The organism is Nocardioides agariphilus, from assembly GCF_015352445.1.
GTDB lineage: Bacteria > Actinomycetota > Actinomycetes > Propionibacteriales > Nocardioidaceae > Nocardioides > Nocardioides agariphilus.
Genome location: NZ_JADKPO010000041.1, coordinates 1 through 40,965, shown reverse-complemented (window position 1 = coordinate 40,965; position 40,965 = coordinate 1). Strand labels below are relative to the sequence as shown.

General features: G+C 69.5%; 37 protein-coding genes. 4 read left to right on the top strand and 33 right to left on the bottom strand.

Annotation, left to right across the window (positions count from 1 at the left end):
• Positions 1-235 precede the first annotated feature (235 nt).
• The 8 genes from istB to pyrR form a co-directional block, all read right to left on the bottom strand.
• Positions 236-1,039, bottom strand: a complete 804-nt coding sequence (gene istB, locus ISU10_RS20755; protein ID WP_194698355.1) for an IS21-like element helper ATPase IstB — start codon at positions 1,037-1,039, stop codon at positions 236-238.
• Entirely contained in the window at positions 1,039-2,307 is a 1,269-nt protein-coding gene (istA, locus tag ISU10_RS20750; RefSeq protein ID WP_370865762.1) for an IS21 family transposase, read from the bottom strand. Before istA ends, istB begins: the two co-directional genes overlap by 1 nt.
• A 603-nt stretch (positions 2,308-2,910) precedes the next feature.
• The gene (locus ISU10_RS20745) at positions 2,911-3,777 is read right to left on the bottom strand and encodes an SDR family oxidoreductase (protein ID WP_370865761.1); all 867 of its coding nucleotides are present in this window, start codon (positions 3,775-3,777) and stop codon (positions 2,911-2,913) included.
• A 66-nt stretch (positions 3,778-3,843) separates the two neighbouring features.
• Positions 3,844-5,463 (bottom strand): phospholipase D family protein, encoded by a 1,620-nt coding sequence (locus tag ISU10_RS24265; protein ID WP_194698354.1) that lies wholly within the window; start codon positions 5,461-5,463, stop codon positions 3,844-3,846.
• Between the two features lie 36 nt (positions 5,464-5,499).
• Positions 5,500-7,104: an ABC-F family ATP-binding cassette domain-containing protein gene (locus ISU10_RS20735; protein ID WP_194698353.1), complete on the bottom strand. Its 1,605-nt coding sequence runs from the start codon at positions 7,102-7,104 to the stop codon at positions 5,500-5,502.
• Positions 7,105-7,336: 232 nt separating this feature from the next.
• Positions 7,337-8,614 (bottom strand): dihydroorotase, encoded by a 1,278-nt coding sequence (locus ISU10_RS20730; protein WP_194698352.1) that lies wholly within the window; start codon positions 8,612-8,614, stop codon positions 7,337-7,339.
• Positions 8,611-9,594 (bottom strand): aspartate carbamoyltransferase catalytic subunit, encoded by a 984-nt coding sequence (locus ISU10_RS20725; protein WP_194698351.1) that lies wholly within the window; start codon positions 9,592-9,594, stop codon positions 8,611-8,613. Before ISU10_RS20725 ends, ISU10_RS20730 begins: the two co-directional genes overlap by 4 nt.
• Entirely contained in the window at positions 9,591-10,178 is a 588-nt protein-coding gene (gene pyrR / locus ISU10_RS20720) for a bifunctional pyr operon transcriptional regulator/uracil phosphoribosyltransferase PyrR (RefSeq protein ID WP_194698350.1), read from the bottom strand. The genes ISU10_RS20725 and pyrR overlap by 4 nt, the downstream gene beginning before the upstream one ends.
• Positions 10,179-10,294: 116 nt before the next feature.
• Between pyrR and ISU10_RS20715 the strand changes: the two genes are divergently transcribed.
• From ISU10_RS20715 to ISU10_RS20705, 3 genes are all read left to right on the top strand, one after another.
• On the top strand, positions 10,295-10,876 hold the full coding sequence (locus tag ISU10_RS20715; protein ID WP_194698349.1) for an AAA family ATPase: 582 nt from the start codon (positions 10,295-10,297) through the stop codon (positions 10,874-10,876).
• Between the two features lie 85 nt (positions 10,877-10,961).
• Positions 10,962-11,894 (top strand): aminotransferase class IV, encoded by a 933-nt coding sequence (locus ISU10_RS20710; protein ID WP_194698348.1) that lies wholly within the window; start codon positions 10,962-10,964, stop codon positions 11,892-11,894.
• 50 nt (positions 11,895-11,944) lie between these two features.
• On the top strand, positions 11,945-12,652 hold the full coding sequence (locus ISU10_RS20705) for a sulfotransferase-like domain-containing protein (protein WP_194698347.1): 708 nt from the start codon (positions 11,945-11,947) through the stop codon (positions 12,650-12,652).
• Between the two features lie 42 nt (positions 12,653-12,694).
• On the opposite strand, the gene ISU10_RS20700 is transcribed toward ISU10_RS20705, so the two are convergent.
• From ISU10_RS20700 to ISU10_RS20580, 25 genes are all read right to left on the bottom strand, one after another.
• Positions 12,695-13,198 (bottom strand): YflT domain-containing protein, encoded by a 504-nt coding sequence (locus ISU10_RS20700; RefSeq protein ID WP_228501549.1) that lies wholly within the window; start codon positions 13,196-13,198, stop codon positions 12,695-12,697.
• Positions 13,199-13,276: 78 nt separating this feature from the next.
• Positions 13,277-14,656: a dihydrolipoyl dehydrogenase family protein gene (locus tag ISU10_RS20695; RefSeq protein ID WP_370865760.1), complete on the bottom strand. Its 1,380-nt coding sequence runs from the start codon at positions 14,654-14,656 to the stop codon at positions 13,277-13,279.
• Positions 14,653-15,477 (bottom strand): DUF1206 domain-containing protein, encoded by an 825-nt coding sequence (locus ISU10_RS20690; RefSeq protein WP_194698345.1) that lies wholly within the window; start codon positions 15,475-15,477, stop codon positions 14,653-14,655. The genes ISU10_RS20695 and ISU10_RS20690 overlap by 4 nt, the downstream gene beginning before the upstream one ends.
• Positions 15,478-15,527: 50 nt before the next feature.
• Complete coding sequence (gene nusB / locus ISU10_RS20685) at positions 15,528-15,938, bottom strand: transcription antitermination factor NusB (protein WP_194698344.1); 411 nt, start codon at positions 15,936-15,938, stop codon at positions 15,528-15,530.
• A gap of 25 nt (positions 15,939-15,963) precedes the next feature.
• Entirely contained in the window at positions 15,964-16,527 is a 564-nt protein-coding gene (efp, locus tag ISU10_RS20680) for an elongation factor P (RefSeq protein WP_194698343.1), read from the bottom strand.
• A gap of 549 nt (positions 16,528-17,076) precedes the next feature.
• Entirely contained in the window at positions 17,077-17,496 is a 420-nt protein-coding gene (locus ISU10_RS20675) for a type II 3-dehydroquinate dehydratase (protein ID WP_194698342.1), read from the bottom strand.
• Positions 17,493-18,572: a 3-dehydroquinate synthase gene (gene aroB / locus ISU10_RS20670; protein WP_194698341.1), complete on the bottom strand. Its 1,080-nt coding sequence runs from the start codon at positions 18,570-18,572 to the stop codon at positions 17,493-17,495. Before aroB ends, ISU10_RS20675 begins: the two co-directional genes overlap by 4 nt.
• Complete coding sequence (locus ISU10_RS20665; protein ID WP_194698358.1) at positions 18,572-19,042, bottom strand: shikimate kinase; 471 nt, start codon at positions 19,040-19,042, stop codon at positions 18,572-18,574. Before ISU10_RS20665 ends, aroB begins: the two co-directional genes overlap by 1 nt.
• Positions 19,043-19,089: 47 nt before the next feature.
• Entirely contained in the window at positions 19,090-20,268 is a 1,179-nt protein-coding gene (gene aroC, locus ISU10_RS20660; RefSeq protein ID WP_194698340.1) for a chorismate synthase, read from the bottom strand.
• Between the two features lie 42 nt (positions 20,269-20,310).
• On the bottom strand, positions 20,311-21,117 hold the full coding sequence (locus tag ISU10_RS20655) for a prepilin peptidase (RefSeq protein WP_194698339.1): 807 nt from the start codon (positions 21,115-21,117) through the stop codon (positions 20,311-20,313).
• 209 nt (positions 21,118-21,326) lie between these two features.
• A complete protein-coding gene (locus tag ISU10_RS20650) occupies positions 21,327-22,121 on the bottom strand; it encodes a shikimate dehydrogenase (protein WP_370865759.1) in 795 nt (264 codons plus the stop codon).
• 27 nt (positions 22,122-22,148) lie between these two features.
• Positions 22,149-23,339 carry an endolytic transglycosylase MltG gene (gene mltG / locus ISU10_RS20645; protein WP_194698338.1) on the bottom strand — a complete coding sequence of 397 codons (1,191 nt, stop codon included), beginning with the start codon at positions 23,337-23,339 and terminating at the stop codon, positions 22,149-22,151.
• Complete coding sequence (ruvX, locus tag ISU10_RS20640) at positions 23,326-23,814, bottom strand: Holliday junction resolvase RuvX (protein WP_194698337.1); 489 nt, start codon at positions 23,812-23,814, stop codon at positions 23,326-23,328. Before ruvX ends, mltG begins: the two co-directional genes overlap by 14 nt.
• 113 nt (positions 23,815-23,927) lie before the next feature.
• Complete coding sequence (gene alaS / locus ISU10_RS20635) at positions 23,928-26,624, bottom strand: alanine--tRNA ligase (protein ID WP_194698336.1); 2,697 nt, start codon at positions 26,622-26,624, stop codon at positions 23,928-23,930.
• Positions 26,624-26,893 (bottom strand): DUF6167 family protein, encoded by a 270-nt coding sequence (locus tag ISU10_RS20630; RefSeq protein WP_194698335.1) that lies wholly within the window; start codon positions 26,891-26,893, stop codon positions 26,624-26,626. Before ISU10_RS20630 ends, alaS begins: the two co-directional genes overlap by 1 nt.
• Positions 26,890-27,420: a hypothetical protein gene (locus ISU10_RS20625; protein ID WP_194698334.1), complete on the bottom strand. Its 531-nt coding sequence runs from the start codon at positions 27,418-27,420 to the stop codon at positions 26,890-26,892. Before ISU10_RS20625 ends, ISU10_RS20630 begins: the two co-directional genes overlap by 4 nt.
• Positions 27,421-27,431: 11 nt before the next feature.
• Positions 27,432-28,802: a replication-associated recombination protein A gene (locus tag ISU10_RS20620; RefSeq protein ID WP_370865758.1), complete on the bottom strand. Its 1,371-nt coding sequence runs from the start codon at positions 28,800-28,802 to the stop codon at positions 27,432-27,434.
• Between the two features lie 38 nt (positions 28,803-28,840).
• A complete protein-coding gene (locus ISU10_RS20615; RefSeq protein ID WP_194698333.1) occupies positions 28,841-30,064 on the bottom strand; it encodes an ABC transporter ATP-binding protein in 1,224 nt (407 codons plus the stop codon).
• A gap of 7 nt (positions 30,065-30,071) precedes the next feature.
• A complete protein-coding gene (locus ISU10_RS20610; protein ID WP_194698332.1) occupies positions 30,072-31,271 on the bottom strand; it encodes an ABC transporter ATP-binding protein in 1,200 nt (399 codons plus the stop codon).
• Positions 31,268-32,263, bottom strand: a complete 996-nt coding sequence (locus tag ISU10_RS20605; RefSeq protein ID WP_194698331.1) for an ABC transporter permease — start codon at positions 32,261-32,263, stop codon at positions 31,268-31,270. The genes ISU10_RS20610 and ISU10_RS20605 overlap by 4 nt, the downstream gene beginning before the upstream one ends.
• Positions 32,264-32,458: 195 nt before the next feature.
• Positions 32,459-34,225 (bottom strand): ABC transporter substrate-binding protein, encoded by a 1,767-nt coding sequence (locus tag ISU10_RS20600; RefSeq protein ID WP_194698330.1) that lies wholly within the window; start codon positions 34,223-34,225, stop codon positions 32,459-32,461.
• Between the two features lie 44 nt (positions 34,226-34,269).
• Positions 34,270-35,271 (bottom strand): ABC transporter permease, encoded by a 1,002-nt coding sequence (locus ISU10_RS20595; RefSeq protein ID WP_194698329.1) that lies wholly within the window; start codon positions 35,269-35,271, stop codon positions 34,270-34,272.
• Positions 35,272-35,567: 296 nt separating this feature from the next.
• Positions 35,568-37,358 carry an aspartate--tRNA ligase gene (gene aspS / locus ISU10_RS20590; protein WP_194698328.1) on the bottom strand — a complete coding sequence of 597 codons (1,791 nt, stop codon included), beginning with the start codon at positions 37,356-37,358 and terminating at the stop codon, positions 35,568-35,570.
• Entirely contained in the window at positions 37,355-38,710 is a 1,356-nt protein-coding gene (hisS, locus tag ISU10_RS20585; protein ID WP_194698327.1) for a histidine--tRNA ligase, read from the bottom strand. Before hisS ends, aspS begins: the two co-directional genes overlap by 4 nt.
• Positions 38,711-38,714: 4 nt before the next feature.
• Positions 38,715-39,440, bottom strand: coding sequence for an MBL fold metallo-hydrolase (locus tag ISU10_RS20580; protein WP_194698326.1), 726 nt, complete (start codon positions 39,438-39,440; stop codon positions 38,715-38,717).
• Positions 39,441-39,610: 170 nt separating this feature from the next.
• On the opposite strand from ISU10_RS20580, the gene ISU10_RS20575 reads away from it, so the two are divergent.
• Positions 39,611-40,852: a DUF349 domain-containing protein gene (locus tag ISU10_RS20575; RefSeq protein ID WP_194698325.1), complete on the top strand. Its 1,242-nt coding sequence runs from the start codon at positions 39,611-39,613 to the stop codon at positions 40,850-40,852.
• Positions 40,853-40,965: the final 113 nt, after the last annotated feature.

Here is a 40,965-nt window from a genome sequence, read left to right as displayed (position 1 = left end):
AGTCCCATCTCGAAACCGCAGAACAGGCCGAAGACTCCCCGCCGGTTGAGGAGGGACGAAGTCCCATCTCGAAACCGCAGAACAGGCCGAAGACTCCCCGCCGGTTGAGGAGGGACGAAGTCCCATCTCGAAACCGCAGAACAGGCCGAAGACTCCCCCGCCGTGTCAACGGCACGCGAAAATTGACCAGTTCTCGGCACCTGAAAATTGACCACCTACGCGGTTGTTTGGCGGATCAGTCTTCTGTGTTGCTGGCTGCGGGGACGCGGCCGAGGTCTCGGTCTTTGAGCCGGTAGGAGTCGCCTTTGAGGGCGACGACTTCGGCGTGGTGGACGAGTCGGTCGATCATGGCGGCGGCGACGACGTCGTCGCCGAAGACCTCGCCCCACCGGCCGAACGGTTTGTTGCTGGTGACGATGAGTGAGGCGCGTTCGTAGCGGGAGGAGACGAGTTGGAAGAACAGGTTGGCGGCTTCGGGTTCGAAGGGGATGTAGCCGACCTCGTCGACGACCAGTAGCGGGTAGCGGCCGAGCCGGATGAGCTCGTCTTGGAGGCGTCCGGCGTGGTGGCCCTCGGCGAGCCGGGCGACCCATTGGCTGGCGGTGGCGAACTGGACGCGGTGCCCGGCTTGGCAGGCTCGGATGGCCAGGCCGGTGGCCAGGTGGGTCTTGCCGGTGCCGGGGGGTCCGAGGAAGACCACGTTCTCCCTCGCGGTGACGAAGTCCAGGGTGCCCAGGTGGGCGATCAGGTCGCGTTTGAGGCCGCGGGCGTGGTCGAAGTCGAACTCCTCCAGGCTCTTCCTTGCCGGGAACCGTGCCGCGCGGATGCGGCCCTCGCCGCCGTGGGACTCCCGGGCGGCGACCTCGCGTTGCAGGCAGGCGACCAGGAACTCCTCATGGGTCCACGACTCGGCCCGGGCCCGGTCGGCCAGCCGCGGGACCGCCTCGCGCAGCGTGGGCGCCTTCAACGCCCGGGTCAGGAACGCGACCTCCCCGGTCAGGTCCCGGCTTGCCGCTGTGGTCGTCTTGGGTGCGGTCATCACGCCACCCCGGGGTCGCCGGTGTCCAGGCCGGTGTCCAGGCCGGTGTCCAGGCCGAGGGCGGTGTCGTAGTCGCTCAGCGGCCGCTGCTCGACCTCGAGGTCCCGCACCGGCCGCAGCATGCCGACCCGTTCGCGGCGCAGCGTCGTGGCGGCCGCCACGTGGGCAGGGTCGTGGATCGTCTGGTGCCAGGCCCAGACCCGTTGATGGTCAGCGACCAGCCGGCCCTCACACACCGCGCGGACCCGGGACAGGTCCACGATGATCTCGACCCGGCGACCGATCGCCGCCGGGTGCACCGAGTAGTCGTTGGAGTCGATCCGGATGTAGTGATCCCGCGGCAGCCGGGTCGACCCGCGCCAGCCGGTCGCCGGCGGCACTGGCGGCAGGGCGAGCATCGCGCCCCGATCGGCGGTGATCCGCTCCGTCGGGGCACAACCCAACGCCCGCCTGGTGCGGGTGTTCACGACCTGCAGCCACGCCTGCAGCTGGGTGTTGAAGTCGTCGGGACCGGTGAACTCACGGCCGGGCAGGAACGAACGCTCCAGGTAGTCATGGGCCCGTTCGACCAGGCCCTTTGCTTCCGGATCGGCCGGCTTGCACACCAGCACCTTCGTGGCCAGGGTGCCCCGGAACGCCTGGCAGTCGCCGGTGAGCTCGACCTTCCCGCCACGCCACCGGCCGATCGCGCCCTCACCGTCCCAGACCAGCACCCGCGGTACCGCCCCCAACGACTCGATCAGCTGCCACCAGCCCGCATACAGGTCCGGTGCCGCCCGGGACGGGATCAGCACCGCTGAGAGCCAGCGGGAGTAGCCGGTGATCATGGTCAGCACCGGCAGCTGCGCCGGCCGGCGGGTCTGTCCGTACCCGACCGGCAGCCCGATCGGCGGGAACCACAGATCGCACTGGGCGATCTCCCCAGGCGCGTAACTGGTCCGGCCGGCCGGGTCCGGCGGCAGATAGACCGGCCGCAGCTCGGCCACCCGCGCCGACAGCACCCGGATCGACCGATCCCAGCCGATCCGCTCCGCGATCACCGTGGCCGGCATCCTCGGATACGCCCGCAACAGTTCCCGGATCCGCGGCTCCACCTCATCCACGATCGACCCCGCCGGCGCTCGCACGTACCTGGGCGCCGCGTCCGACGCCAGCGCCGTCCGCACCGTGTTCCTCGAGACTCCCATCACCCGCGCGACCTGCGAGATCGACAACCCCTCCGACCGCCGCAACCGGCGGATCTCGGCCCAGTCCTCCACGTTCAGCACCTACTTCCTCCCTGACTCGACTCGAGCCAGGCTCTCGGCGCAGGTGGTCAACTTTCGGGTGCCGCGCCCTGTTCAGTTTTCAGGTGCCGCCGACACGCCGGTTGAGGAGGGACGAAGTCCCATCTCGAAACCGCAGAACAGGCCGATGATCCGCTCATCTGGTTTCGAGACAGGCGCCAGCGCGCCTTCCTCAACCAGCGGTGGCGAGCAGGCGCGCTGGACTCCCCGCCGGTTGAGGAGGGACGAAGTCCCATCTCGAAACCGCGAAACAGGCCGAAGATCCGCTCATCTGGTTTCGAGACAGGCGCTAGCGCGCCTTCCTCAACCAGCGGTGGCGAGCAGGCGCTGGACTCCCCGCCGGTTGAGGAGGGACGAAGTCCCATCTCGAAACCGCGAAACAGGCCGAAGATCCGCTCATCTGGTTTCGAGACAGGCGCCAGCGCGCCTTCCTCAACCAGCGGCGGCGAGCAGGCGCCAAGCGCGCCTTCCTCAACCAGCGGCGGCGAGCAGGCGCCAGCGCGCCTTCCTCAACCAGCGGCGGCGAGCAGGCGCTAGCGCGCCTTCCTCAACCAGCGGCGGCGAGCAGGCGCTAGCGCGCCTTCCTCAGCCAGCGGTACGCGGCAGCCCCACGAGGCGGGCGGACTCCTCGCGGAGTCGGCGGGCGAGGTCGTCGTCCTGGGCGAGCGACGAGGGAGCGCGGGGAGTGAAGCGGTCGAAGTACTGGCCGGTCACGCCTTCGACGTCCGGTGAGACTGCCAGATGGGTCAGCGTGCGGCCGCCCTCGGCGGGTGAGAGCATCCGTCGCTTGGCGACCGCCAGGAAGGGTCGGGCGAACCACGGCGCGCCCGACCAGATGTCGGTGGCGACGCTGCCGGGGTGCACGGCGTTGACCGTGACGCCCGTACCTGCCAGCTCGGCGGCCAGAGAACGTGCGTAGAGCGCGTTGGCCAGCTTGGAGCGCGAGTAGGCCCGCATGATCGAGTAGCCGTGCGAGAAGCCGACGTCGCCCAGGTCGAGCGTGCCGTTGTAGTGGCCGACCGATGAGGTGATCACCACGCGCGACGGGGCCGAGCACATCAGCCGGGGCAACAGCTGCTCGGTCAGCAGGTAGCCGGCCAGGTGGTTGACCTGGAACGTCGACTCGAGGCCGTCGTCGGTCAGCTGGCGGCTCTTGAACACCGTGCCCGCGTTGTTGACCAGGACGTCGATCCGCTCCAGGTGCTCCAGCAGGTCCCGCGCCAGGCCGCGCACCGAGTCCAGGGACGCGAAGTCAGCCCGGTAGGTCTCCACTCGCGACGCGCCGGCCGCGCGGACCGCGACCGCCGCGTCTGCCAGTCGCACCTCGTCGCGCCCGACCAGGACCAGGTGGTGACCGTCGGCCCCGAGCTGGAGCGCCGACTCCAGCCCGATCCCGGCCGAGGCGCCGGTGACGATGACGGTCCTCATCACAGAGCCGCCGCGAGAGGTCACGGGCAGGAACCTAGACCTGTCCTCGCGGGAGTTCGAGAGCTGGGCGAAGAATTTCCGACCGATCGGTCAGAAACGCCGGTTCTTGCGGAACTGCCAGGGTCGGCCGTCGGGGTCCTGGACCACTCGCAGCGGCAGGCGGGCCCAGATCCGCGTGCGCAGGGGCAGGTCCGGCACCTCCAGTCTCCGCAGTCGGCCGGGCGGCCGCTCGCCGGCTCGACCGCCACGGTGCCAGGCCTCGAGGGCATCGGCGCTGGCGGCGTAGGCGGCCACCATGTCCTCGGGCTCGACACAGTCGGGGACGATCACGCGGAAGTCCTGGCCGTCCGACAGTGCGGCAGGGTCGCCGGGCAGCCGCCCGAGGTGCTCGGCAGCCAGCCGCAGCCGCAAGGCCTGCGCGTAGGGACTGACGTCACCGTCGGCGCGGTCGACGAGGGCTGCGGTCAGCTCGGAGTCGTGGGTCCACGAACGCCGGTTGAAGTTGTCGGAGCCGGTGGTCGCCCACACGTCGTCGATCAGGCAGACCTTGGCGTGCACGTAGACGGGGGTGCCGACCTCGTTCTCCAGCCCGTAGGCCGAGACCCGCCCGGGCGCGGCCTCCATCAGGTCGCGGATCGCTCGCTGTCGTCCCAGCAGCTGAGGGGTGCGCGAGGACCCCTCGAGGTCGGGGTACAGCGGCAGGACGCACATCAGGTGCAGTCCCGGGTTGTCGACCAGGGGGTCGAGGAAGGTGGCGGCGATCTCGTTGCCCCAGAAGTACTGGTCCTCCACGTAGATCAGCCGTCGCGCGAGCCCGGCCGCCTTCGCGTAGCCCAAGGCCACGCTGCGCTCGCCGCCGGGCGCGAACGGGTAGTCGCGAGCCTGGCGGAGGTTGGGGTAGGTCCGGAGCAGCTGGACCGCGTGGGTGCCGCCCGCGACCTGGGGAGGCGGAGGCTGCTGCGTGGGGAGCGGGTCCGGGCTGCGGTCGAGGCCTCGCACCTTGTCGGCAAGCCAGTGGTCGGGCCGACGGCTCAACGGCGCGGGATCCTCCCAGCGCTCCCGGAAGGTCGTCTCCACGTCGTGGACGGCCGGGCCCGTGATCGCGACCATCGCGTCGTGCCACGGCGGCCGGTCGCCGTACTCGCAGGCCAACGGCTCGTTCTGGGGGTCGCCCAGGTGCCGGTGATCGTCGCGTCGGGCGTGCGCGAGGTCGATGCCACCCACGAACGCGATGTCACGCGAGGCGTCGTCGCGGTGGCGGATGACCACGAACTTCTGGTGGTGCGAGCCTCCGTTGCGCACCCGCATGTCGAGCAGCGCCTCGGCACCACGGCTCTGCAGCTCCTCGCCGAGGGTGCGGTTCTCGCGCGAGAAGAAGCCGAACTTGTCCCAGTGCGAGCGCCAGATCAGACCGCGGACGTCGACGCCGCGCTCGTCGGCACGAGCCAGCACGTCGACGACCGAGCTGGTCGGGTCGTCGGCCACGAGCAGCTCGTCGGCGTCGCCCTGCCAGTCGGTGAAGAGCACGAGGTCGCTCTCACGCGTGGCTTCCAACCGGTCGTGGAGCTCGCGGAAGTACGCCACACCGTCGATCAGGGGCCAGCACCGGTTGCCCTCGGACCAGGCCCGGTCGGGGTGGACCCGGTCCACCCACGCAGCGTCGTTGTCACGCTCGGCGCGGGTCAGGAACCAGTCGGTCACCTCGGCCACACCGCATCACGCTAGCGCTGCGTCGTACGCCCTGGCTCACCCCATGGCGTGGACGCCGCCGGCCCATCGGCGCCGCAGCCAACGGTCGTGCGAGGCGAGGACCACGGCGCCCGGGCTGACGCCCAGGGCCTCCTCGATCTCGCCGGCCAGCGCCGGGGACAGATGGTTGGTCGGCTCGTCGAGCAGCATCAGGTCGGGCGCCCGGGCGACGGCGACCGCGAGGCCCAGGCGCCTTCTCTGCCCGACGGAGAGCGACCCGACCGGACGTTGGTGGTCGCGCGGGTGAACGAGCCCGAGCTCGCGCAGCGAGGGTGCGCCGTCGAGACCTGCGACGGCGTCGGCGTACAGGTCGGCCGCGCGGCGCGACGGCTCCGCGAACACCACGTCCTGAGCCAGCTCTGCTACCCGGCCGCCGACCGACACGGTGCCGGACGCCGGCACGATCCGGCCTGCGAGCACGCCGAGCAGGGTCGACTTGCCCGAGCCGTTGGGCCCGGTGACCAGGAGGTGCTCCCCCGCCTCGATGTCGAGCCCCTCGAGCCTGAGCCGGCCGGGGACGACGAGGTCTCGAAGCTGCACCAGTCGTCCCGGACCCGACTGTGCGGCCAGGCCGTGGCTGAAGCTCAGCTGCCTGGGAGGCTTGCGGACCTGCTCGCGTTCGGCCGCCTCCAGCCTGCGGTAGGCGTCCTTCTTGCGACGAGCCAAGGTGCTCTCGACCTTGGCGCCCTTGAACTTGTAGATGAACTTGTCGTTGTCGGTCGGGCCACGGTTGTGCGCGATGGCCGACGTGCCGATCCTCGTCGCGGCGCGCAAGCGGTCGAGCTCGTCCTGCTGCGCTGCGTAGGACTCCTCCCAGCGCCGACGCGCGTCCTCCCGCGCCGCGACGTAGTCGCTCCAGCCACCGCCGAACCGACGGCCGCCTTGACCATCGGTCCCGTACGCCGTCGGGTCGAGGTCGACCAGGTCGGTGCAGGCGTCGTCGAGCAGCACCCGGTCGTGGCTGGAGAGCAGCACCACTCCCGGCAGGTCGAGAAGGAACCGGGTGAGCACCTCGATCGCCTGGTCGTCGAGGTGGTTGGTCGGCTCGTCGAGGAGCAGGCAGGCCGGCCGCGTGGTCATCACGGTGGCCAGAGCCAGCCGGGTCCGCTCGCCTCCGGACAGGGTGCCGACGCGACGTTCGGGCTCCATGGCACTGAGGCCGAGCTCATGAGCGGCGACCTGCGCCCGCCGGTCGGCGTCCCACGCGTCGTGGTCGACGGCGTACTCGAGGGCTGCGGCATACGCCGCTCGGCCGGCGTCGTCGTGCAGGTCGCCGGCCAGCTCCTCGACGAGACTCACCGCCTCGCGGAGCGGACGGAGGGTCGCTGCCAGCACCTCGCCGATCGTGCGGTCGTCGCGAAACGGCGGCTCCTGACCGAGCAGCACGCGGTCGGGCGGTGCCTCGACGGTGCCTGACACCCGTGCCGACGCAGGAAGGCGCCCGGCTACGGCGCGCAGCAAGGTGGACTTGCCGGTGCCGTTCTCACCGACCAGCCCGATCCGGCGGCCGGGCTGGGCGACGAGGTCGATGCCCGACAGGGCAGTGGTGTCGCGGAAGGAGACCGAGAGGTCGCGGACGACGACCGGCGAGAGGGCAGACATGCGGAGTCCTGACTCTGGTGACGAAGGACTCGCCGGGCCCCGGAGTACGGGTTCAGCCTCGGACGCGAGTCGGGTCAGCCCTGGATCCACATGATGCGGACCAGGCTAGGCGCTGAACCCGCAACGTCGAAACCCGTTTAGCTGCGGTCCTGGTAGCGCGTCGCGAGCAGCTCCGCGCACCACGTCGTTGCCGATACCCGCCATGGCTCACCCATGGCGAGTTCGCTATGGGTCAGGCGAGCTTGCCGTCCAGCACTGTCGCCTTGCCACGCAGGAACGTCGCGACGACGCGGCCGGGCAGCTCGCGCCCGGCGTACGGCGTGTTGCGCGAGAGCGATGCGGTCTCGGATGAGTCGATGACGCGGCTGACGCTTGGGTCGAACAGCACCAGGTTGGCCGGGGCGCCGTCCTCGAGCGCCCGGCCGTGGTCGCTCAGGCGCCCGATGCGGGCCGGGGCGTAGGACATCCGCTCGGCGACACCCGCCCAGTCGAGCAGGCCGGTGTCGACCATGGTCTGCTGCACGACCGAGAGTGCTGTCTCCAGGCCGAGCATGCCGAACGCCGCCGCGGCCCACTCGCAGTCCTTGTCCTCGTGGGGGTGCGGTGCGTGGTCGGTGGCGACGATGTCGATCGTGCCGTCGGCCAGCCCGGCCCGCACGGCTTCGACGTCGGCCGCGGAGCGCAGCGGGGGGTTGACCTTGTAGATCGGGTCGTAGGTCGCCGCGAGCTCGTCGGTCAGCAGCAGGTGGTGAGGGGTGACCTCTGCGGTGACGTTCCAGCCGCGCGCCTTGGCCTGGCGCACGATCTCGACCGACCCAGCGGTCGAGACGTGGCACACGTGCAGTCGCGAGCCGACGTGGGCGGCCAGCAGGCAGTCGCGGGCGATGATCGCCTCCTCGGCGACCGCCGGCCAGCCGGCCAGCCCGAGGCGACCGGACAGCTCGCCCTCGTTCATCTGGGCGCCCTCGGTGAGCCGCGGCTCCTGGGCGTGCTGGGCGATCACGCCGTCGAAGGCCTTGACGTACTCCAGCGCCCGGCGCATCAGCAACGGGTCGCTCACGCACCTGCCGTCGTCGCTGAACACGCGCACGCGGGCCGCGGAGTCGGCCATGGCGCCGAGCTCGGCGATCCGCTCCCCCGCCAGCCCGACCGTCACCGCGCCCACCGGGAAGACATCGCAGTAGCCCGCCTCGCGGCCCAGCCGCCAGACCTGCTCGACCACGCCGGCGGTGTCGGCCACCGGCTCGGTGTTGGCCATCGCGTGCACGGCCGTGAACCCGCCCAGCGCCGCCGCGTGGGTGCCCGTCTCCACGGTCTCGGCGTCCTCGCGGCCGGGCTCGCGCAGGTGGGTGTGCAGGTCGACCAGACCTGGTAGGGCGATCAGTCCGGTGGCATCGATCACCTCGACGCCCTCGGTGGTCGAGCCTGTCGACACCACCCCGTCCTTGAGGACGAGGTCCTGCGGCTCGCCGCCGAGGACCGAGACGTTCTTGAGCAGGTACGTCGTCACGAGTGGTCTCCAGGGGTCTCGACAGGCTCGGCCAGCGACCCTGCGGGCTCGCTGCCGCCGAGCAGCAGGTAGAGGACGGCCATCCGTACGGCGACGCCGTTGGTGACCTGCTCGACGATCACCGAGCGTTGGCTGTCGGCGACGTCGGCGGTGATCTCCATGCCGCGCACCATCGGGCCTGGGTGCATCACGATCGTGTGGTCCTGCAAGGTGGCCATCCGCCGGCCGTCGAGGCCGTAGCGGCGGGAGTACTCGCGAGCGGTCGGGAAGAACCCGCCGTTCATCCGCTCGCGTTGGACCCGCAGCATCATCACCGCGTCGGCCTTGGGGATGACCGCGTCGAGGTCGTAGGACGTCTCCACCCCCCAGGTCTCGACGCCCACGGGGAACAGCGTCGGCGGGGACACCAGCGTGACCTCGGCGCCGAGCGTCTGCAGCAGCAGGGCGTTGGATCGGGCCACCCGCGAGTGGAGCACGTCACCGACGATGGCGATCCGCTGGCCGTCGAGGGTGCCGCCGTTGCGCGGCCCGAGGTGGCGCCACATGGTGAACGCGTCGAGCAGAGCCTGGGTCGGGTGCTCGTGGGTGCCGTCGCCGGCGTTGACCACCGAGGACCGTACCCAGCCGGAATGGGCCAGCCGGTGCGGTGCACCGCTCGCACCGTGCCTGATGACGACCGCGTCGGCGCCCATGGCCTCGAGGGTCAACGCGGTGTCCTTGAGGGACTCGCCCTTGGAGAGCGAGGAGCCCTTGGCCGAGAAGTTGATGACGTCGGCCGAGAGGCGCTTGGCGGCGGCCTCGAACGAGATCCGCGTGCGGGTGGAGTCTTCGAAGAAGAGGTTGACCACGGTGCGGCCGCGCAGAGCGGGCAGCTTCTTGATCGGCCGGTCCGCCAGCGAACGCATCTCGTCGGCGGTCTGCAGCACCAGCTCGGCGTCCTCGCGGGTCAGGTCGGCTGCGCTCAGCAGGTGGCGCTTCATCGGCCGGTCTCCTTGATGGTCTCCAAGATCGCGACGGAGTCCACCCCGTCGAGGGCCTCCAGGCTCACCCGCACCCGTTCCGCGAGCGAGGTCGGGAGGTTCTTGCCGACGAAGTCGGCACGGATCGGCAGCTCGCGGTGCCCGCGGTCGACCAGCACCGCGAGCTGCACGGCCTTGGGTCGACCGACCTCGGTCAGGGCGTCGAGCGCCGCTCGGATCGTGCGGCCGGAGTAGAGCACGTCGTCGACGAGCACGACCGTCTTGCCGTCGATGCCGCCGGAGGGGATGTCGGTCGGCATCAGGGTGCGCGCCGGCTTGAGCCTCAGGTCGTCGCGGTACATCGTCACGTCGAGCGAGCCGACCGGGACATGCACGCCCTCGACCGAGGCCATCCGCTCGGCGATCCGCTGGGCCAGGGGCACGCCGCGGGAGGGGATCCCGAGCAGCACCAGGTCGGCTGCCCCGCGGTTGCGTTCGAGGATCTCGTGGGAGATGCGGGTCAGGGCCCGGCTGATGTCACGGGCATCGAGGACGGTGCGAGAGCCGTCGGTCGTCGGTGTTGCGGGTGCAGGTTGGGCGCACACGTGCGGCCTGACCTCCTTCTCCGCCTCACAGGACGGCTCGTTAAAGGATGTCGCCAGACTGATCTGGCGCCGTCACCCTACACACGACTGCCAGGCCCGTGTGAAACGCTGCCTGCGTGTCAGGCCCACCCAGCACGAGAAGCGGCCGCCGCTACGCCGTCTCCGGCCGCGACCACACCGGCAAGACCACCATCTGCCACGCGGTCACCGCTCGGTTGCGGGCCCAGGGCGTCGATGCCCAGATGGTCGACGAGCAGTCGCGCCGCAGCGTCGCGCTGGCCGAGGGGCGCCGCGAGGTCGCTACCCAGCTCGACCTGTTCGCCCGCACGATCGTGGTCGAGCTCGAGGTGAGCCGGTCGACCGAGGTGGTGGTGTGTGATCGCTCGCTCGTCGACATCTTGGCCTACACCGACCTCTTGCCCGCCTCGGACGACCCCGTCGAGGCGGCGATGTGCCGGGCCATGGACGGGTTCGCCGAGCACTACCTGGCCACCTACGACGCGATTTTCTTGCCGTCGTGGCGGCTCGAGCCGATGGGACTCGACCCTCTGCGAGCACCGGTCCACCACCTCCAAGACGACCTCGAGGCGCACATCGAGCGCCGGCTGGCGGCTCATGCCGCGAGGGTCGTGCGCCTCCCCAGCCAGCCGAGCGCCGTCGACGACGTCGTCGCCCACATCCTCGACTCGCGCGGCTGAGACCCGCGCGACGTGCGGGTGCACGCACCCACCCCGACGTACCTTCCTCGGAACCGGGTCGCCGTACTCGCCTAGGTTGAGCCCCATGGCCACGGGCACCCACCACCACAACGACGACCCCCGCAACGCCGACATCCTGATCTGGGTCAACGGCGAGCTCACCCCACGTGCGCAGGCCGTCGTGTCGGTCTTCGACTCGGGGTTCGTGCTGGGCGACGGCGTCTGGGAGGGCATCCGGGTGGCCCACGGCCATCCGGCCTTCCTCGGCCTCCATCTCGACCGGCTGTTCCAGGGCGCGAAGGCCCTCATGCTCGATGTCGGGCTGAGTCGCGAGCAGCTCACGACGGCGATCTACGACACCATCCGGGCCAACCACATGGACGACGGCGTGCACATCCGCCTGATGGTGACGCGCGGCGTGAAGTCGACGCCCTACCAGGACCCACGGATGACGATCGGGCCGGCGACCGTGGTGATCATCGCCGAGCACAAGGAGCCGATGCCGGCGACGGTCACCGAGGGCATCACGCTGTTCACCACGCACGTGCGCCGCGCGACACCGGACACCCTCGACCCCAAGCTCAACGCACACTCCAAGCTCAACGACATCCAGGCCTGCATCCAGGCCTACACCGCGGGCGCCGACGAGGCGCTCATGCTCGACCCGCACGGGTTCGTGGCGACCTGCAACAGCACGCACTTCTTCTGCGTGGTCGCGGGCGAGGAGGGCCCGGAGGTGTGGACCTCCGACGGTCGGTTCTGCCTCGGCGGCATCACCCGCGCCAACGTGCTGCGCGTCTGCCGCGACAACGGCATCGCCGCACGCGAGACCACGTTCAGCCTGACCGACGTCTACTCCGCCTCTGAGGCGTTCGTGACCGGCACCTTCGCCGGGGTCGTTCCCGTGCGGTCGGTCGACGGGCGCACGATCGGCACGGGCGCGCGCGGGCCGGTCGTCGAGCGGCTCCAAGGGCTGTACGCCGAACTGGTGCGCACCGACGTCCGGTCTCGGTCGTGAGGTCTCGACCGGCTCGACCGACTGGAGAGGCCCGACCGACGCGGCTCGCGATGTGGTCCGGGCCGCGCAACATCTCCACCGCGATGATGCGCGCCTGGGAGAACCGGTCCGACACCGTGGTGGTCGACGAGCCGTTCTACGCGGCTTACCTCGCACGGACCCCAGGCTCCCGAGGCGACCATCCGGGCCGTGACGACGTGCTCGCCTCCCAGCCGACCGATCCCGCCGAGGTGGTGGCCGCGCTGGCCGCTCCCCTGCCCAGCGGCGTCGAGGTGCAGTACGTCAAGCACATGACCCACCACCTGCTGCCCGAGGACGACCTGGCCTGGGCGCGACCGCTGCGCAACGTGCTGCTGATCCGCACCCCGGATGAGGTGGTCGCGTCCTACCTCCGGTCGCGCGAGGTGTGCGAGCCCGAGGACATCGGGATCCTCCAGCAGGAACGGCTGCTCGACGAGCTGGGCGAGATGCCCATCGTCGACGCCGCTGACTTCCTGCGCGACCCGGAGTCCTACCTGAGGTGGCTGTGCGACTGGCTCGGCATCGCCTTCACCGACCAGATGCTCAGCTGGCCCGCGGGGCCACGCGAGAGCGACGGCGTGTGGGCACCGCACTGGTACGACGCCGTCTGGGCCTCGACCGGCTTCGATCCGTACCACCCACGTGGGGTCCACCTCGACGCTCGCGGTGAGTCGGTCGTCGAGGCCGTGCTCCCGGCCTACGAGCGGATGTACGCCCAGCGCCTCGTGCTCCGGTAGTCGTCTGCCCACTGCGTGGAGCCGATCTGAGGCTCGCCGAGATCACTCGAACGGGTTGGGCGTGGCCCCCGGCAGCTGGGCGAGCAGCTCTCGAGCCTGAGCGGCGACCTTGTGCTCGACGAGCACCTCGTACTTGGTCGCCACCACGGTGGCGATGGAGGAGAAGTCGCGCTGGCCGCGCGTCGCCGCGTATCCGACGAGGGCCCAGATGACGCCGAACAGAGCGCCGATCAGGACCGTGCTGATGATCACGCCGAGCGCACCCTCGTCGGTGAACAGGGCGAAGATCAGCCCGATGAACAGACCGAGCCAGATGCCGGAGACCAAGCCACCGACGGCCACTCGACCGGTGGTGAGGCGGCCGGTGATGCGCTCCACGCGCTTGAGGTCGGTGCCGACGATCATGCAGTTCTCGACCGGGAACTCCTTGTCGGACAAGAAGTCGACGGCCTTCTGCGCGGCCGCGTAGTCGTCGTAGACCGCCAGCGACTGCGGGAACTGCAGCTTCAACGGGGAGGCACTGGCACGCGGCAGACCGGAGGACATGCTCATGCGGCCAGTGTGCCAGCCCGCGTTCGGCGCTGCTCTCGGGCCGGGGTGGCCCGATCGATGGCGGCGGCACGCTCAGGAACTGCCGAGGTCGATGTCCTTGAGAGCGTGCTCGAGAGCCCGGTGGTAGGTCGGGTAGGCGAAGTGCATGGTCAGCAGGGTGGCGACCGGGATCTCGGCGTGCACGGCGACCTCGAGGAACGAGGCGATCTCGCCACCAGCCTCCGAGACCACGCAGCCGCCGACCAGGACCCCACGCTCGCGGTCGGCGACGAGCTTGATCATCCCCTCTTCCTTGGCCAACCAGCCACGGGCACCCAGATCGCCGGTGCCGATGGCGACGTCGATGCCCTGGTCGCGTGCGGCCTTCTCGCTCAGGCCGACCGACGCGATCTCGGGCGCGGTGAAGGTGACGTGCGGAACCGCGCGGTAGTCGGCCCACGGTCCGTCCTCACCGAGGATGTCGCGGACCGCGACCGCGGCCTGGTACATCGACACGTGCGTGTACGCGCCCTTGCCGGTGATGTCGCCGACGGCCCACAGCTTGTCGCCGGCCCGCATCCGCTCGTCGGTCTCGACCACCTTGAGCCCCTCACCCAGCCCGACGGTGTCGAGACCGATGTGGTCCAGGTTGGCCTGGCGCCCAGCGGCCACCAGGAGCTTGTCAGCGACGACGTCGCGCTGGTCCACGCGGAGGGTGAAGCCCGACTCGTCGTGACGCACCGAGCTGACCGACGCACCGGTCAGCACGGTGATGCCCTCGTCGGCGAAGGCCTTCTCCAGCAACGCCGACGCCTCCGGCTCCTCCACGGCGATGAGGCGGTCGGCCACCTCCACGACGGTGACCTCGACGCCGTACCTGGCGAAGACCTGCGCGAACTCGCATCCGATGGGCCCGCCGCCCAGCACGACCAAGGATCGCGGCAGCTCGGTCAGGGCCACCGCGTCGCGGTTGGTCCAGTACGGCGTGCCCGCCAGGCCCTCGACCGGCGGTGCGGCCGGATCGGTGCCGGTGTTGAGCACCACGCCCTTGCGGGCGGCGTACGTCGTGCCGCCGACCCGGACCTGGCCCGGTCCGACGAGCACCCCCCTGCCCCGCACGAAGCGGGCACCGTTGTCCTCGAGACGCTTCACGGCGACGGCGTCGTCCCAGTCGTCGGTGGCCTCGTCACGGATCCGTCGGGCGACCGCTCCCCAGTCGGGATCGACATGCGCCGTGCCGCCGAAGCGCGCGACCTTGTGCACGTCGGCGATCACATGAGCCGCGGCGATCATCATCTTCGAGGGCACGCAGCCGTAGTAGGGACACTCACCACCTACGAGACGGTCCTCGATGCCGATGACGTCGAGTCCGGCTCGGGCGAGCTTGATGGCAGCGTGCTCACCACCCGGGCCGAGACCGAGCACCACGACGTCGCAGTCGACCTCCGGCGTCTCCGGCACCTGCTGCGTCACCGCGCGGACAGGTGACGAGCACGGGCGAAACAGAACAGCCCGTAGCAGACGATGCCGGCCGCCATGACGACGAGCAGCACGACGCCGAACGGGTAGGTCAGCACCTTGTGCAGGGCCTGGTCGAGACCGCCGGACTTGCTGGCGTCGTGGGTGATGCCGCCGTACATGATCAGGCCGCCGACAATGGCGATCGCGATGCCTTTGCCGACGTAGCCGACCTTGCCGAACAGGAGGTAGGCCTTGCCGCTCTGACCCGACTTGCCCTCGGCGTCGAGGTGCTTGGCGTACTTCTCGGCGAAGCCCTTCCGCACGTGGTCGGCGCCGTAGATGATCACGGCGAGACCGATCGCCGCGATGATCCACTGGCCGGCCGGCCAGTCCATCACCGTCTTGGTCCACCTCGAGCCGCCGCCGGACTTGCCGGAGCCGATGGCGACCTGCAAGGCGGTGATCCCGACTGCGGCGTAGATGGCGGCCTTCATACCCGACACGACGCGCGCTTTCATGCGGTCGCTGCCCTCGTCCTTGTCCTGGTGCCCGAAGAACGCCTCCAGGAGTCGCCACAGCACCAGCAGGAACATGCCGACGACGATGGCCCACACGAGCACGTCGCCGAACGGCTGCTGGGCCAGCTCCTGCATGGCGCCCTTGTTGGAGGCCTTCTCACCCCGGTCGCCGAAGGCCAGCTGCAGCGCCAGCCAGCCGACCAACAGGTGCACGATGCCGTAGGCCACCAGGCCCGCCCGGATCGCGACATCCATCCAGTCGCTGTTGTGGGCCTCCCTGCCCAGCTGTTGAGCTTGGTCGGTCATGTCTCCCATGCGAGCCAACCTAGCCGCGAGGCCGCGTTGCCAGTCCACCCTGAAGGGGGTCAGGCGCCGATCTCGTCCTTCTCGCGCAGCATCGCGCCGAGGACCCCGTTGACGAACGCCGGCGAGTCGTCGGTCGACAGCTCGCGCACCAGCGAGACGGCCTCGTCGACGGCTACGGCGTCGGGCACGTCGTCGGCCCAGAGCAGCTCGAAGACGCCGATCCGCAAGGCCGTGCGGTCCACGGCGGGCATCCGGTTCAGCGCCCACCCCTGGGAGTAGCGGGTGAGCAGCTCGTCGATCCGTGCCTGGTGCTCGGCGACGCCGTTGACCAGCAGCGCGGTGTAGGGGTTGTGCGGCCCGTCGCCGCTCTCCTGGGCTCGGGTCATGGACTCGACGGGATCCTCGCGCCGCAGCTCGGCTGCGTAGAGGATGTCGAGTGCCCGCTTGCGGGCGCGAGTGCGGGCTGGCACGGGTCAGTGGTCTCCGGGTCGCGACTCAGCCGGTGACGCGGCCGAGGTAGGACGAGTCGCGGGTGTCGACCTTGATCTTCTCGCCGGTCGTGATGAACAGGGGCACGTTGACCGTCGCGCCGGTCTCGACCGTCGCGGGCTTGGTGCCGCCGGTGGAGCGGTCGCCTTGGAGCCCTGGCTCGGTGTAGGTCACCTCGAGCTCGACCGAGGCCGGGAGCTCGATGTAGAGGACGCGGCCCTCGTTGGTCGCGACGATCGCCTCCTGGTTCTCCAGCAGGAAGTTGGAGGCGTCGCCGAGAACGTCGGGGCTCACCTCGAGCTGGTCGTAGGTGCCGGTGTCCATGAACACGTAGGACGTGCCGTCGTTGTAGAGGTACTGCATGGTGCGCTTGTCGACGTTGGCCACCTCGACCTTCACGTCGGCGTTGAAGGTTTTGTCGACGGTCTTGCCGGACTCGACGTTCTTCAGCTTGGTGCGAACCACCGCACCGCCCTTGCCGGGCTTGTGGTGCTGGAACCAGGTGACCTGCCAGAGCTGGCCGTCGAGGTTGAGCACCATGCCGTTCTTGAGGTCGTTGGTCGTCGCCATGCGCGCGGATCTGCCTTCGTGTTGAGGATCAAAGCTTCAGGGCCCAGCTCTCGTCATGGACCAGCGCAGGAGTCTAGTCGCTGCCCGTGATGCGATCAGAATCCCGAGCCGGCCGGGGTGTCTGGTCCGCGCGCGTCCCTTGGTCTGCACGACAAGGGGTGGTCCGTCCGCACGCGTCCCTGACTACCCGATGGTTGAGGAGGGACGAAGTCCCGTCTCGAAACCGCAGAACAGGTCGATGATCCCCTCACCCGGTTTCGAGACAGGCGCCAACGCACCTTCCTCAACCAGCCGTGACAAGACAGACGCGCTGGACTCCCCGCTGGTTGAGGAGGGACGAAGTCCCGTCTCGAAACCGCAGAACAGGTCGATGATCCCCTCACCCGGTTTCGAGACAGGCGCCAGCGCGCCTTCCTCAACCAGCCGTGACAAGACAGACGCGCTGTGGTCTGCACGACGAGCGCAGGAGCGCAGCGACCGGAGCGAGGAGGAAGACCAAGGGTCATAGCGCGCGGACATGCGAGCGAAGCGAGCCAATACGGCAGAGCATCACAGTGCCGCGAGCGCCTCCCGGTACCCGTCGACGCCCTTGCCGACCACGACTGCCTTGGCGTGCGGGGTGACCAGGGAGGTGTGCCGGAACTCCTCGGGTCGCTGGCTCGGGTCGCTGAGGTGCACCTCGACGAGGGGTCCGGTCAGCTGTGCGCAGGCGTCGTAGAGAGCCAGCGAGTAGTGGGTCCAGGCACCGGCGTTGAGCACGACCGGGGTGCCGTCGTCGGCGGCCTGGTTGAGCCAGTCGAGCAGCTCGCCCTCGTGGTTGGTCTGGCGTACCTCGACCTCCTGTGCCAGCTCGCGGCCCCAATCGATGCAGAGCTCGACCAGCTCGTGGTAGGTCGCGCGGCCGTAGATCTCGGGCTCGCGCCGCCCGAGGCGGGCAAGGTTGGGTCCGTTGAGCACGAGCACCTTCACGATTCACTCCCCGTCATCACGCGGTAGGCCGCGCGCAGCATGTCCTCCGATGGGTCGGCCAGCACCTGAGGTGCGCCGACCCCGGACAGTACGACGAACCGCAAGCGGCTGCCACGGGCCTTCTTGTCGACCGCCATGGCATGACGTAGCTCCTCGAAGGACGCGCCGTACCAGCGGATGGGCAGTCCCACCCGGGCGAAGAGCGTGCGGTGACGGTCGGCCGTGGCGTCGTCGAGGACTCCGGCCTGCCGGGCGAGCTCGGCGACGAAGACGCTCCCGATGGCGACCGCCTCGCCGTGGCGGACCTGGTAGTCGCTGGCGCGCTCGATCGCGTGGGCCATCGTGTGCCCGTAGTTGAGGATCTCGCGTCGGCCGGACTCCTTGAGGTCGTCGACGACGACGTCGATCTTGACCTGGATGGCGCGCTCGACCAGCTCGCGCAAGACGTCTGAGTCGGCGGTGATGGTGTCGGGATCGGTGCGCTCGACGAGGTCGAGGATGACTGGGTCGGCGATGAACCCGCACTTGATCACCTCGCCGAGCCCGGCCACCAGCTCGTCGCGGGGCAGGGTGTCGAGGAGGGTGAGATCGCACAGCACGCCGGCGGGCTCGTGGAAGGAGCCGACGAGGTTCTTGCCCGACCCCGTGTCGATGCCGGTCTTGCCGCCCACCGCCGCGTCGACCATGGCCAGCAGGCTGGTGGGCACGTGCACGACCCGCACCCCGCGCAGCCAGGTCGCGGCGACGAACCCGCCCAGGTCGGTGGTCGCACCCCCGCCGAGGGCCACCACGGCATCGGAGCGAGTGAAGCCCAGGCGACCGAGGGACTCCCAGCAGTCGGCCGCGACGGGCGCGGTCTTGGCGGCCTCGCCGTCGGGCACGGGCAGCAGGTGCACGTCGTAGGCACCCAGCTGCGAGCGGGCGCGGTGGGCGAGCTCGCCGAGGGTGGCGGCGTGGATCAGCGCAACCCGCTCGGGTTGGTCGCCCAGCACGCCGGGGAGCCGGTCGAGGAGGTCGTGGCCGACCACGACGTCGTACGGCGAGGCGCCGCCGACGTGGAGCATGGTGGCGCCCATCAGGCGACGCGCCCGAGGATCTCGGCGGCGACTTCCTCCGGAGTGCGCCCGTCGGTCTCGACGCTCTCGGTCGCGACCGCCTCGTAGATCGGGGTGCGCTCGTCGAGCAGCGCCTTGATCCGAGACCTCACGTTGCCCAGGAGCAGGGGCCTGGAGGTGCCGAGACCGACGCGCTTGACGGCCTCGGCCAGACCGACGCGCAAGAAGATGACCCGGTGACCGGCGAGACGCTCACGGGTTGCCGCATCGAGTACGGCTCCTCCGCCGAGCGAGAGCACCCCGTCGTGCTCGGCGAGTGCCGTGGCGACGGCGGCCGACTCGAGGGCGCGGAAGTAGTCCTCGCCCTCGTCCACGAAGATCTCGGAGATCGGGCGGCCGTCGGTCGCCTCCACGTCTGCGTCGGTGTCGCGTGCGGTCGTGCCCCAGGCGTCGGCCAGCAACCCGGCCACCGTGGTCTTCCCGGAGCCCATGGGGCCGACGAGCACGACGGCTGGTCGGTGGTCGGGACCCGCGAGACTCACCGGAACCTCAGGGTGTCCAGGTAGCTCTCGACGTTGCGCCGGGTCTCGGTGACCGAGTCACCGCCGAACTTCTCCAGGACCGCGTCGGCGAGCACCAGCGCCACCATCGCCTCCGCGACGATGCCGGCGGCGGGTACGGCGCACACGTCGGACCGCTGGTGGTGTGCCACGGCCCCCTCGCCCGTCGAGACGTCGACGGTGCGCAGCGCCCGGGGCACCGTGGCGATCGGCTTCATCGCGGCACGGACCCGCAGCGTCTCACCCGTGGTCATGCCGCCTTCGGTGCCACCCGAACGACCCGACGTACGGCGGATGCCATCGTCGGTGGGCACGATCTCGTCGTGTGCGCGGGAGCCCGGCGTCGCGGCCAGCTCGAACCCGTCGCCCACCTCGACGCCCTTGATGGCCTGGATGCCCATCAGCGCGCCCGCCAGGCGAGCATCGATGCGACGGTCCCAGTGGACGTGTGAGCCCAGCCCTGGCGGCAGCCCGTGGACCACGACCTCGACCACGCCCCCGAGCGTGTCGCCGTCCTTGTGGGCCTGGTCGATCGCGGCCACCATCTTCTCGCTGGCGGTCGCGTCGAGGCATCGCACGGGATCGGCGTCGAGGGCAGGGACGTCATCGATCGTCGGGATGCTGCCCGCGGGTGCGGGCACACCGCCGAGCTCGACGACGTGGGAGACCACATCGGCGCCGACGGCCTGCCGGAGGAACGCGGATGCGACCCGGCCCAGGGCGACCCGGGCCGCCGTCTCGCGGGCCGATGCGCGCTCGAGGACTGGCCGGGCCTCCCCGAAGTCGTACTTCTGCATACCGACCAGGTCGGCGTGACCCGGACGTGGACGGGTCAGCGCGGCGTTGCGGGCCAGCGCGTCGAGCTCGACGGGATCGATCGGGTCGGCCGACATCACCTGCTCCCACTTGGGCCACTCGGTGTTGCCGATCTCGATCGCCACGGGCCCGCCCTGGGTCTGCCCGTGGCGGACCCCGCCGACGAACCGGACCTCGTCCTGCTCGAACTTCATGCGGGCTCCGCGGCCGTGACCCAGGCGACGTCGAGCCAGGGCGTCACGAAGGTCGTCGGTGGTGACGGCGACGTGCGCGGGCAGCCCTTCGAGGATGGCGACGAGGAGCGGGCCGTGGGACTCGCCCGCGGTGAGCCAGCGCAACATGGGCTCAGTCTTCCACGCACGGCTCGAGGCTCTGCCGACCCGTCAGCCGTTGGTGAGACTGCTGACCCACTCGGCGCCGAGCAGTCCGAGCAGGGCCCCCACCAGCATGAACGGTCCGAACGGCACCGCCTTGCGGCGCACGAGCCGCACCAGGGCGAGCAGCGCACCGCCGAACCCGCCGAGCAGGAAGCCGGCGTAGATCCCGACGACGAGCTCGGCCGTGCCGACGTAGCCCAAGGCGATGCCGAGCACGCCCGAGAGCCGCACGTCACCGAAGCCCAGGCCGCGCGGGTAGACGAACCAGAGGACGTAGTAGAGGAGACCGGCACCGACGAACCCGACGCCCGCGCGCACCAGGTCACCCCAGTCCTGGGTGAACGCCGCCGCGACCAGCACCAGGAGGACGACGACGGCGTAGGTGCGCACGATCAGCCAGGTCGGCAACAGCCGCGTGCGCCAGTCGATGAGGCCCAGCGCCGTGCCGAGGGGCACCAGGGGCAGCCAGACGACAAGAGCCCACTGCCAGCCGAGAGAGAGGCCGACCAGTCCGCCTGCGACGGCGCCGACGACACCGGTCTTCCATGCCAGCCCGGGCAGGCCTGCGATCGCGGCGTACTCCTCCTTGGGGGGCTCCTCGACCTCGGAGCTACCTTCGAACCTCGGCGCCGCGTCTGTGCCAGCGCCAGTGCCAGTACCAGCGCCTGCTTCGCCGAGGGTGTCCTCCAGCGAGGGCTCCGGCTCGGGCTCCGGTTCGGGTACGCGCTCGATGATGCGCGGCACCAGGACCCCGGCCGCCGCCGACACCAGCGCGCCGACGACCGCCGTGTCGACGTTCGAGGCCCAGTCCATGCCCGGACCCTAGCGACCGCCGCCCCTCGCCGCGTGAGTTGCTTGAAATGCCTCGCCGAGTTGCTTCACCTGCATTCCCGAGCTGCGCCACGGAGCTGCGCGAGCTGCCGGACGTGGCAGGCCCAGTGGCGACAAGAGCCGAGCGGAGTCGCCTGGAGAGCACTCCGGTCGCGGCCGCGAGGAGCCCCGTGCGTTTCGAGCAACTCGCCTCAGGGGAGGGCGCCGCGCATGGCGGGGAGGGAGGCCGGGCGGCCGGTGAACTGCTCGAACTGGAGGGCGGCCTGGTGGACGAGGAGGTCGAGACCCGTGACGAGCACCTGGGGCACGGGCGAGGCGAGGGCGGCTTCGGCCAGGGGTGTGGGCCACGGGTGGTAGACGACCTCGAACACCACGCGTACGCCGGCACAGCGCTGCACCAGAGCCGGCGTCTGCGCCGCAGCAGGGATCGTCGAGACGACAACCTCTCCGAGGACCTCGCCGTCCTGGAGCGAGACGACCTCCACGTCAGGCTGAGACGGGTGTCGCGCGAGCGCCGCGAGGGTCTCGGCGGCCCGCGCCTGCTCACGCACCAGCAGCCGCAGGGTCCGCGCACCCAGTCCCGCCAGGGCGAGCCCCACGGACGCCGCGGTCGCGCCGCCGCCGACCACGGTGGCGGCCCTCAGCTGACCGGTCCAGCGCTCGCGCAGGGCCGAGGCAGCGCCGGGCACATCGGTGTTGTCGGCGTGCCAGCGACCATCCTCGTGCACCAGCGTGTTGGCGGCTCCGGCCATCGTCGCCATGGGTGAGACGGTGTCGGCCAACTGCAGGGCCTCGCGCTTGAGCGGCGCGGTGATCGACAAGCCGCGCCACTGCGGCCCCAGGCCGTCGACGAACCTCGCCAGCCCGCCGGCTGGCACGCGGTGCGCGTCGTACTCCCAGTCCAGGCCCCACGCCGCGTAGGCCGCGCGGTGCAGCACCGGAGAGAGCGAGTGGGCGATCGGGTCGCCCAGCACTCCACACTTCACCGGCGCCTCCCAGGCATCAGCTCGCGTTCAGCAGCGGTCGGACTGGGTCTCGCAGTACTGGACGTACTCGGCCTTGAACTGCAAGAACTCGTCGTAGCTGTCGGTGAACCTCGTCTCGCCGGTGGCCAGGTTGACGGTCACGTAGAAGAACCAGGGCCCGTCCTCGGGGTTGAGTGCGGCCTTGATCGCGTCGTCACCCGGCGCCTCGATCGGCGTGGGCGGCAGGCCCTTGTGGGAGTAGAGGTTGTAGGGCGAGTCCTCGACCGAGGCCTTGTCCTCGTCGGTGATCACCGTCGAACCGCTGCGCCCAAGGGCGTAGTTCACGCTGGCGTCGATCTGCAGGAACCCGGCGGACGGGTTGGGGTCGATGTCGAGCCGGTTGTAGATCACCCGGCTGATCTTGGCGCGGTAGTCGCCACGCCCCTCCGCCTCGATCAGGCTGGCGATCGTCATGATCTCTGCCGGCGTGTGGCCCAACGCGGCCGCACCATCCTCGAGCCCCGCGTCATCAGCCGCCTGGCGCCAGCGGTCGACCATCTTCTTCAGCATGTCGGCGGGCTTGTCGGTGGGCCCGAAGTCGTAGGTCGAGGGGAACAGGTACCCCTCGGGGTTGCCGTTGGCGTAGTCGGGCAGCCCGAGCTTGGCGGGGTTCTTCAACGCCTTCTGGAAGGCCTTGGCCGGGAACTTGGTGGCCTTGGCGAGCCGGGCGACGATCTGCTTGACCTGGAAGCCCTCGGGGATGGTGACGGTGTTCTTGATGATGTTGGCCGGGTTCTTCAAGATCGCGAACGCATCGGCGGCGCGCATCTGCTTCTTCAGCTCGTAGTAGCCGACCTGGATGCCGGACTCCCCGTTGGCTGCGTCGATGAAGGCATCGACGGACTCGACCACGCCCTTGGCCTTGAGGTTGCGACCGATCTGTCCGACGGTGTCGCCCGACTCGACCTGGAAGATGACCTTGCCCTGTCCCGGGCCGGGGTAGTCGGCCGCCGAGGAGAACTGGTCGCGGATGAACTCCGCCCCCTTGGTCACCCCGTAGTAGGCGCCGCCGGCGATGAGCGCCAGGGCGACCAGCGCGGCCAGGCATCCGGGGATGCTCCGCCCCCGCCGCTTGCGCCGTCCGCCGTCGGGCGGGAAGTCCTGCTCGTCGGCATCGTCGCCGTGAGCATAGGTGTCCTCTGGGTCCTCGAGGCCGTACGTCGCGTCACGGTCGCTCATCGGTCTCCTCGTGGGCGGTGTCGGGGGCGTGGACGAGTTCGCCGGGGGGTGTCCCCGTGGCCCGCTCGGTGTCGAGCGCTTGCTGCAGGATCACCACCGCGGCGGCCTGGTCGACGACGGCGCGCCGGGCCTGGCCCTTCACCCCTCGGTCGCGCAGCATAGCCTCCGCAGAAACCGTGGTCAGGCGCTCGTCGACGAGCCGCACCGGCACGGGGGCCAGCACACGCGCGAGCCGCTGCGCCCACAGCCGCGTCTTCGCCGCTGCCGGGCCCTCGCCGCCGGACAGCGAGCGAGGTAGTCCCACGACGACCTCGACGGCCTCGTGCTCGGCCACGATCCGGCCGATCCGGCGCAGGTCGCCACCCCCGCGCCGCACGGTCTCCACCGGGGTGGCGAGGAAGCCCGTCGGGTCGCTGCGTGCGACCCCGATCCGGGCGTCACCCGGGTCGAGGCCGAGGCGTACGCCGTGCCTCACCGACCGATCACCAGCCAGTCACCACGGGATCGCCACTGGACTCACCTCTGGGCTCACCACTGGACTCACCTCTGGGCTCACCTCTGGGCTCACCTCTGGGCTCACCTCTGGACTCACCATGCCGGTCCGGCCTTCACGGCCACCTCTGAGCGCACCAGCTCGAGGGCCTCATCGATCCGGCTGGCGTCGGTGCCGCCGCCTTGGGCCACGTCGTCCTTGCCGCCGCCGCGACCCCCGACCAGCGGCCCGACTGCGCCGACCAGGGCGTTGGCCGACAGACCCCGACCCTGCGCGGCCTCGTTGACCGCGGCCACGACCGAGACCTTGGTGTCGTCTCCCGACCCACTGGTGCCGATCACGACGACCACCCCGGGGCGATCGCCCGGCAGCCGGCCGCGGACGTCGAGGGCCAAGGTGCGTACGTCGCCACCCGAGGCTCCGTCGAGGCGTTGCGCGACGACCTGGACGCCGTGGACGTCGTCGGCGCCGGCCGCCAGGGAGCCTGCGCCGGCCAGTACCTGGCCGACGCGGTGCCTCTCGATCTCCTTCTCGGCGGCGCGCAGCCGCTCGACGATGTCGCCGACCCGCTCGGGAAGCTCCTCGGGGCGCACCTTCAACGCCTCCGAGAGCTGGGAGACCAGCACGTGCTCGCGTGCCAGGAACTGATAGGCGTCCGCGCCGACCAGGGCCTCGACCCGGCGCACACCCGAGCCGATCGAGGACTCCCCCAGCAGCTTGATCACGCCGAGCTGGCCCGAACGGCCCGCGTGGGTGCCGCCGCACAGCTCGCGGGCCCAGTCGCCCACCGAGATCACCCGCACCTGGTCGCCGTACTTCTCGCCGAACAGCGCCATCGCGCCGGAGCGTACGGCCTCCTCCTGGGTCATCAGCTCGGCGTGCACCCCGAGGTCGGCCAGCACGAGGTCGTTGACCCGGGCCTCGACGTCGTGGAGCACCGACTCGGGCACGGCACCGGTCGCGGAGAAGTCGAACCGGAAGCGCCCGGGCGCGTTCTCCGAGCCGGCCTGGGTGGCGGTCTCGCCGAGCGCCTCGCGGAACGCCTTGTGCACCATGTGGGTCGCGGTGTGCGCACGTGAAATGGACTTGCGACGCTCGACGTCGACCTCGGAGTGCGCCTCGATGCCGGGCATCACCTCGCCGTTGAGGATGCGGCCGCTGTGCACGATCAGGCCGGAGATGGGCGACTGCACGTCGCGGATCTCCACACGCGCGCCGTTGGCCAGCTCGATGACCCCCTGGTCGGCCAGCTGGCCGCCGCCCTCGGCGTAGAACGGCGTGCGGTCGAGCACCAGCTCGACGTCGTCACCCTCGCGGGCGCTCTCGACCACCTCGCCGCCCCACAGCAGCCCGCGCACCGATCCTTCCGAGACCACCTCGCGGTAGCCGGTGAACTCGACCGGACGCGGCAGGTCGTCGGCGATGCGCCGGTAGGCGGTGGTGTTGACGTGGCCGCCCTTCTTCTTCGCCGCGTCGGCCTTGGCGCGCTGGCGCTGCTGGCTCATCAGGTCACGGAAGCCGACCTCGTCGACCTCGAGGCCCTGCTCGGCTGCCATCTCGAGGGTCAGGTCGATCGGGAAGCCGTAGGTGTCGTGGAGCGCGAACGCCCGGTCACCGCTGAGCACCGTGCCACCGGACTGCTTCACCTGCGTGGCCGCCAGGTCGAAGATCTGGGTGCCGGCCCGCAACGTCTGGCGGAACGCGTCCTCCTCGGCGTAGGCGACCTGCGAGATGCGGTCCCAGTCGCGATGCAGCTCGGAGTAGGTCTCGCCCATCTTGTCGCGGCTGACCGGCAGCAGCTCGGGCAGCACGCGGTCCTCCGCGCCGAGCAGGCGCATCGAGCGCACCGCGCGACGCAGCAGACGGCGCAGCACGTAGCCCCTGCCCTCGTTGCCCGGCGTCACACCGTCGGAGATGAGCATCATCGTGCTGCGGATGTGGTCGGCGACGACGCGGAAGCGTACGTCGGTCTCCCACGAGTCGCCGTACCGCTTGCCGGTCAGCAGCTCGGCCTGCTCGATGACGGGGTACATCACGTCGATCTCGTACATGTTGTCGACGCCCTGCAGCAGGTAGGCGACGCGCTCGAGACCCATGCCGGTGTCGATGTTCTGCTTGGGCAGCGAGCCGGAGATGTCGAAGTCGGCCTTGGACCGCACCGCACTGAGCTCGTCCTGCATGAACACGAGGTTCCAGATCTCGAGGTAGCGGTCCTCACCCTTGGGGCCGAAGTCGAGGTCGGGGCCGTACTCGGGTCCGCGGTCGTAGAGGATCTCCGAACACGGGCCGCCCGGACCGGGCACGCCCATCGACCAGTAGTTCTCCTTGGCCCCCAGTCGGATGATCCTGTCGTCCGGGATGCCGGTGACCTTGGTCCAGAAGTAGGCCGCCTCGGGATCGTCTTGGTAGATGCTCGGGTAGATGCGGCTCTCCTCGAGCCCGAAGCCTCCGTCGGCCTGGGAACGGGTCACCAGGTCCCAGGCGAGCTCGATGGCGCCTTGCTTGAAGTAGTCGCCGAAGGAGAAGTTCCCGCACATCTCGAAGAACGTGCCGTGCCTGGTGGTCTTGCCGACGTCCTCGATGTCGGGCGTGCGCACGCACTTCTGAACGCTGACCGCGCGGTTGTAGGGAGGCGTCTCCTGCCCGAGGAAGTAGGGCTTGAACGGCACCATCCCCGCGGCCACGAAGAGCAGCGTCGGGTCGTCGAGGAGCAACGACGCCGACGGCACGGCGGTGTGTGCGGCTCGCTCGAAGTGAGCCACGAACCTCCGCCGGATCTCCGAGGTGTCCATCAGTCGGTGCCTTTCAGTTCTCGCTGCTCCGCAGGTGCGGTCAGCTCGGGTAGTCCATGAGGCGCGAGGCCGTACCGCTCGCGCAACTCGGTTTCCTTGTCGGCCTGGGCCTGTGCCACGTCCTCGCGCAGCAGCCGGGCACCCAAGGTGACGGCCTCCCACCGGTCGCGCATCCCGTCGATGGTCACGGCCTCCTTCAGGCGCCGGGCACGGACCATCGCGTAGACGCCCGCCCCGGCTCCGGTGAGGAACCAGAGCCCACGCCTCATGCGGCTTCGCTCTCCTGGGCCGCCGCCCTGCGGCGCGCCCGGTACTCGCGGATCGCCTCCCGCTCCTCGACCTTGCGCTCCTTGCGAGCCCGCTTGACCTCCCGCCGCATCTCGAACCAGATCCGGTTGCGGTTGGCGGGAGAGAGTCCCCGGCGCACGCCATAGGCCCACGAGGCCGCCTTGACGACCGACTCGCGCAGCACGACGTCGGCGAACAGTCTCGCCTCCATCGTCCTCACCGGCTCGTCGGGCTCCTCGCCCAGTCTGGTGATCACGAACTCGCGAGCATCGGTGGTCGAGCTTGTCGAGACCCCCCGATCCTCGGCGCTGGTCGAGCTTGTCGAGACCACCCGATCCTCGGCGGTGGTCGAGGAGGGCGCACTAGCGCCCGTCTCGACACCCCGTGACGTCACCGGCGACGTCTCCAGAGCCGCCAACCTCGCTGTCAGCCCTCGCACCGCGAGCGCGAGAACCGCCACCGCACCGGCGAGCACGACGCTCACCAGGACAAGGACGGCGGTGATCATGGGACCCGACCCTATCGCGGGCCATCACCGCGGATCATCCGGCGGATCCGCTCCCAGCGCTGCTTGACCTGTGCCTCGGCGCCGAGCTCGGTCGGCCGGTAGTAGGTCGCGTCGAGAACCACGTCGGGCGCGTACTGCTGCTCGGCGATGCCGTAGGGCTCGTCGTGGCTGTAGGCGTAGGACTTGCCGTGGCCGAGCTTCTTCGAGCCGGCGTAGTGCGCGTCTCGCAGGTGTGGCGGCACCGTGCCGATCTTGCCGGCGCGTACGTCGGCACTCGCCGCGTCGATGGCCAGGATCACCGCGTTGGACTTGGGCGCCACCGCCAAGGCGATGGTGGCCTGCGCCAGGTTGAGCCTGGCCTCGGGCATGCCGATCAGCTGCACGGCCTGGGCGGCAGCCACGGCGGTGGTCAGCGCCGTCGGGTCGGCGAGGCCGATGTCCTCGCTGGCCAAGATCACCAGGCGGCGAGCGATGAACCGCGGGTCCTCTCCCGCCTCGATCATCCGGGCCAGGTAGTGCAGAGCCGCATCGGCGTCCGAACCGCGCACCGACTTGATGAAGGCGCTGATCACGTCGTAGTGCTGGTCGCCCTGCCGGTCGTAGCGGACGGCCGCGCGGTCGACCGCGGTCTCGGCCGTCGGCAGGTCGATCGTGGCCAGCCCCTTGGTCTTGGCCGCTCCTGCGGCCGACTCGAGGTAGGTCAGCGATCGGCGCGCGTCGCCGCCAGCCAGCCGCACCAGGTGATCGAGCGCGTCCTGGTCGATCTCGTAGCCACCAGCCAGGCCACGATCGTCGGCCAGCGCCTGGTTGAGCACCGAGCGCACGTCGTCGTCGGTGAGGGACTCGAGCCGGAGCAGCAGGCTGCGCGAGAGGAGCGGCGAGATGACCGAGAAGAACGGGTTCTCGGTGGTGGCGGCCACGAGGGTCACCCAGCGGTTCTCGACGCCCGGCAGCAGGGCGTCTTGCTGCGCCTTGGTGAACCGGTGCACCTCATCGACGAACAAGACGGTCTCGCGCCCCGTGCGCACCAGATCCGAACGCGCGGCGTCGATCGCCGCGCGTACCTCTTTGACGCCCGCCGACACCGCCGAGACCTCCACGAAGTGGCGATCGGTCTGCTGGCTGAGGATCGAGGCGATCGTGGTCTTGCCCGTGCCGGGCGGCCCCCACAGCAGCAGCGACATCGACTGGTCGCCCTCGATCAGCTGCCTCAGCGGCGAGCCCGGCTCCCGCAGCTGCGCCTGGCCCACCAGCTCATCGAGGGTGCGCGGACGCATCCGCACCGCCAACGGCGCCGACGAGTGCGTGTTGGCCGCCAGCGACCCGCCCCGCTGCGGCGGCGGCGGCGCTCCCAACCCTGACGCGTCGAACAGCTCGTCCACGCCGCTAGTCAACAGCAACGTCCGTGACGAGCCCTAGGTCAGCGGTTGCCGAAGGTCTTGGTCTTGAGGTCGAACCAGGTCTCGTCGTAGCCCGGGTTGGTGCTGAACTCCACGGGACTCGACCCGGGAGCATGGTTGCCCTGGTCGTCGGTGCCGAGGAGTGGGGCGGTGATGGGCTTGGCCGGGTGGTTGCCCAGCTCGGCTGCGAAGTGGCAGGCGACCTTGTGGGTCTTGCCGATCTGCAGCAGCGGCGGCTCCTGCTTGGCGCAGATGTCCTGGGCCAGCCAGCAGCGGGTGCGGAACCGGCAACCGCTGGGTGGGTTGATCGGGCTGGGCACGTCGCCCTCGAGGCGGATGCGCTCGCGACGCCCGCCGATCGCAGCCTGCTTGACATCGGGAGAGGCCGACAGCAGGGCCTGGGTGTAGGGGTGGTGCGCGTGGTTGTAGACGGACTCCCGCTCGCCGATCTCGACGATCTTGCCGAGGTACATCACGGCGATCTCGGGACAGAAGTGCCGGACGACGGCGAGGTCGTGGGCGATGAACAAGAACGCGATGTTGAACTCGTTCTGGACATCGCGCAGCAGGTTGACGACCTGGGCCTGGATGGACACGTCCAGTGCGGACACGGGCTCGTCGGCGACGAGCAACTTGGGCTGCAGCGCCAGGGCGCGGGCGATGCCGATGCGCTGGCGCTGGCCACCGGAGAACTCGTTGGGGTAGCGGTTGTAGTGCTCGGGGTTGAGACCCACGACCTCGAGCAGCTCCCTGACCCGGGTGAGCACCTGCTTCTCCGGCACCACCTTGTGCACGCGCAGCGGCGTGCCGACGATCGTGCCGACCGTGTGGCGGGGGTTCAGCGAGCTGTAGGGGTCCTGGAAGATCATCTGGATCTCTTTGCGCATCGGCGTCATCGCCTTGGCAGAGAGCTTCGCCAGGTCCTTGCCCTCGAACATCATCGACCCGGACGTCGGGTCGTAGAGGCGGGTGATCAGCCGGCCGGTCGTGGACTTGCCGCAGCCCGACTCGCCCACGAGACCCAGCGCACTGCCCTCGGCGACCTCGAAGGAGACTCCGTCGACCGCCTGCACGTAGCCGACCGTGCGCCGGATCAGCCCCGAGGACTTCACCGGGAAGTACTTCTTGAGATCGGTGACCGACAAGATCGCGCGCCGTCCACTCGACACCGTGCGGTTCGCGGCCGGGACGATTCCAGGCGTCGGCTGCTCGGCCGACTGCTGTGCCACTTCGGACTCAGTCATGGGCGTCCTACCGCTCCTTCGGGAGAGCATCGTCAGAGGGAGAGTCTCCCACCAAACCGGTCCCCGTCTTCTGGGGGAACTGGTCGTTGATGGTCATCTCCACGAGGTCGGGCGCGATCTCGGGAAGGATCTCCTGCACGTAGATCGCAGACGGGTCGGGCAGGTGGCACCTCTTGACGTGCCCCTCGCCGTGCTCCCCCGGTGTCAGCTCGGGAAGAGTGGTCTTGCAGAGGTTGCCCGGCACCTTGTCCATGTGGGGACAGCGCGGGTGGAACGCGCAGCCCGTCGGTGGCTTCAACAGGCTGGGCGGGTTGCCCTTGATCGGGATCAGGCGGGCCTCGGGGTCGGCGGTCACGTCGGGCACGCTGGAGAGCAGCCCCCACGTGTAGGGCATCTCCGGGTGGGTCAGGATCTGCCGGGTCGAGCCGAACTCGACCGCGCGACCGGCATACATCACCATCACGTCGTCAGCCATCTCGGCGACGACGCCCAGGTCGTGGGTGATGATGATGATCGCGGAGTTGAAGTCCTTCTGCAGCTCCTGCAGCAGGTCGAGGATCTGGGCCTGCACCGTCACGTCGAGCGCGGTGGTGGGCTCGTCGGCGATCACCAGCGAGGGGTCGTTGACCAGCGCCATCGCGATCATGGCGCGCTGGCGCATGCCACCCGAGAACTGGTGCGGGTAGTCGTCGACGCGGGTCCGGGCCTGCGGGATGCCGACGCGGTCGAGCATCTCGATCGCCTTGGTGCGCGCCACCGACTTGGAGACGTCGTGGTGGGCTCGATAGGCCTCGGAGATCTGTGCGCCCACCTTGTAGAACGGGTGGAGCGCCGTGAGCGGGTCCTGGAAGATCATCGCGACCTCGCGGCCACGGATCCGGCGCATCTTGTCGTTGGCCAGGCCCAGGACCTCTTTGCCGCCGACCCGGATGGAACCCGACATCTGGGTGCGCTTGGCGTCGTGCAGACCCATCACCGCCAGGCTGGAGACGCTCTTGCCGGATCCCGACTCCCCCACGATGCCGAGGGTCTTGCCCTGCTCGACGGAGTAGGACAAGCCGGTCACGGCCTGCACCAGACCGTCGGCCGTCGGGAACTTGACCGTCAGGTCCTCGACGACGAGGAAGGGGTCGGTCGCGGCACCATCAGTTGGCTCGCTGAGGCCGCCGGTCCCAGTCTGCGGGGCCGGTTCGTTCGTCTGAGTCATGCTAGGCGCACTCTCGGGTCGATGACGCTGTACAGGATATCGACCACGATATTCGCGACCACGATGAAAGCGGCGCTGATGAGCGTGTACGCCGAGATCATGGGCAGGTCCGTGCGCTGCACGGCGTCGAGGCCGGCCAGGCCCATCCCCTGGATGCCGAAGATCTTCTCGGTGAACAAGGTGCCTGCCAGCAGGTAGGCGAAGTCGAGGCCGAAGATCGTCACCACCGGGACGATGGCAGCCCTCAGTGCGTGGCGGCGTACGACGACCCGCTCCATCAGGCCCTTGGCCCGCGCGGTGCGCACGTAGTCCTCGTTGAGGGCGTCGACCATCGCGCCGCGGCTGAACCGGGCGTACTGGGTCGAGTAGGCGATGCCGAGCATCAGCCACGGCAGCGCGAGACCGCCGACGAACTTGAAGGGCCCGTCCTTGAACGGCGAGTGGTAGCCCGTCTCCGGGAACAGACCCAGGCCCTGGACCAGGTAGAGGTAGGCGAGCAGGGCGAGCAGGTAATAGGGGATGGCGTTGATGAACAAGCTGGTGCTCACGATCGCCTTGTCGGCCATCGTGCCCCGTCTTCGTGCGGCGAAGATGCCGCTGAACAAGCCGATGATCAAGAAGCAGATCGCGCCTCCCGCAGCGACCGAGAAGGTCGCTGGGAATCGATCCCACAGATAGTGGAAGACCGAGACGCGGTACTTGAAGGAGACGCCCAGGCAGGGCCAGTTGCAGTCGATGGAGATGCCGCCGGACTCGATGTGTCGCGACTTGACCAGGCCGCTCATGTACTCGACGTACTGCTGGGGAGCGGGACGGTCGAGGCCGAGGTTGTGACGCAGGTTGTCGAGCCGCTGCGGGGTGCAGCGTGACTCAGGGCAGTAGGCCAGGGCCGGGTCGTTCGGACCGTAGAAGAAGATGGCGAACACCATCATCGACACGGCGATGAGGACGAGTACTCCGGCGATCAGGCGTCGGACGATGTAGCCGAACATCTGGCGCTGCTCCTTGTCTGCTCGATGTGGACCCCGATGGCTCTTTCCGGGGCCTTGGCCCGGTCAGGTGGCCCGCTCACGTGAGCGGGCCACCCGCCGAGCGACCGCCCGACCGACCTTCGGCGGAGGGTTCTCCACCTCTGGTCGGCCGGACGGCCTTTGTCATCTCGAGGTCATCACTTCAGTCAAGCGTGCTTACTGGGTGATGTACATGTCCGCGAAGGTCGGCATGCCACGAACGGAGTCGTTGTACATGCCACCGATCTTGGACCCACGGATGATCGCGGTGCCGGAGTAGCCGGTCACGACCGCCGGGTAGTAGGTCTCCTCGATGAACTTGTCGAACTCACCCCAAGCGGCGGGAACATCGTTGGCGTCCATCGCCAGGATCTCCTTCTGCTTGGCGTCGGCGTCGGCCTCGACGAACATCGACGGGTTCGGCATGCCCTCGAGGTCGGCAAGCGCGCCGTCCCACTGAGCCGGGAACCACGAGCCACCCGACGGCCAGTCCGAGCACCAACCGCTCGAACGGACGTTGATCGGGCTGTCCGGGTCGGAGCGAGCCTCACGGATCTTCTCCGACGTCGAGGCGATCGGGGTCGCGGTGAAGCCACCGGCCTCGAGGCCCTTGACGATCTGGTCCTTGCCGGCCACCGACAGCGGGTCGTCGGTCGCGTAGAGGAACTTGATCTCGTAGCCGTCGGCGTTGGCCGCAGCCAGCAGCTCCTTCGCCTTCTCCGGGTCGGTGTTCTGACCCTTGATGCCCAGCACGTCGTAGTCGACGCGACCAGCGGTGCCCGGAGGCAGGATGCTGGTACCCGGCACGCGGGTCAGACCCACGATCTCGCCGGTGGCCTTCCAGACGTCCTCGTAGGGGTAGGCGTAGCCGATCGCCTTGCGCACGTTGATGTCAGTGATCTTGCGCATGTCGAGGTACCACATGTAGGTGCACGGCGAGGTGCCGGTGACCAGGCGGTCGCCACCCTCGGCAGTGATCTTCTTGTAGGTCGGCGGCGTGATGTTGTCGTAGGACAGCGTGGTCTGGCCCTCGCCGGTGTCGGACACGATCGTGTTCTCGATCTTGGCGGTGTCCTCACCGAACTTGAAGACCCACTTGTCGACGGACTGGATGCGGCCCGGGTCGGTGTTGGGGTCCCAGTTGGGGTTCTTGACCAGGGTCAGAGACGAACCCGGCTTGTAGTCCTCGAACATGTAAGGACCGGTTGCCAGCGGGTGGTTGCCGTACTCCTCCTTGGTGTCCTTGGCGGCAGGAATGCCGGTGAACACCGGGAAGGACGCGTAGTAGTCCATCTCGGGGAAGGGCTGCGACATCTTGATGGTGATGTCGTTGCCGCTCACGGTGACGCCCTTGTAGGGGGACTTGTCCTTGTAGGGGCCCTTGTAGGTGTCGCCGTCCTGGAAGAACTGCAACTGGTAGGTCGGGCCGTCCGGCAGCTCCTCGATCGCGAACGACCGGGAGATGGCGTAGGCGACGTCCTCGGCCTTGACGTCGGTGCCGTCCTCGTACTTGAGGCCGTCACGCAGCGTGAAGGTCCACTCGGTGTTGTCCTCGTTGGGACGACCCAGGTCCGTGGCCATGTCGGGCGCCAGGACCATGTCGTTGGTGTCGGGGTCGTAGACGTACTGCGTCAGGGCCCTGGTGACCAGGTTCATGATCGCGGTGGAGTCGGTGTAGTACGCCCGGGTGGGGTCCAGCGTGAAGGGCACGACCGCCGTCAGGACGGTTGCGGTGCCGCCGGGAGCCGCGTCGTCGGGAACCGCACGCGGTGCCTTCAGATCGGGGTTCTTGCCCGCACCCGCGCCACCGCCTTCCCCCTGTGTCGGGACCGGCTTGTCGGAGTTGCTGTCTGAGCTGCCGCCGCAAGCGGCGAGCGCCAGGAGTGAAGCAGTAGCAAGGATGGCTACTGCGGACTTCTTGAGTCGCATCAGGGTGTTCCCCACCTTTCTAGGGCTAATCGATGATGCCTCTCGAACGGTGTTCAGTCTCACCGTCGAGTCTTGGGGTCGAAGGCGTCACGAATGGCGTCTCCGAGCAGGTTGAGCGCCACGACCAGGACGAAGATCCCGAGCACGGGCGCGTAGAGGTAGAGCGGGTAGGTGTCGAAGTACGGCACGGCCTTGAGGACGGTCTGCCCCCAAGACGGCTGGCCGATGACACCGATGCCGAGGTAGGACAGACCCGCCTCCGCTGTGACGATCGCGGGCAGCGTCAAGGAGAACGACACCACGATCGGCGCCACCATGTTGGGCAACAGCTCCTTGAACAGGATCTGGCGCGTCGGGACGCCCATCACGCGGGCAGCCTGGATGAACTCGCGCTCGCGCAGCGAGAGCACCTCGCCGCGGATCAGTCGGGCCAGCTGCATCCAGCCAGTGATGATCAGGATGAAGATGAGTGAGAAGAAGGTCGCCCACTTGAGCAGGCCCGGCCGGTCGCTGAAGCGCAGCACGATGATCGGCGCGACGGCCAGCGCGGCCAGCAGGAACGGCAGCGACAAGAAGACGTCGATGACGAAGGAGATGACCCGGTCGAGCCAGCCGCGGCTGAACCCGGCGACCAGGCCGATGGTGATGCCGATCAGCGTGGCGAAGACCGTCGAGATGCTCGCGATCATCAGCGAGGTGCGCGCGCCGTAGAGCCACTCGGCGAGGTTGTCGTCACCGGTGTCGGGCGCCAGGCCGAGCGGCGCCTTCCAGGTGAAGCCGTGGTCGGGCGGGCCGATGACGGGGAAGTTGAAGATGTCGGTGTCGGTCGACGGGTCGCCCGCGCGGACCTCGACACCGAACAGTCTGGTCAGCAGGGGCGCGAAGACCGCGATCAGGATGAAGATGACCACGATGGCCGCGCAGACGATGGCCACCTTGTCGGAGCGCAGGCGGCCCATCGCGATCTGGAAGGGCGATCGACCAGCGATCTCTGCTTCTGCTTCGGGGTTCGGCGGTTCCGCTAGTTCTGGAGCTTGCATCTCCAACGGTGTCAGCGCCATGTCGCCCCAATCTTGGTCGTCACTGCTGCGGTCTCGCGGTCACACCCCCGTTGGCGACCTGCCAGAGACCCGGGGTTCGAAGGTAGTCAGCACGCACGATCGTGACCCGGGACACAGGCAGGCATCCGAACCGGGACACTAGACGAACAGCAGACGATGTTGAGCATCGGGGAGGTAACGAATTGATACCAGCGCGTTGCAATGCCCCGCGACAGGAAATCATTCAACTGCGCGCCTGAGCTGCCGTGTCAACCGATTTTGCCCTCGACACGGCATCTCACCTGCGGATACGCCACTCAGGAAGGCGTCAGGTCTTCCTTGCTCGAAGGCACGGCATCGACGCCCGCCTCCTTGCGCTGTTCAGCGGTGATCGGCGCCGGAGCGGCCGTCAAGGGGTCGAACCCACCGCCGGACTTGGGGAACGCGATCACGTCGCGGATGGAGTCGGTGCGTGCGAGCAGCGCGACGATCCGGTCCCAGCCGAACGCAAGACCGCCGTGCGGAGGGGCGCCGTACTTGAAAGCCTCCAGGAGGAACCCGAACTTCTCGGTCGCCTCCGCCTCGTCGAGGCCCATGATCGCGAAGACTCGCCTCTGGATGTCGTCGCGGTGGATACGGATCGACCCGCCGCCTATCTCGTTGCCGTTGCAGACGATGTCGTAGGCCCATGCCAGCGCGTTGCCGGGGTCGCGGTCGAAGGTGTCGAGATCCTGCGGCGAGGTGAAGGCGTGGTGCACGGCGGTCCAGGCCCCGCTGCCGACGGCGACGTCGCCGGCCGCGGTCGCCTCGTCGGCGGGCTCGAACAGCGGAGCGTCGACCACCCACAAGAAGCTCCAGGCCTCCTCGTCGATGAGGCCACCACGGCGCCCGATCTCCAAGCGGGCCGCGCCCAACAGTGCTCGGCTGCTCTTGACGGGGCCGGCGGCGAAGAACGCGCAGTCACCCGGCTTGGCACCGATATGCGCGGCGAGCCCGGCACGCTCCTGCTCGCTGAGGTTCTTGGCGACCGGCCCACCGAGCTCGCCGTCCTCCCCGAAGAGCACATAGGCCAGCCCTCGCGCGCCGCGCTGCTTGGCCCACTCCTGCCACGCGTCGAGCTGCTTGCGCGGCTGGCTCGCGCCGCCCGGCATGACGACCGCGCCGACGTAGGGGCTCTGGAACACCCGAAATGGCGTGTCCGCGAAGTAGTCGGTGCACTCGACGAGCTCGAGTCCCAGGCGCAGGTCGGGCTTGTCGGAGCCGAACCGCGCCATCGCCTCGGCATAGGTCATCCGCGGGAACGGCGTATCGAGCTGGACGCCGATCAGCGACCACAGCGCGACCAGCACCTCCTCGGAGACGGCGAGCACGTCGTCTTGGTCGACGAAGCTCATCTCGATGTCGAGCTGGGTGAACTCCGGCTGACGGTCTGCGCGGAAGTCCTCGTCGCGGTAGCAGCGGGCGATCTGGAAGTAGCGCTCCATGCCGGCCACCATCAGCAGCTGCTTGAACAGCTGGGGGCTCTGGGGCAGGGCGTACCAGCTGCCGGGCTGCAGCCGCGCTGGCACGAGGAAGTCGCGTGCACCTTCGGGCGTGCTGCGGGTCAGCGTCGGCGTCTCGACCTCGACGAAGCCATGGCGGTCCAGCACGTCGCGAGCGGTCTTGTTGACCTTGCTTCGCAGCCGCAGCGCCTGGTTGGGACCGGTGCGGCGAAGATCGAGGTAGCGGTGCCGGAGCCGAGCCTCCTCCCCCACGTCGCCGCCCTTCTGCGATCCGGCGTCGTCGATCGGGAAGGGCAGCGGCGCTGCCGCGCTGAGCACCTCGACGGTGTCGGCGATCACCTCGACCTCCCCCGACGGCAGGTTGGGGTTGGCGTTGCCCTCCGGTCGCAGCTGGACCGTGCCGGTGACAGCGATGCAGTACTCGCTGCGCAGGCTGTGGGCCACCGCCTCGTCGCGCACCACCACCTGGGCTACGCCGCTCGCCTCGCGGAGGTCCAAGAAGGCCACTCCCCCGTGGTCGCGGCGGCGGGCGACCCAGCCTGCCAGGGTGACGGTCTGTCCGGCGTCGGCGGCTGTGAGGTGGCCGGCGTCGTGGGTGCGGATCACTGATTCTCCCTTGTATTGCTGACGATCGTCTGGTGGAGGTCCTCGGCAGGCGGGGTCCAGGCGTCAGGGTCGGCAGCGCCTTGGTCGCCGCTGCGGATGTCCTTGACCTCGTGCCCACCGTCGGGCTGCTCGAACCAGACGTAGGGAATGCCGCGTCGCTCCGCGTAGCGGATCTGCTTGCCGAACTTCTGCGGGCTGGCGGCCACCTCGGTGGGGATGCCGCGACGACGCAGTCGGTCCGCGACCTCCTGGGCGGATGCGCGGGAGTCCTCGTCGGCGAGGGCGACCAGGACGGCGCTCGGGACCGGGCGGCTGCCGCGCAGCACGCCCTCGGCGATCAGCGGCACCAGCGTCCGGGAGACGCCGAAGGAGACGCCCACGCCTGGGTAGGTCGTGCGGCCGTCGCTGGCCAGGGCGTCGTAGCGCCCGCCGGCCCCGACGGACTTCAGCCGCTCGTAGCCCGCCATGAAGATCTCCACGACCGTGCCGGTGTAGTAGTCGAGGCCGCGCGCGATGCGGAGGTTGGCCTCGACGGTGACCTGACCCTGGTTGCCGCTGACTGCGGTGGCGCAGCCCTCGACCACCGCGGCCAGCTCGGCCAGTCCGGTCTCCAGCAGGTCGTCCTGGACGCCGAGGGATCTGACCCGCTCGACGAAGGAGGTGTCGCTGACCCGGATCTCGGCCAGCGTCAGGCAGGTCTGCGCCTGTTCAGGTGTCGCGCCGGCGTTGCTCACGAGGAGCTCGGCCACGGACTCGGGTGACTGCTTGTCGAGCTTGTCGATGGCCCGGATCGCCGCGGTGACGTCTGGGACGCCGAGCCCGCGGTAGAAACCCTGGATCAGCTTGCGGTTGTTGAGCTGGAAGGACAGCGGCGGCAGCGACAGCGTGCCGAGCGCCTCGACCATCACCCGCACCACCTCGACGTCGAAGTGGAAGGGCAGCTCGTCCTTGCCGACCACGTCGATGTCCATCTGGGTGAACTGGCGGTAACGGCCCTCCTGCGGTCGCTCGCCCCGCCAAGCCGGCTGCACCTGGTAGCGGCGGAACGGGAACTCCAGCTGACCGGCGTGCTCCAGCACGTAGCGCGCGAACGGGACGGTCAGGTCGAAGTGCAGCCCCAGTCCCGCGTCCCCTCCTTGGTCGTCGGCGTGCAGGCGGCGGAGTACGTAGAGCTCCTTGTCGATCTCGCCGCCCTTCGACAGCCGCTCGAGCGGCTCCACGGCACGGGTCTCGATGTTGGCGTACCCGTGCAGCTCGAAGGTGCGGGCCAGGCGCGCGATCACCTCGCGCTCCACCGCCCGCTCGGCAGGCAGGAACTCGGGATAGCCGCTCAGCGGCGTTGGTTTGCTCAAGGGTTCACAGTCCTCGGGTGACTCGTCCGACCTGCTCGTCGCCTTGCAGGTCGAGCAGATACGGGTTGGTCGCGCGCTCGCGACCGATGGATGTCTGGTCTCCGTGGCCGGGCAGCACCACGATGTCGTCCGCGAGCGTGAGCACCTTGGTGCGCAGGCTGTGGAGCATCGTCGCGTGGTCGCCGCCCGGCAGGTCGGTGCGGCCGATCGACCCCTGGAACAACAGGTCGCCGGAGAACATCACCTCGGAGATGCCCTCGCTGGCCGGATCCGTCGAGTCCCAAGGCGATCGGAAGGTCACCGACCCGCGCGTATGGCCGGGAGTGTGGTCGACGGTGAACGTAAGTCCGGCCAGCTCCAGCTGCTGGGCATCGGTGAGCTCGCGTACGTCGTCGGGCTCGGCGAACTCGTGCCTCCCGCCCAGCATCATCTGCGCGGTCTCGCGCGAGATTCCGGCCATCGGGTTGGCCAGCAGGTGTCGGTCGTCGGGGTGGATCCAGGCGGTCGCGTCGTAGGTGCCGGCAACGGGCGCGACGCACCACATGTGGTCCACGTGGCCATGGGTGACGAGCACGGCAACAGGCTTGAGCCGGTGCTCGCGGACCACCTCGGCCACGCCGTCGGCGGCGTCCTTGCCAGGGTCGATCACCACGCACTCGCTGCCCGGGCCGGTGGCCACGACGTAGCAGTTGGTGCCCCACGGACCTGCGGGGAAGCCGGCGATCAGCACCCCGGCAGACTATCGAGGGCGGACACGCGGGCGCCCATCGGCGCGGACGTGCGGACCTCGGCAGGGCACCGACCCCACCGCGTTGACTAGCATGGTGCCTCCTCGCGGGCCGACCGGCTGACTGACCGGTGCCTCCGAGCGCCCCAACCCCCACCGACCGAGGGACTGCAGTGACCACTGAACCGTCTGGCCACGAGTGGGGACGCGTCGGCGACGACGGCACCGTCTTCGTGAGGACCTCCGACGGCGAGCGCTCGGTGGGTCAGTACCCCGAGGGGACGCCCGAGGAGGCCCTGAAGTTCTACACCGACCGCTACGACGCGCTCGCGTTCGAGGTCGAGCTCCTCGACCAGCGGATCAAGTCCGGCGTGATGTCCCCCGAGGAGGCCGCCGAGTCCGTCCGGACCGTCCGGTCACAGGTCGTCGACGCCAACGCGGTCGGCGACCTGGCCGCTCTGGTCGAGAGGCTCGACTCGTTCGGGACCTTGATCGGCGAGCAGCGCGAGCTGCGCAAGGCCGAGCGCGCCCAGAAGCAGGCAGAGGCCAAGGCCGTCAAGGAGCGCATCGTCGGCGAGGCCGAGAAGCTCGCGGCGGGCAACGACTGGCGCAACGGCGCCAACCGCCTGCGCGAGCTCCTCGACGAGTGGAAGGCGCTGCCGCGCATCGACCGGTCCTCCGACGACGCCTTGTGGCGACGCTTCTCGACGGCGCGCACGTCCTACACCAAGGCACGCAAGTCCCACTTCGCCGAGCAGCACGAGAAGCGCGAGGGCGCGCGATCGGTGAAGGAACGCCTGGTGAAGGACGCCGAAGCACTCACCGGTTCCACCGACTGGGGCCCGACCTCCGGTGAGTACCGCGAGCTGATGCGCCGCTGGAAGGCGGCCGGTCCGGCACCACGAGACATCGACGAGGAGCTCTGGAAGCGGTTTCGCGCCGCGCAGGACTCCTTCTTCGCTGCCCGTGACGCGGCCAACGCAGCGCAGGACGCCGAGTTCGCCGCCAATGCAGAGGTCAAGGACAAGCTGCTGGTCGAGGCGGAGGCGTTGGTGCCGGTCACCGACCTCGACGCCGCCAAGACCGCGTTTCGGGAGATCTCCGACCGCTGGGATGCGGCAGGCAAGGTGCCCCGGGAGCGGATCCGCGACCTCGAGGCCCGCATCCGCAAGGTGGAGCAGGCCATCCGCGCGGTCGAGGACGAGCAGTGGCGCCGCACCGACCCGGAGAAGTCCGCCCGCGCCGACGACATGGTCACCAAGCTCGAGGACGCCATCGCCAAGATCGAGGCCGATCTCGCCAAGGCCCGGGCGGCCGGCGACGAGCGGAAGTCCAAGGAGCTCGCCGACAACCTCGAGTCCCGCCAAGCCTTCCTCGAGATGGCCAGGCGCGCGGCGTCCGACTACTCGGGTTGACTTGTCGCAGTGGCCCGCTGGTTGAGGAAGGCGCGCTAGCGCCTGTCTCGAAACCAGACCACGCCGCCCCCGCCGCTGGTTGAGGAAGGCGCGCCAGCGCCTGTCTCGAAACC

Coding starts and splice junctions, on each gene's coding strand:
- ISU10_RS20625 (WP_194698334.1), bottom strand. CDS start 27,420: ATGATCACCGCCGTCCTTGTCCTGGTGAGCGTCGTGCTCGCCGGTGCG.
- ISU10_RS20735 (WP_194698353.1), bottom strand. CDS start 7,104: ATGTCTGCCCTCTCGCCGGTCGTCGTCCGCGACCTCTCGGTCTCCTTC.
- aroC (WP_194698340.1), bottom strand. CDS start 20,268: ATGTTGCGCTGGCTCACCGCGGGCGAGTCCCACGGCCCGCTCCTCGTC.
- ISU10_RS20725 (WP_194698351.1), bottom strand. CDS start 9,594: ATGAAGCGCCACCTGCTGAGCGCAGCCGACCTGACCCGCGAGGACGCC.
- alaS (WP_194698336.1), bottom strand. CDS start 26,624: ATGGACACCTCGGAGATCCGGCGGAGGTTCGTGGCTCACTTCGAGCGA.
- istB (WP_194698355.1), bottom strand. CDS start 1,039: ATGACCGCACCCAAGACGACCACAGCGGCAAGCCGGGACCTGACCGGG.
- ISU10_RS20665 (WP_194698358.1), bottom strand. CDS start 19,042: ATGGGCTCCGGGAAGACCACGGTGGCCGGGTTGCTGGCCGACGCCTGG.
- efp (WP_194698343.1), bottom strand. CDS start 16,527: ATGGCGACGACCAACGACCTCAAGAACGGCATGGTGCTCAACCTCGAC.
- ISU10_RS20610 (WP_194698332.1), bottom strand. CDS start 31,271: ATGACTCAGACGAACGAACCGGCCCCGCAGACTGGGACCGGCGGCCTC.
- ISU10_RS20700 (WP_228501549.1), bottom strand. CDS start 13,198: ATGTCCTCCGGTCTGCCGCGTGCCAGTGCCTCCCCGTTGAAGCTGCAG.
- ISU10_RS20690 (WP_194698345.1), bottom strand. CDS start 15,477: ATGGGAGACATGACCGACCAAGCTCAACAGCTGGGCAGGGAGGCCCAC.
- ISU10_RS20710 (WP_194698348.1), top strand. CDS start 10,962: ATGGCCACGGGCACCCACCACCACAACGACGACCCCCGCAACGCCGAC.
- mltG (WP_194698338.1), bottom strand. CDS start 23,339: ATGAGCGACCGTGACGCGACGTACGGCCTCGAGGACCCAGAGGACACC.
- aroB (WP_194698341.1), bottom strand. CDS start 18,572: ATGGGCGCCACCATGCTCCACGTCGGCGGCGCCTCGCCGTACGACGTC.
- ISU10_RS20630 (WP_194698335.1), bottom strand. CDS start 26,893: ATGAGGCGTGGGCTCTGGTTCCTCACCGGAGCCGGGGCGGGCGTCTAC.
- ISU10_RS20595 (WP_194698329.1), bottom strand. CDS start 35,271: ATGGCGCTGACACCGTTGGAGATGCAAGCTCCAGAACTAGCGGAACCG.
- ISU10_RS20655 (WP_194698339.1), bottom strand. CDS start 21,117: ATGGACTGGGCCTCGAACGTCGACACGGCGGTCGTCGGCGCGCTGGTG.
- ISU10_RS20705 (WP_194698347.1), top strand. CDS start 11,945: ATGTGGTCCGGGCCGCGCAACATCTCCACCGCGATGATGCGCGCCTGG.
- ISU10_RS20605 (WP_194698331.1), bottom strand. CDS start 32,263: ATGTTCGGCTACATCGTCCGACGCCTGATCGCCGGAGTACTCGTCCTC.
- ISU10_RS20615 (WP_194698333.1), bottom strand. CDS start 30,064: ATGACTGAGTCCGAAGTGGCACAGCAGTCGGCCGAGCAGCCGACGCCT.